Raw genomic sequence first — 56,502 nt, forward strand, 5'->3', positions numbered from 1 at the left:
GTATGGCCCCGCGCTGACGGCAACCTCCGCTGTCGTCCCGGCCTTGAGCCGGGACCCATACTCCGCGGCGTCTGTGAGAAGCACTCTGGCAGACGCCGCTCCCTAACCAATGAAGCCGGTGGCTATGGATCCCGGCGTTCGCCGGGATGACGGTGAGGAAAGAGCGCGCCATGTCCCAACCGCTGCTGATTGAGCACGACAACGGCGTCGACCGGGTGACGCTCAATCGTCCGGAGAGCCTGAACGCGCTCGACCCGGCGCTGATCGACGCGCTCAATACCTACTTCGAAAGCCTGCAGCGCAACCGCACGACACGCGTCGTCGTGCTCAAGGGCGCCGGCAAGAATTTCTGCGCCGGCCTCGATCTCAAGGCCGCGATGCAGCGCCGCGGCGGAGTCAACGAGCCACCTGGTGTGACCGAATCCCTGGACTCGCAGCGGCGCATCGCCGACATCGTGATGCTGATGCGGCGCTGCCCGCAGCCGATCATAGCGCTGGTGCAGGGCGCGGCCGCCGGCGGCGGCTTCGCACTGGCGCTTGCCGCCGACATCCGCATTGCCACGCGCTCCGCGCGGATGAACTGCGCCTTCATCAAGCTCGGCCTCGGCGGCTGCGACATCGGCACCAGCTACTTTTTGCCGCGCCTGGTCGGCGTCTCCGTCGCCTCCGAGCTGATCCTCACCGGACGCTTCATCGGCGCCGAACGCGCGCTGATGGTCGGGCTGGTGTCGGAGATCGTCGAAGAGGATCAGCTCGATGATGCCGCCGCGCCGATCATCGACGCGATGATGACGGCCTCCCCGGTCGGTCTTCGCTTGTCGAAGGAATGCCTCAACATGAGCGTCGATGCCTCATCGATCGAGGCCGTCATAGCGATGGAAGATCGCAACCAGGTGCTGTGCAGCCGCTCGGAAGATTTCAAGGAAGGCATTGAAGCCTTCCTCCAGAAGCGCAAGCCGGTCTATACCAACCGCTAGATATCAAGATCCGCAAAGGACGATATTTCGGGAGACGCAAAATGGAAGGGACGGCAGCGAAGGTGTTGGAGAAGCCGGCATTCCGCAAGGTCAACTGGCTGGCGCGCGACATCGATGTCGACAAGCGCGCGGATGGCGTGATCGTCATCAAGTCGCGGATTCCGCTGCAGGCCTATGAGCCGCATCTCGCCGCGCCGCTCGCCCGCTGGGCCAAGGAGGCGCCGACGCGGACCTGGCTCGCGCAGCGCACCGGCCCCGAGCGCCAATGGCGCAAGTTGTCCTATGCGGATGCCAAGCGCACCGTCGACGGGCTGACGCAAGGCCTGCTCAATCTGAAGCTCGACGGCCGTCCGGTCGCGATCCTCTCCGGCAATTCCATCGAGCATGCGCTGATGACGTTCGCCGCGATGCAGGCCCGCTCCCCGGCGGCGCCGGTGTCGCCGGCCTATTCGCTGATGAGCCACGATCATCTCAAGCTGAAATATCTCTTCGGCCTCGTGAAGCCCGGCGTCGTGATGGTGCAGGACGGCCCGACCTTCGAGAAGGCGCTGAAGGCGCTCGATCTCGACGGCGTCACCGTGGTTCATGTCGCGCGTCCCTGCGAGAGCATTCCGAGCGTCAGCTTCGCCGATCTTGCTGCGACGCCCGCGACCCACGACGTTGATGCCTCCATCGCGCAGATCACGCCCGACACCGTCGGCAAGCTGTTGTTCACCTCCGGCTCCACCGGCATGCCCAAGGCGGTCATCAACACCCAGCGGATGATGTGCGCCAATGCGGCGATGATGATGCAGACGCGGCCGCGTGCGCCGGATGCGCCGATCTCCACGGTCCTGGACTGGATGCCGTGGAATCACACGATGGGCGGCAACGCGGCGTTCAATCCGCTGCTGATCGATGGCGGCACGCTGTATATCGACGACGGCCGCCCGATGCCCGGAATGTTCGAGGAGAGCCTCCGCAATTTGCGCGAGGTGTCGCCGACCTACTACGCCAACGTTCCCGCGGGCTACGCCGCGCTGGCCGCGGCGATGGAGAAGGACGATGCGCTGTGCCGCTCCTTCTTCAAGGATCTCGGCATCATGGCCTATGGCGGCGCGCGGCTGCCGGACGATCTGTATGAGCGCATGCAGGCGCTGGCGGTGAAGACCACCGGCGAGCGCATCGTGTTCTACACCGGCTGGGGCTCGACCGAGACCGCGCCGACCTCGACCGGCACCTACTGGAACACCGAGCGCGTCGGCCTGATCGGCCTGCCATTCCCTGGCGTCGAGCTAAAGATGGTGCCGACCGGCGACAAATACGAGCTGCGCCTGCGCGGCATCAACGTCATGCCCGGCTATTTCGGCCAGCCCGAGCTGACGGCAAAGGCGTTCGATGACGAAGGCTTCTATTGCATCGGCGACGCCGGCGTGTTCGTCGATCCCAATGATCCCGCGCAGGGCATCATTTTCGCCGGCCGCGTGGTCGAGGACTTCAAGCTGACCACCGGCACTTTCGTCCATGTGGGCTCGCTGCGCACCGATGCGATCGCGGCCGCGACGCCGGCGATCCATGATGCGCTGGTGGCGGGGCAGGACCGCGACTACATCGGCCTGCTGGCCTGGCCGAACCTGCATGCCTGCCGCCAACTGGTCGGCAATCCCCAAGCGACGTTCGAGGACGTGGTGAAGCATCCGGCGGTCATCGACTGCGTCCGCCGCGGCCTCCAGGCGCACAACAAGGACTGCGAAGGCGCCAGCAGCCGGCGCATCGGCCGCGTCATGCTGATGGCCGAGCCGCCGTCGATCGACGGCCATGAGCTGACCGACAAGGGCTACATCAACCAGCGCGCCGGCCTCGAGCGCCGCGCCGCTTTGGTTGAGCGGCTCTATGCCGCGACGCCCGACAGCGACGTGATCGTGCTGTGATGCGACCCGTCTCTTTCCACTCGTCATTCCGGGATGCGTGCGAAGCACGCAGGCCCGGAATCCATAACCCCGATCGGGCGTATGGATTCCGGGCTCGCGCTCCGCGCGCCCCGGATTGACGGCAAGCTTTAGATCCGACTTCCAAGGCGAGTGACATCCATGAACTTCGATTTCTCCGACGATCAGAAACAGCTGCGGGACCAGGCGCGGAAATTCCTCGCCGAGAAGTGCCCGCCGAAGGCCGTGCGCGTCGTGCTCGACGGCAAGGAGGCCTATGACCGCGCGCTGTGGAAGGGCTTTGCCGAGATGGGCTTTCTCGGCGTCGCCATTCCCGAGGAATATGGCGGGGCGGGCGCCGGCCACCTTGAACTCTGCGTGATCGCAGAAGAAGTCGGCCGCGCGCTCGCGCCGGTGCCGTTCTCCTCGACCGTCTATCTCGCGGCGGAAGCGCTGATGCTCGCCGGCAGCGATGCGCAGAAGCAGGCCTGGCTGCCGAAGATCGCGAGCGGCGAGACGATCGGCACGCTCGCTTTGTTCGAGGGCACGGGCAATCCGTCGCCGAAGGCGATCAAGCTCGCAGCCGCCAATGGCGTGCTCAACGGCACCAAGAAGCCGGTCGCCGACGGCGCGATCGCCGATCTCATCATCGTCGCCGCGCGCACCGCCTCGACCGGCCGCGATAGCGACATCTCGCTGTTCCTGGTCGATGCGAAGTCCGGCGGCGTCGAGGCGAAGGCACTGACCAATCTCGATCCGACCCGCGGCCAGGCCGAGCTCACCTTCACGAATTGCAAGGCCGAGCCGCTCGGCGCGGCCGGCGAGGGCTGGAGCATCATCAGCCAGGTGCTCGACCGCGCGGCGGTGCTGACGGCGTTCGAGCAGGTCGGCGGCTCCGATCGCGCGCTGGAGATGGGCCGCGACTACGCGCTCGACCGCATCGCCTTCGGCCGGCCGATCGGGTCGTTCCAGGCGGTCAAGCACATGCTCGCCGACATGTACGTCTCGGCGACGCTCGCGCGCTCCAACGCCTATTACGGCGCCTGGGCGCTGTCGACCAACGCGCCGGAACTGCCGGAGGCCGCGGCCTCGGCGCGCATCAGCGCGACGCAGGCCTATCAGCACTGCGGCAAGAACAACATTCAGGTTCATGGCGGCATGGGCTTCACCTGGGAGTTCGACTGCCACATGTACTACCGCCGGGCCAACGCGCTCGCGCTCGGCCTCGGCAGCCTGTCCTATTGGGAAGACCAGCTGATCGACCGCATGCGCAAGCGCAACGCGGCGTGAGCCAAGCTTGAATGTGCCGTCGTCATTGCGAGGAGCCCACCGGGTCTCGCCTCCGGCGAGCCCGATGGCAGGCTCCGGCGACGAAGCAATCCAGAATCTTCGTTTGGCACTGGATTGCTTCGCTTCGCTCGCAATGACGATGTGGAAATTGACGGGTCAATTGCTACAACAGCAGGGTTTAGACCATGAACTTCGATGACACCCCGCAAGAGGCCGCGTTTCGCAGCCAGGCGCGTGCCTGGATCGCCGCGAACGCGCCCAAGCAATACGAGGACGAACTGCGCGCGTCCTCGCTCGGACGCACCGCGCTGAAGAACGCCAACATTCTCGAGGTCGCAAAAGCCTGGCAGAAGAAGAAGGCCGATGCCGGCTGGGCCTGCCTGCACTGGCCGAAGGAGTATGGCGGCCGCGGCGCCTCGCCGATCGAGCGCGTGATCTGGCAGCAGGAGGAGGGGCCGTTCGGCAAGCTCTCCGCGATGTTCATCATCGGCCACGGCATGTGCGGCCCGACCGTGATGGCCTACGCCTCCGAGGAGCATAAGCGGCAGTATCTGCCGCCGCTCGCATCCGGCGAGAAGGTCTGGTGCCAGCTGTTCTCCGAGCCGGCGGGCGGCTCCGACGTCGCCGGCCTGCGCACCCGCGCCGAGAAGCGCGGCGACGACTGGGTGATCAACGGCCAGAAGATCTGGACCTCGGGCGCGCATTACTCCGACTACGGCATCCTGCTGACGCGCACCGATCCGACCGTGCCGAAGCACAAGGGCCTCACCATGTTCTTCCTGGACATGAAGAGCCCCGGCGTCGAGGTCCGCCCGATCAAGCAGGCCAGCGGCCACTCGGATTTCAACGAGGTCTATTTCACCGATGTCGTGATTCCGGATTCGCAGCGGCTCGGTGCCGTCAATGACGGCTGGAACGTCGCGCTCACCACCCTGATGAACGAGCGTATGTCGATCGGCGCCGGTGTTGCCACCGGCTTCCCCGAGCTGTTCGACTTCTGCTCCAACATCATGCTCGACGATCGCCCCGCGATCGAGGACCGCAACGTGCGCTCGAAGCTGGCGAACTGGGCGGTGAAGGCGAGCGGGCTGAAATACACCAGCATGCGCGCGATCTCGGCGCTGTCGAAAGGCGAGCGTCCGGGGCCGGAGAACTCGATCGGCAAGCTGGTCGCGGGCTCGATGGTGCAGGACGTGGCGTCCTACGCGCTCGATCTGCAGGGGGCCGCCGGCGTGCTCAGCGGTCCCGAGGCTGACGTCGCCGGCAAATTCCAGGCGATGCTGCTGCGCGCGCCCGGCACCCGCGTCGAAGGCGGCACCGACGAGATCATGCGCAACATCATCGCCGAGCGCGTGCTCGGCCTGCCCGGCGACATCCGGGTCGACAAGGACCTGCCGTTCAACCAGGTCCCGACCAAGGGGCGGGCGTAGACCCTCATCCTGAGGAGCTGCGCAGCAGCGTCTCGAAGGATGAGGCCGACATCACGGGCCTCATGGTTCGAGACGGCGCCAAGGGGCGCCTCCTCACCATGAGGAGAGATATTCAACGAAGTCGTATGGCGGGTTAGCGCAGCGTAACCCGCCGATGGCTTCATCGATGTCAATCAAGCGGCGGGCTACGCCTTCGGCTAACCCGCCCTACGCATATCAAGTGAGGGTCAGGGCATGAACTTCGACGACACCCCGCAGGAAGCCGCCTTTCGCGAGACCGCGCGCGCCTGGGTCGCGGCCAATGCGCCGAAGGAGCTGGAGGAAGAGCTTGCGAGCTCCTCGCTCGGGCGCATCCGGCTGAAGCACGCCGACATCGTCGAGGTGGGCAAGGCCTGGCAGAAGAAGAAGTCCGACGCCGGCTGGGCCTGTCTGCACTGGCCGATGGACTATGGCGGCCGCGGCGCGACGCCGATCGAGCGCGTGATCTGGCAGCAGGAGGAGGGCGTCTACGGCAAGCTGACGCAGCCGTTCCAGATCGGCGAAGGCATGTGCGGCCCGACCGTGATGGCCTATGGCAGCGAGGCGCATAAGCGCCGCTATCTGCCGAAGCTGGCCTCGGGCGAGGAGATCTGGTGCCAGCTGTTCTCCGAGCCCGCCGGCGGCTCCGACGTCGCGGGACTGCGCACCCGCGCCGAGAAGCGCGGCGACGATTGGGTGATCAACGGCCAGAAGATCTGGACGTCCGGCGCGCACTACTCGGATTACGGCCTGCTGATCACGCGCACCGATCCCAACGTGCCGAAGCACAAGGGGCTCACGATGTTCTTCCTGGACATGAAGAGCCCCGGCGTCGAGGTCCGTCCGATCAAGCAGGCCAACGGCATGCAGGAGTTCAACGAAGTCTATTTCACCGACGTGATGATTCCGGACTCCCAGCGGCTCGGCGCGGTCGGCGACGGCTGGAACGTGTCGCTGACGACCTTGATGAACGAGCGCATGTCGATCGGCGCGCGGCTCGCGACCGGCTTCCCCGAGATGTTCGAGTTCTGCTCCAATCTGATGACCGACAACGGTCTCGCCATCGACGATCGCGCGACGCGCTCCAAGCTGGCGTCATGGGCTGTGAAGGCAAGCGGCTTGAAGTACACCAGTTACCGCGCGATCTCGGCGTTGTCCAAGGGCGATCGGCCCGGCCCGGAGAATTCGATCGGCAAGCTGGTCGCCGGCGTGATGCTGCAGGACATCGCGAGCTACGCGATGGACCTCGAAGGCGCGGCTGGCGTGCTCACCGGCGCGGACGAGGCGGAGACGCAGGGTCAGTTCCAGCAGATGCTGCTGACTGCGCCGTCGATGCGCATCGCCGGCGGCACCGACGAGATCCTGCGCAACATCATCGCCGAACGCGTGCTCGGCCTGCCCGGCGACATCCGGGTCGACAAGGACGTGCCGTTCAACAAGGTCCCGACTAAGGGACGCGGCTAGCCACACATGCCGTCATTCCGGGGCAAGGCCGAGAGGCCTTGAACCCGGAATCCCGAGGTGGGCTTGCCTCTCTTTTTTGCAAGCTCGAGATTCCGGGTTCGGTCGCTTTGCGATCGTCCCGTAATGACGGGGGTGGAAAGCGAGCGCGCGTGCGCTTCAATCGGAATCCAGGAAGGTCATGATGTCAGCAGCAGCGCCGAAGCCGGAGCAAGACGCGATCAACGTCCTCGAAGACCTCATGGCCGCGCGGTTCTCCTGCCGCAGCTTCCGCGCCGATCTCGTGCCGCGCGCGATCATCGAGCGCATCCTGACCGCCGCGCAGAAGACCGCGTCGTGGTGCAACAGCCAGCCGTGGCGGGTGGAGATCACATCGGGCGCGGCGACCGAGGCGTTTCGCAAGGTGATGTACACGGCGGCGTCGAGCGGAAAGCCGGCGTCGGGCGACTTTCCGTTTCCGCGTGAATACAACGGCGTCTATCTGGAGCGGCGGCGCGAGAGCGGCTTCCAGCTGTATAATGCGCTGGGCATCGCCAAGGGCGACAAGGCCGGATATGCCAAGCAGGCGCTGGAGAACTACAATTTGTTCGGCGCGCCGCATGTGGCGATCATCCATAGCGACGAGGCGCTCGGCACGTATGGCGCGATCGATTGCGGCGGCTATGTCACGAGCTTCATGCTGGCGGCGCAGGCGCTCGGCGTGGCCACGGTGCCGCAGGCGGCGCTGGCCTTTCACTCCGACCTGGTGCGCCGGCATTTCGGGCTCGGCGATGATCGCAGGATCGTCTGCGGCATCTCGTTCGGCTATCCCGATCTCGGCCACAAGGCCAACTCCTACCGCACCGGACGGGCGACGGTGGCCGACACCGTCCGTTTTCACGACGACGGCACCTGACCCGAGCGGCCGCGCGACGCAACGGCGATGATGGTCCAAAAGCCGAGTGCGAGTTCCGATTGGCGGGACTCGGCGCTCCGGCCCAGGCGAAGCGGGGCCATCGCACCCCGAAATTGCCTTCTGCGTTTACTTTTTTGACAAGCGACATCGGCGCCACACTGTGCCCGCCCGGGTGTCGTTCGCGTGCGGCGCGCGCGCGACTGTCGACAGGGCGTCCATGCACGCGCCGGCGTTCGCATTCAAAGCTGTCCTGGAATCAAGGCGTTGTCGGAGGATGCCGCGGGCGAAGCGCCACGTCTCCTGCGTGAGACTTGCCGCAGCAGACCTAGTGGTTGCTGCTACTCGGCTTCGGCGCGCATTTTTCCTTGAGCTCATGGGCCTCGAGCAATGATATTGACAAAATCCTCTCTAACATTTTGAGTTGCATCGCCCGAGCATCAACGATGCAGAATTGTAGACGCTCGATGATCTTCTCGATTGAAGGTTCAGTCACGGCTCGAAACCTGAAGTGTCAGCGATGGATTCCATGAACACGCCGTCCAACCTTTACGCGCTCGAGGTGGATGAGGCGACGCTCCTTGGTCACCGCCTCTTGAAGGCATTCCATAAGCTCAGGCTGACGCGGCATCGGGAGCAGCTCATTGCGCTGGCTGAACGGCTGCTGGAAGATGAAGAAAGATATCCGGCAGGGCCCGGCGGTTGACGTCCTCGAGCCCTCGCCAGGTCAATGTCGGCCGCTTCAGACCAATCTGCTTGCATAGCGATTTCCAGGTCGATTCATCACAATCGACCAGGACGGCCATCACCGACATCCCGTCCATCAGGTGAGGCACGCCGAGCGGCTTGGCCTTCCAGCCGCATTTCTCGAAGCGCGGCAGCCACCAGCTTTCCAGCACGATCGAGAACGCCGTCAGCCCGATCGAGATGCCATATTCCATGATGGCGGTGAGCAGCAGCATGTCGATTCGCGGTCCGGCATGTTCGCCGCGCCGCTCCGGGATCACGAAGATCCGCGACAGTTCGTAGACGTCCGGTCGCTGGATCGGGCCGCGCAGATTGAGATAGGGGAAGATGTCGCTCATCAATGTCGGCATCAAGGTCGGCACCGCGCGCATCGCGCCGATCAGCTGGCCATGGTCGATGCAGAACAGGTAGACGGAATCATCGGTGTCGAACTGGTCGATCTCACGGCCGTCGGGACGATCGAGGGCCATCCATTTGCGCTGCTTGACGTAGATCTCGTGACGCAGCCGAAAATACGGATCGAAATATGATTCGTAGAGCGCGCGATTATCTTTTCGAACGACATGAATCTCAGGCATCGAAACCCCCGGTCGTCTGAACAAATATGGGGTCTGCAGATTGCCGATGCGCTTCGATTGATCCAGTGGCAAAAACGCCAGATCAGATGGTGATCTCGCCGTTGACAAGCGCGGTCGCAACCGTCGCCGTCTTGTTCTTCGTCGCGAGCTTGCGCTGCGCCTCTTCGAGATGCCAGCGCACGTTGCGCTCGGACACGCCGAGGATGCGCGCGGTCTCCCATGCGGTCTTGCCCCGCGCCGCCCAGCTCAGCACCTCGGCCTCGATCCGTGACAGCCGCCGGGTCGGGTTGCTCGTGGCGGTGCGCGCCAGCGCGCGCAGCCTGCTGTGGGTGAAGATGCTGATCAGATGCAGCGCGCCGCGCGCGTCTGGCGCCAGGTTCGGATGCTCGCCGGCCACGCTGACGGCGCCGACGGCGTCGTCATAGTGGATGGGCACGCAGAAGCCTTCGTTCAATCGGAAGTCCTTGGCACGCATCATCACCTCATGCGCGCCCGGCTCATCCTGCCGGTCATAGGGGGCTTCCGACCATGCGAATGGATTCAATGTGGAGAGGCAGTGCCGCGGAATTGGATCGCAGCGGTGAAACTGTTCCCGCGCGTACATGTCGAACCATTCACGCGGCCAACCATTCGCCAGCATGGTCTGCTGCAAGGATTGCCCCGGGGCGGGCACGCCGGCCATGATATAGGCGTGAAATCCCAGATCGCCGATCATCTTTTCGAACTGGGAGAGGACGCTCGCGCTGGTCTTCGACGCTTCGATCGCATCGACGTAGTCCAGTGCTCGTCGCCCCCAATACGCGTCCATCACTTGCATGTGAATTTCTCCGCCGGTGGTTCAAGCTAGCCACGGGCAAAAGGCTGTCAACCGCAAATTGGAGCTTTACGTCGATAGTTCGCTGAGCGTGTGTCCGCACACCGGCTGGATACAGGCCTTTGCATGCAAAATGAGTCCGACGCGTAGCTCGACGGCGCTCAGAATCGCGGCGGCCTTTTCTCTGCAAACGATTTCATGCCTTCACTGATCTCGGTCCCGGTGGTGCTGTCCTGATGCCTGCGGCGGGCCGCCGCATCGTCGAGCGCGCCGCGCGCGAATTCGTTAATGGCGCGCTTCATGCCCCGCATTGCCTGTGGCGCGTTGCCGGCCAGGATCGTCGCAAGACGGTCGACCTCCGCATCGAGGCCGTCGGCCGGCACCATGCGCGTGAGATAGCCGATCCGTAGCATCTCGGCGGCGTCGATCTTCTCCGCGGTCAGGAACAGGCGCTTCGCATGGTCGACGCCGAGGCGCGAGACGTAGCGCTTGATGCCGTTCGGATAGTAGTGCAGCCCGAGCCTGGCCGCCGGCATGAACATTTCGCCGCTGTCGACTCCGATCCGGAAATCGCAGGCCAGCGCGAGGTCCGTCGAGCCGCCATAGACGCCGCCATTGATCCGGCAGATCGTCGGCAGGGTCAGGTCCTCGAGCCGGTCGACCACGGCCTCGAAGGCCGGCGTGGAACGCCCGTCGGTGTCGCTGCCGGGCGCCGCGCCGATGGCGCCGAGGTCGAAGCCGGCGCTGAAGGCGCGTCCGGTGCCGGTCAGGACGAGCACCCGCAAGGTCGCATCCGCCTCGATCCGGTCGAACAGATCGAGCAGCGCGCCGAGATCCTCGGGCTGCAGCCGGTTGAGATGGCGGGGACGGTTGAGCCGGATCGTGGCGCGCGGGCCCTCGATCGTCAGGACCGGCGTGCTCGGCGCGTCCTCGATTGGGCTGTTCTGATCACTCATGTCCTGTTCTCCAAGGCGCGGCGCTGGGCTTCGGCATCGATGCTCCGCGCCAGATCGGGATGGCGTGCCATCAGCACGCGAAAATCGACGAGGTCGAGCACCAGCAGCTTCGACAGGTTGGTGGTGCTGATGTTGGCCGAGCGCAGATTGTTCCCAAGCAGCGCCATCTCGCCGAAGAACGCGCCCTCGCCGAGCCTGACCTTCTTGCCGGGAAGATCGACCTCGACCTCGCCCGCCGCGATGAAATACATGCAGTCGCCCGGCTCGCCCTTGCGGATCACGGTCGCGCGGGGCGGCAGGTCGATGGTGCGCAGCATCTGGGTGACGTCGGCGATGGTGGAAGGGCCGAGGCTGGCGAAGAACGGCACGCGGCTGACCAATTCCCAGGTCTTCAAGAAATTGTCGCGCCGGGTCTCGGCGGCAAAGCTGGTCGCCAGGATACCGGTCCAGAGCCCGAACACGCCGAGGCCCGAGATCATCACCATCGCGGCCACCGTCCGCCCCAACGGGGTGATCGGCACCACGTCGCCATAGCCGGTCGTGGTGAGCGTGACGACGGCCCACCACATCGCCGAGGGGATGGTGCCGAAGGTGGCCGGCTGCACGTCATGTTCGAGCGTGTATTCCGCGACCGAGCCGAGAAACAGCACCAGCAGGAACAGCACCAGCACCGACAGCAGGGGGCGGGCCTCCACCACCATCACCCGGCGGAGCCGGCGCAGGCCGGGCACGCCCGGGATCACCTTCAGCGCCCAGGCGAACGCCAGCAGCCATGCGGTACGCGGCTCGACCCCTGCGGCCAAGGCGATCGGAACGGCGGTCGCGGAGGCTGCGTCCACCAGGCCGCGACCCGAGGTGAGGTAGGCGGTCGCCTGGTGCATCCGAACGGCCGCCTGAACCCGGATCCCCCATTCGGCGACGAAGAAGGCAAGGCATCCGCATAACAGGGCGTAAATCCAGCCGTGCGCGGCCGCATAGGCCGCGTCCAATGTCAGCAGGACCATCGCAGCGTTGCCGAGCAGCATGACTGCATAGGCCACTCCGGTCATGTCGCGCCTGGCCGTTGCCGCCACGAACGCCGCCAGGGCAGGAGGTAACGGCGATTTGGCCATCGGATGGAGATGCCTGCGGCTGAGGAGGGATTGGGAAGGTGGCGCCGGCAAAGTGCCCCGACCGGGGAACCTGCGTCAACGATGCCGGGAGGGTGATTGCAGGGCTTTTGTCGGGCGGCTCGGCCGCCTGGCGGCGCGCGGGAATTTTGCGGGCGCGACTCAAATACCGGTTCAATCGTCGTCCGTTCGCCGTATATCAGAGACCGGCGCGCACACGCCAAATTGGGCAAGACGCGGCCGGCGAGCGTCCGTCCGCCTCGAGCAGCAAGAGTCTGGTTGATCCCAATGGATACGTCTCACCTGGTCGAACATGCAGGCGCCGCCGGCAGCCTCTTCGCATCGATCTTCGTGGTCGCCACGCTGTCGATGCGGACGATGATTCCGCTGCGCGTCTTCGCGATTCTCACCAACATCGTCCTGATCGCGACCGCCATCCCGATGCACAATTATCCCGTCCTGATCCTGCACGGCGTGCTGCTGCCGCTCAACAGCTACCGGCTGCACCAGATGCTGCAGCTCGTCCGCGACGTGAAGCAGTCGGTCAACAGCGACCTCTCCATGGAATGGCTGAAACCGTTCATGACGGAGCGCAAATGCGGCCCGGGCGAAGTCCTGTTCTACAAGGACGAGAAGGCCGACAGCATGTACTACATCGTCAGCGGCCGCTTCCGCCTGGTGGAGTCGGGCATTGAGCTTCCGGTCGGGGCCATCGTCGGCGAGTTCGGCATGATCTCGCCGTCCAATACGCGCACGCAGACGCTGGAATGCGTCGAGGGCGGGCTGATCCTGTCGGTGTCCTACGACCAGGTCGAGCAGCTCTACGTGCAGAACCCTGCCTTCGCCTTCTACTTCCTGCGCCTGGCCAGCGCGCGGCTGTTCCAGAACATCGAGACGCTCGAACGCCGGCTGGCGCAGCAGACCGCCGCGCAGGCGCCGGTGGCCAAGTCGGCGTGATCCGAGGGAGTTCGAGGCACCGTGGAGAGCGTCCGGTCTTCGCTGCGATACCTGTTCGCCGACTTCATCGGCGAGCACGACGGCGAGCCGCCCTTTCTGCCGGAGGGGCTGCCGGACGCGGCTGCTGAGGCGGTGAGCGAGGGCATCCACCTGCTGATGGAGTATCAGGGGGGAGCCTACGCGCAGCTCTATGTCGACCGCATCAAGCGTTTCGTACGCCGATCGAACCTCGATCCCGCCATTCTGCGCGAGATCGCCCAGCTGCTCGCCGCGCGGATGGCCTATGAGGACCCGATCCGGATCGCGCAGCTCAGGTTGATGAGCCTCAGCAGCGGGCGCAGGCCCGGCGGCCGCGAGACCGACGATGTCAGGCGGTTTCGGCTCGACGAGCTGCTAGGCGCATTGCCGCAGTCGATCGCCGAATCGATGCTGACGGGCTTCGAGCAGGTGGGCTGGCTCGGCCGGCGCCGGGTCAAGGTGCGCTTTTCCGTCCGGTCGCGGCTCGCGGTGCGCCGCCTCAAGATGATCGCCGGGCTGCGGCGCTGGCGGCTGCAGTCGGTGCGCTATGCCGAGGAGCGCGCCTGGGCCGAGCGCTGGCTGCACATGATCGCGCGGGCGCTAGACAAGCAGCCCGCAGCGGCGCCGGCCGTGATCGCGACGGCAACCATGATCCAGGGGCAGGGCGACGGCTACCGGCAGGGTCTCGCCGATTGGCACGCCATCATCGACGGTCTCGCCAAGCCCACCTTCGACGGCGTGCTGCCGATTCCGGATCTCGCCGCGGCGATTGCGGAGGCCCGTGCAGTCGCGCTGGCCGAGCCCGGACATGGCGCGCTGAAGCGGACGATCGCCCAGATCCGGGCGCGGGCCCTGGCGGTTCCGAGCACCAGCGCTGCGGAATGACGCCGCTGCCGGATCAGGTGCCCCGGCTCATGCCCGGGCGGGGTAACCTTATTGTTGGCGGAGACGTACCGAGGGGTAGCGGAGTGCGATCCGAGGTTCCCTTTCGCGTGCAATTCGCCACCAGAGATGTCATAAGCGTCGCATACGCGTCGAATTGGCCGGGTATTCTCATCAGATTGCGCTGAACGCCTCCAGTTCTCGGTGCGTCCAAGGGTTAGTCGTAGCGAGAGCGTCAGCTTTGTCTTTTCCCTCTTTGTCGTCGCAGATCCCGGTTGCTGCGCTGGTCGGCTGGATGCTGCTGCTCACCTTCAAGCACATCATCGGCGACTTCGTGCTGCAGAATGCCTGGATGGCCTATGGCAAGGACCAGCGGAAAGGCTGGGCGCTGCCGCTTCTGGTGCACTGCCTCATCCATCTCGCCGTCGCCATGGTGCTGATCCTGATCGTCGCGCCGAAATTCTGGTTCGTGGCCGTGATCGACTTCGCCGTCCACATCACCATCGATCGCATCAAGGGCATCTGTTCGTCGCGCTTCGGCATCACCCTCGAGCATCCCTGGTTCTGGACGCTGATCGGCGTCGATCAGGCGCTGCATCATCTCACGGGATTTGGCCTGTCGATCTTCATGGCCGCCAACGGGTGAGCTTGCGGTGGCGCAGCACCTGCGCCGCTCCTGTCAAGCTGAGGAACAGGCGATCGTTCGGTTTGGTTAACCGGACGTTAGCGATTCGCGCGGCATGTTCACCCTCATGGGAATCAAGACCGTGCTGCCTAGCCGTGACGCGTTCGACACCGACTCCTGCCCTGTGGGTGAGGACCTGCTCGGCGAGCTCTATCGCGCCGATGCCAACGGGCTGCCCGCCCTCGTGGACAGCGTCTCCGCCGACGTCCGCGCCATGCTGGCGCTGTTCTGCTACAGGCGCACGCATCTGCACGGGCTGGCGATCACGATCGCTTCGACCTGCACCGAGAAAGATCTGTCGCAGTTTGGCGGCCGGGTCGGATCGGCGCTCTACGCGCAATCGCGAGGTGCCCGGGGTGGCGCTGCGGTCGCCGCGTCAAGCCGCAAGCCGATATCGCTGTCCACGAAGCCGCTGTCGGTGATGAAGCCGTTCGAGGACGATCTCGACGACGAGCTCGATCCGGCCACGGCCTGAGACGCCCTCAATCTCTTCAGACCAGCGGTGCGAGTCCGAACTTGCGCCGCGCCATCGTGCATTCGTCGTCGCCCGGCATGCAGATGCGGCACACCTCGGGGCGGATCGCATAGATCCGGCAGGCGACGGATCGCGCGATCTCGCCGTCCAGCGCGCAGCAACGGTCGCCCTCACAGCGCATCCCCGATAGCCGATCGTTGACCAGTTCGGCCGGGATCAGGTCGAGCGCGTCGTCCTCCTCGATCGTGAAGCGCGGCCAGTTCGACGAATAGGCGCAGCAGGCGCCGCAGCTTTGACAGGGGCCGGGGTCGACATCATCAGACATCCTTGGGAACCTCCCACACCAGACTGCGCCGCCATTTCGCGCGCAGCGCCTCGCGCCGCTCGGGATATTTGTCGTCGAGATAGTCCGCCTCGACCACGCGGTCGGTGCGGAAGCTGCGGAAGTCGCGGCGCAGCTCGCACCAGGCGGCCAGAATCCGCACCGCGTCGTGATAGCCGATCGCGATCGGCCAGATCACGCGCTCGCTGTCGCGGCCCTGCTCGTCGCGATAGCGCAGTTTGATCTTGCGGCCCTCGTGAATCTGCGAGCGCGTGCGCGACATGTCGATGCGGTCGGGCTCGCGGGTCCAGGGCCGTGGCGCGCGGCTGGCCGGCTCCAGAACGAAGGGTCTCAAGCGTTCCGGCACGGTGTCGGCGATCTTGGCCATCAGATCCTCCGCCGCGCGGGCGAGCACCGGATCGGCATTCGCGGCCACCCATTGCGCGCCGAGCACGGCGGCCTCGATCTCATCCGGCGTCAGCATCAGCGGCGGAAGATCGAAACCCTTCTCCAGGATGTAGCCCATGCCGGCCTCGCCGCGGATCGGCACGCGCTGGCCGATCAAGGTGGCGATGTCGCGATAGATCGTGCGTTTCGACGTCTCCAGCTCGGCCGCGATCGCATCCGCGGTCAGCGGACGGCGCGTGCGTCTCAGCACCTGAATGATCTGGAACAGCCGGTCGGCGCGTCTCATGGTGTGTCCCCGCGGAAGCGATCACCCCGCCGCTGCTGACACGATGCTGGCAGCAGCCCGTCCTTATACCGGGCCAACAACAGGATTGAAGGGGTGATGTCGATGATGATGTTTTATGGCCTTGGCCTTGCGACCACGCTACTGCCGCTGCTGACACCATGGTGGCAGCAGCATGTGCGTAGCGTCCGCCGACTGCTCAGGAAGTCGGGAGTGCTGTCATGATCACGCTGTTCGGTTTGGGCGCGGGCTTCGGCCTGCCGGAAATCAGCCCCTTCGTCACCAAGACGGAGGTGCAGCTGAAGATGGCGGGTCTCGCCTATCGGAAACAACGGGCGATGCCGCCGGCGTCGCCCAAGGGGCAGTTGCCCTTCGTCGACGATGGCGGCGAGCTGATCGCGGACTCCACCTTCATCCGCGCCCATATCGAGCGCAAATACGGCTTCGACTTCGATCACGGTCTCGATGTGCGCGCGCGGGCGCAGGCCTGGGCGTTCGAGCGCATGATCGAGCATCATTTGTATTTCGCGCTCGTCGGCGCGCGCTGGGTCGATCCGGTCAACTTCGCCAAGGGACCGGCGCATTTCTTCGACGGCGTCCCGGCGGAGAAGCGCGAGAAGCTGCGCGAGGACGCGCAGTTCCGCGTCGCCGAGAACTATTTGATCTCCGGCCTCGGCCGCCACGCGCCCGACGAGGACATCGACCTCGCCGCGCGCTCGCTGCGTGCATTGTCGGTGCAGCTCGGCAACCGGCCCTATTTGATGGGCGACCGTCCCTGCGGCACCGACGCGACGGCCTTCGCCGTTATCGCCGGCATCCTCACGCCGTTCTTCGAGTCCGAGCTGCGCCGGCGGACGGAAGGCTTCGATAATCTCGTCGCCTATGCGGAGCGTATGATGACGACGTATTTCCCGGAGTTCGAGTGGGGCACGGCTGCCGAGGCAGCGTGAGGACTCGTGCCACCGCCACCGTCGTTCCGGGGCAAGGCCGCGGGCCTTGAACCCGGAACCTCGAGATTGGCTTGCGTCCTTTGCTAACAACCACGGGATTCCGGGTTCGATCGCCAGCGCGCGCTGCGCGCTGACGAGCGCCTCGGAATGGCGGCCAAGACGCTAAACCCGACGGGTGCTAGCCCTCGCCCTTCAACCGCGCCACCTCGGCCTCCAACTCCGCGATCCTCGCATCGCGCACCGCCAGCGCGTCCGCGACGTCGGCCGCGTCGAACTTCTGCGGGATGTGCTGCGGGCAGTTGGTGTCCCAGGCCTCGATCGTGAACAGGATCACCTGTTCCGGCCGCGCCTTGTAGCCCCTCGGCATCAGCGACGCCGTCAGCGCGGCATCATCCTCGACCACCCGCGCCGTGCCCCAGATCTTCACCCGGCGCCGATGCGCGTAGTCCATCACGAAGATATAGGCGCGCGGGTTCTCCGACAGGTTGCCCTGGGTGATGTACTGCTTATTGCCGCTGAAGTCGGCGAATGCCAGCGTCCGGCTGTCGAGCACCTTGAGGAAGCCCTTCGGCCCTCCGCGATGCTGGATGTAGGGCTGGCCATCGGCCGAGGCGGTGGCGAGATAGAAGCTCGTCGCCTCCGCGAGACGGCCGGCGAGGTCGGCGTCGACCTCGTGGCGAAAGCCGCGGGTCGCTTCGACATGGGCATAGCTGTCGCGCGAACCCTTGCGCGCCTGGATCGCCTTGGCCGCCGGGGAGAACATGACGTCGCCGGGCGGGCGGAGAGTTGTCTGGGTCATCGTGATGACTCCTTGTCGTTGCGGCAGTGCCTGCCGCCATGCCGACAATATGCTCCCGATCCCCTCCGGAAATAATCGGGCGCCTTGACACTGGATCATTGCAGATGCTGCAATGATGCCATGGACCGCATCGACGCCATGCAGGCCTTCGTGACGGTGGCCGATCTGAACGGCTTTGCGCTGGCGGCGCGGCGCATGAAGCTGTCACCGTCGGCGGTGACACGCCTGATCGCCGCGCTCGAAGAGCATCTCGGGGTGCGGCTGCTGCAGCGCACGACCCGCTCGGTGACACTGACCGACGCCGGTCGGCGCTATCTCGAACGGACCAGGCGCATCCTGGCCGATCTCGAGGAGGCGGAGCTTGCCGCGGAGAGCGAGCGCCTGCAGCCGGTGGGGCGGCTCATCGTGTCCGCCCCGGTGGGGTTTGGCCGCCTGCATGTCGGGCCTGTCGTCTCGGCCTATCTCAGCCGCTATCCCGACGTATCGGCCGAGCTGCGCCTGGAGGATCGGCAGGTCAATCTGGTCGAGGACGGCATCGATTGCGCCGTGCGCATCGGTCATCTCGGCGATTCCTCGCTGGTCGCCCGCCAGGTCGGCAGCATGCGGCGGATCGTCGTCGGCGCGCCCGGCTATTTCAAAGCCCACGGCGAGCCGCGCGCGCCGGATGCGCTCGTCAAGCACCAGGCCATCCAGTTCGGCCATGCCGGCGATTGGCGGTTCGTGAGGGATGGCGAGGAGCTGCGCATCACGCTCAGCCCGCGGCTGATCACCAACAATGCCGACGCCGCCATCCAATATGCCGAGGCTGGTGGCGGCGTGACGCGCGTGCTGGCCTATCAGGCCGCCGAGGGGCTGCGCACCGGCCGTCTCAAGCGGGTGCTGGCAAAATACGAGCCGCCGCCGCTGCCGATCCACATCGTGTTTCCGAGCTCCCGGTTGCTCTCGGCCAAGGTCCGCGCGTTCATCGATTTGGTGACGGAGACCTGCAACTGGCGCTTCGGCTGATGCTTACGACGCCGCCACACCCCGTCATTCCGGGGCAAGGCCGAAGGCCTTGAACCCGGAATCTCGAGCTTGTCTTGCGCCGCTGTTCATCATCTCGAGATTCCGGGTTCAATCGACAACGCGCTGATGCGCGTTGTCGATTGCCCCGGAATGACGGGGGAGGCGACCGGACCGACGGGGCACAGCCGGTCTAGCCCGGTCACTCCTTCTTCGGCACCACCCGAAACGTCGCGTTCGCCCGCGCGATGACGGCGTCGTCGGCGAGAACCAGGCTCTGCACGAAGCACAGCGTCCGGCCACTCTTGATGACCTCGCTCTCGACGCTCAGCCACTGCCCGATCCCGGCGCTGCCGATATAGTCGACCGACAGGTTGATCGTGACCAGCGACAGCTCCCAGCCCAGCGCCTGGGCGCAGCTGTAGCCCATCGCATTGTCGGCGAGCGAGGCGATCAGCCCGCCATGGATCAGCCCGCGCGAATTGGTGTGCGGCGTGGCGAGCCGCAGGCCGAGGATGACGGCCTTGTCGGTTTTCTTCGCGTACAGCGGCTCCCAGGGATCGGTGAACGGGCTCTTGCGGAAATGCGGCTCGAAGCCGGCGGGGATGCTGCTCATGCGCGTCTCCATCGTTGCGGGCGATGTTCGCAGTCAACGACGTCCGCCCGGATTTTGCACCGCCTACAAAGTTTCAAACGGTTTTTGCGTGGACGTTTGAAACGGTCCGCGCGGATGCCGGGAGGGATGGTGCACGATGTCGCAGGGGGCGCTTCAGGCTCGCGGCAATTTCGCGGTGTGCCGATGCCGCCGTGCAATTTCGGGTGCATTGGAGATGCTTAACGTGTTAATGAATCGGCCACACGCCTGCAACTTTCGTCCGTCAGACTTGCGCTGGCTGGCGCGATAGGGTCCGCTCCGTGCGTGCAGCGGCGGCGGATCGCCGTCACGCTTGCAATGATGGTTATATGCTATAACAATGAAGCAAAGGGCCCTCGAAGGCCCATCGATGGAGGAGAACATCCCGATGAGGAAGACGCTTCTGGCGTTGGCGCTGGCTGCCGGTGTGACCACCCCCGCGCTCGCGCAGGACAAGACGTTCGATCTGAAGATTTCGCACTGGGTCCCGGCGAGCCATCCGCTGCAGAAGGCGCTGGAGGATTGGGCCGCGTCGGTCGAGAAGGCCTCCGGCGGCACCATCAAGGGCAAGGTGTTCCCGGCGCAGCAGCTCGGCAAGGCGTTCGACCATTACGACATGGCGCGCGACGGCATCGCCGACGTCACCTACGTCAATCCCGGCTATCAGCCCGGCCGTTTCCCGATCATCGGCGCCGGCGAGCTGCCGTTCCTGGTCTCCGACGCCAAGGGTGGCTCGGAAGGTCTCGACGCGTGGTATCGCAAATATGCCGAGAAGGAGATGAAGGACGTCAAGTACTGCCTTGCCTTCGTCCATACGCCCTCGGCCTTCCACACCCGCACCAAGAAGGTCGTCGTGCCCGAGGACGTCAAGGGCATGAAGATCCGTCCGGCGGATGCGACCATCGCGAATTTCGTGACCCTGCTTGGCGGCACCAATGTGCAGTCGTCGGCGCCTGAAGTGCGCGACATCATCGAGCGCGGCGTTGCCGACGGCGTCACCTTCCCGGCCGGATCGCTGGTGCTGTTCGGCGTCGACAAGGTCACCAAGTATCACATGGACGCGCCGTTCTACGTGACGACCTTCGTGTTCGTCATGAACAAGGACAAGTACAACCAGATGTCGGCGGCGCAGAAGAAGGCGATCGACGACAACTGCAACACCGAGACCGCCGGCAAGGTCGGCGAGCCCTGGGGCAAGTTCGAGGACGCCGGCGTCGACAAGATCAAGGCGCAGGCCGATCAGGAGGTCTACAAGCTGACCCCGGAGCAGACCGCCGCCTGGAAGAAGGCGTCCGAGCCGCTCTTCAAGACCTGGGCCGACGGCGTCAAGAAGACCGGCGTCGACGCCGACGCCGCCATGACCGAGCTGAAGGCCTCGCTCGCCAAGTACAACGCCCTGGCGCAGTAGCGTCTTCTGAGACCAGAGCTATCGCCGCAGCGACAGTGCGCTCCCTCTCCCCGTTCTTCACGGGGAGAGGGCTGGGGTGAGGGGCAGCCACACGCACCGACCGTGCGGAGAGCCCCCTCACCCCAACCCTCTCCCCGCCTTAGCGAAGCTTTGCTTCGCCCTGGCGGGGCGAGGGAGCGCACCACCTGCTGCGCACGAGCTCGCTTCAAGCTCTTCGCGACTCAAGCCAACATTTGTGACACGGACACGCCATGCAGCGCGCCTTCATGGATCGGATCATCGACGGGATCGAGTGGATCGCCGCGTTCTTCGTCGGCATCGTCGCGCTCGACATCTTCCTGTCGGTGCTGTTGCGCAACACGCTGAACTACGCGATCCCGGATTCGTTCGACATCGGCCGCATGCTGCTCGGCATCCTGATCTTCTGGGGCATCGCTGCGACATCGTATCGCGGCACCCACATCACGGTCGATCTGATCTGGGGCAATGTCGGCCCGCGCTACCAGCGCTGGATCGACATCTTCGCGACCCTCGTCCTGCTGTTCGTCGTCACGGTGCAGACCTGGACCCTGTTCGACAAGGTGCGCGGCACCTATGAGGACAACGTCCTCACCTTCGACCTGCACATGCCGACCTGGCCGTTCTTCGCCATCGCCTGGATCGGCGACGTCTCGGCGGTGCTGCTGATCGCCATCCGGACCTATCGCCTGATCTTCCATCCCGAGGAGATTCATGACCCTCACGTCAAGCCCACGGAGTAGTGCCGCATGAGCACGGATGCGGTCGCCGTCATCGGCTTCGTTGCCCTGTTCGCCCTGATGCTCCTGCGCGTGCCCGTCGGCATGGCGATGGGCCTCGTCGGCGTCTCCGGCTTCGCTTATCTCGTCAACGGCACGGCGGCGCTGAAGCTGGTCGGCCAGACCTCGATGCGCACGGTCACGGACTACACGTTCGGCGTGATTCCGATGTTCCTCTTGATGGGAACGTTCGTCTCCAACTCCGGCATGAGCAAGGAGTTGTTCCGCGCCGCCAACGGCTTCGTCGGCCATCTGCGCGGCGGCCTGGGCATCGCCACGGTCGCCGCCTGCGGCGGCTTCGCCGCGATCTGCGGCTCCTCGGTCGCGACCGCCGCGACCTTCTCGGCCGTGGCCTATCCCGAAATGCGCCGCTTCGGCTACCCGCAGTCCTTTGCCACCGGCGTCATCGCCGCCGGCGGCACCTTGGGCGCGATGCTGCCGCCGTCGACCGTGCTCGCGGTCTACGGCATCATCACCGAGCAGGACATCGGCAAGCTGTTCATCGCCGGCATCATCCCGGGCCTGCTGGCCATGACCATGTACATGATCACTATCACGGTGATCGGAAAGGTCAGGCCGGACTTCCTGCCCAAGGGCGAGGCGCCGCCTGGCGCGAGCGCATCGCCGGGCTGAAGGGCATCTGGGCGCCGGTGCTGCTGTTCCTGTTCGTGATCGGCGGCCTCTACGGCCTGCCGTTTCTGCCGCGTTTCACGCCGACGGAAGCCGGCGGCGTCGGCGCCACCGGCGCGTTCCTGATCGGCGTGTTCACCGGCCGGCTCGACAAGGAGAAGATCCTGGCCTCGCTGCTGCAGGCGACGCGCACCGCAGCCGCCGTGTTCACCGTGCTGATCGGCGCGCTGATCTTCGGCTACTTCCTCACGGTGACGCAGACGCCGCAGAAGGTGACGGAATTCCTCACCGGCCTCGGCCTCGGCCCGTACGGCGTGCTGGCGCTGATCATGGTGATGTATCTCGTGCTCGGCTGCCTGATGGACGCCATGGCGATGATCATCCTGACAGTGCCGATCATCTTCCCGGTGATCTCGCATCTCGGCTTCGATCCGATCTGGTTCGGCGTCATCATCGTGATGACCGTCGAGCTCGGCCTGATCCATCCGCCGGTCGGCATGAACGTCTTCGTGATCAAATCGGTGGTGAAGGACGTGTCATTCTCGACGATCTTCAAGGGCGTGCTGCCCTTCGTCGCCACCGATCTGATCCGCCTGGTGATCCTGATCGCCTTCCCGCTGCTCGCCACCTGGCTGCCGCAACAGATGATGAACCGATGACCACGCCCGTTCTCGACACCCGCTACGTCTTCACCCTCACGGTCATGATCGGCGCCGTCACGTCAGCCGGCGAGACCGGCATCGGCGTGCGCCGGATCATCCCGATCCATGGCGGCGAGGTGAAGGGGCCGGGCCTCAACGGCGAGGGCGTCAGCGGCAGGATCTGCAATTTCGGCGCCGACTTCCAGGTCATCCGTCCGAACGAGCTGATCGACCTCGAAGCCAAATACGGCTTCGAGACCGACGACGGTGCCACCATCTATGTCGAGAACCGCGGCATCCGCTTCGGGCCGGTCGACCTCTTGCAGAAGCTCAAGCGCGGCGAGCCTGTCGACCCCAAGCTGATCTACTTCCGCACCCACCCGCGCTTCGAGACCGGCCACGAGAAATATCGCTGGCTGATGGAGCACGTCTTCGTCGGCTCCGCGGCGAGGCATGCGGATCGCGTGATCATCGACGTGCACGTGGTGCTGTAGGCCGCGCGGCCTACCGCGCACTCCGTCATTGCGAGCGGAGCGAAGCAATCCAGGGCGTCGTATGCGGCCCCGGATTGCTTCGTCGCTGCGCTCCTCGCAATGACGCTGAGGCGCGAACTGTCGCTCCAGCCGCCGCTCTAGTCTGGGCAAGAGAGACCTGCGACTAATCCTCGTCGTCCCAGCCCACCGTCCGGCCATAGCCGCCGTGGTCGCAGGGGCGGTAGCGGTGGGCTGGCACGTAGCTGTAACGCTCGTAACCATAGCCGTCATAGGCCGCGTCGCGGTAGTGGGAGCGGTAGACCGGCGCATGCTCATACGCCTGCGCTTCCGACGCCGCCGCCAGCGCGCCGCCGATGAGAGCGCCGGCCACCAGGCCGCCGAACAGCGCCGCGTTGCGGCCGTCATGCGCCTGGGCCGGTGCGGCGCCGGCGAGCAAAGTGGCGGTCACGGCGAGCGCGGCGACGCCGCCAGCGAGAGATGTCTTCAGCGAAACCATGGTCCCCTCCATTGGGAAGTGTGGTGACGATGGCGTTTCTACAGCGCGCGCTTTGAAGCCACCCTGAATGCGACGTTGTCGGCCGTTCAGTTTCGGAGCCAGCCGCAGAGCACTGGCATGGAGCCGGCACATCGCCTCGACGGTGCATCGGATCATTCGACGCTCCGGCTGGGCGCGAGTAACCTGTTAGACGAGCCAGATCGTCGACCCATCCCACGGGTCATTCCGGGGCGGGCCGCGAAGCGGCACGAGCCCGGAATCCATACTCCCGATGGTGGTTATGGATTCCGGGCTCGCCCTGCGGGCGCCCCGGAATGTCGAGAGGAGATATCTCGCGACTGTCCAATCCGACCGATGGCTTTGCTCTTATTCTGTAACATAAAAGTATCTTGCGGTTTATCGGAAACCATGCTTATCTCCCCTCATCCCGTCCCAAGCCGAGGGGCGTTGCGCGCGATCGTCACGACACGCGGGGCGGGGAGCGGTGGCCGCGATCGTGCCGCAGCGTGGGCGAATGCCCGCGCGGACGAACGGCGTGACGCGGGCGTGAAGTCGCAGCGTGCTGGCACCCCGATGCTGGTGTCCCGCGCAATGCGTAAGCATTGTCGCGAATGGTGGCCAACAAGCCCGGCGCACCAAGCAGACTGCGTATAAGCGCGAAAACCATCGCGCAGGGAAGGCCGGGCGTTCTCCGGCTGCACCTGTGGTACCTGCCGCCTGCATTTTTTCAGCAGGCGGGCCGCAGGCGTCAGTCGGCGCCTGGCCTTCCCTGCGCCCTCTGCACCAGAGGGTGAACGAGATCAGCAAACCCCGGGCGCGAATTCGCCGCGGGAATGCCGCATCATGTCATTTGCCTTTGCGCTGATGCGTCTTACGATGCCGCCCGCAAGCCTCATGTAGTTCATGCGAGGCACCGTCCATTTTGCATTGCACAACACGATCCCGGCGACCGCTTATTGACTCCTGCCGAGATCGTTATAAAACATAACTATTCTGAACAGGACACAATCAAGCGATGGGAAACGCCGACACGACGCCGACAGGCGATCCGTCTCTGCTGCAGATCGAACAGCAGGGCGCCGTCCTGACGATCGGGCTCAACCGTCCGGCCAAGCGCAATGCGCTCAATGACGGCATCATCCTCGCGATCGGCGAGTGCTTCGCCAGCCTGCCCGACGACATCCGCTGCGTCGTGATCCACGGCCTCGGCGACAATTTCTCCTCCGGCCTCGATCTCTCCGAGCTGCGCGAGCGCGACGCCACCGAAGGCCTGGTGCATTCGCAGATGTGGCACCGCGTATTCGACCGCATCCAATATTGCCGCGTGCCGGTCATCGCCGCGCTGAAGGGCGCGGTGATCGGCGGCGGCCTCGAGCTCGCCTGCGCCGCGCATATCCGCGTCGCCGAACCCTCGGCCTATTTCGCGCTGCCCGAGGGCCAGCGCGGCATCTTCGTCGGCGGTGGCGGCTCGGTGCGGCTGCCGCGCCTGATCGGCGTTGCCCGCATGATGGACATGATGCTGACCGGCCGCGTCTATTCGGCGACCGAAGGCTCGTCCTACGGCTTCGCGCAATATCTGGTCGAGGCCGGAGCCGCCATGACCAAGGCGCTGGAGCTCGCCGCGAAGATCGCCAACAACGCGCCGCTGACCAATTTCGCCGTGCTGCAGGCGCTGCCGATGATCGCGGAAGCCAATCCGCAGACCGGCCTGCTGATGGAATCGCTGATGGCCACCGTCGCGCAGAGCGACAAGGAGGCCAAGGGCCGCATCCGCGCCTTCCTCGATCACAAGACAGCCAAAGTGAAGCCGACGTGACATGACCGCGCAAACAACAAAAATCACACAGGGAGGAACGGACAACACGGCGCGGAGCGCCAGTGTTCATCCGTTGCGCGCCATCTCGTTCAATGATCCCGTCGTCGACGTCGAGCGCCGCGACGACGGCACCATCTACCTCCGGCCGACCCAGCCGCTGGGCGATTTCCCGCAGCGGATCACCGACCGACTGCATCATTTCGCCAAGACGACGCCCGAGCGCGTGTTCATGGCCGAGCGCGTCGGCCCCGAGGGTTGGCGCGAGCTGAGCTACGGCACCTTGTTGGCCGCGAGCCGGCACATCGCTTCCGGCCTGCTGGCCCGCGGCCTGTCGCCCGACCGTCCGGTGATGATCCTCTCCGGCAATTCGATCGACCATGCGCTCATCGCGTTCGGCTCGCTCTATTCAGGTGTGCCGTTCTGCCCGGTCTCCCCGGCCTATTCGCTGGTGTCGCGCGACTACGGCAAGCTCGCCTACCTGATGAAGCTGCTGACGCCCGGCCTCGTGTTCGTCGACGACGCCGATAAGTTCGCCGATGCGCTGATCGCCAACGTGCCCGAGGGCACCGAGATCGTAGCGTCGTTCGGCTCGGTGCCAGGCCGCAAGATCACGATGCTGTCCGAACTGATCGCCTCGCCGCTGTTTGCCGGCCTCGATGCCATCCATGACAAGATCGGCCCGGACACGATCGCGAAATTCCTGCTGACCTCGGGCTCGACCGGCAATCCCAAGGCCGTCATCAACACCCAGCGCATGATCTGCGCCAACCAGGTGATGATCCGCGAGACGCTCGCCTTCCTGAAGGACGAGCCGCCTGTGATCGTCGACTGGCTGCCGTGGAATCACACGTTTGGCGGCAATCACAATATCGGGCTCACGCTGTTCAACGGCGGCTCGATGTATCTCGACCAGGGCAAGCCGGTGCCCGGCGGCATCGAGGAGACCGTGCGGAACCTGCGCGAGATCTCGCCGACGGTGTATTTCAACGTCCCCAAGGGCTACGAGTCGCTGCTGCCGTATTTCCGCGAGGACCCCGGTCTGCGGAAGACGTTCTTCCGCCGCCTGCATGCGATGTTCTTCTCCGGCGCCGCGCTGGCGCCGCATGTCTGGAACGAGCTCGACGAGCTCTCGGTGTCGGAGACGGGATATCGTGTGCCGATGCTCACCGGCCTCGGCTCGACCGAGACCGCGCCGTTCTTCATGTCGGTCAATCCGCGCACCAGCCGCTCCGGCCACGTGGGTCTGCCGGTGCCGGGCAACGAGGCCAAGCTCGTGCCGAACAACGGCAAGATGGAAGTGCGCGCCAAGGGCCCGAACGTCACGCCGGGCTACTGGCGCCTGCCTGAAGTCTCGGCCGCGGCCTTCGACTCCGAAGGCTACTACCAGATGGGCGACGCGCTGAAGCCCGCCGATCCCAACGACTTCAACGCCGGCTTCGATTTCGATGGCCGCGTCGCCGAGGACTTCAAGCTCGCCTCGGGCACGTGGGTCTCGGTCGGGCCCCTGCGGGCGCGCTTTGTGGCTGCCTGCGCACCGCTGGCGCGTGACGTCATCATCGCCGGCATCAACCGCGACGAGATCGCGGCCATCGTCGTGCTCGACCTCGACGGTTGCCGCCTGATCAACGCGACCCTGCCGTTCGACGATCTCGCCGAAACCGCGTCGGATCCGCTGATCGTCGCCGCCTTCCGCGAGCGCTTTGCCAAGTTTCTGAAGACGGCGACCGGCTCCTCGACGCGGATCACGCGCGCGGTGCTGCTTGGCGTGCCCTTGTCGATCGACAAGGGCGAGGTCACCGACAAGGGCTCGATCAATCAGCGCGCCGTGCTGGAGAACCGCAAGGACCTGATCGAACGCATCTACGCGTCGACACCGGACGACGACATCATCGTCGCCGGCTGATCAACGAAATAAGGGAGAGACGACATGTTGTTGAAGGATCAGGCCGCCATCGTCACCGGCGGCGCCTCGGGCCTCGGCGCCGCCACCGCCCGCAAGCTCGCCTCGCAGGGCGCCAAGGTCGCCGTGTTCGATCTCAACGCCAAGCTGGCGGAAGAGGTCGCCGCCGAGATCAAGGGCGTGCCGGTGATCTGCGACGTCTCCGACGCCGCCGGCGCGGAAGCCGCCGTGGCCAAGGCGGTCGAGGCGCTCGGCCAGCAGCCGCGCGTGCTGGTGAACTGCGCCGGCATCGGCGTCGCCAAGCGCGTCGTCGGCCGCGACGGCCCGATGGCGCTGTCGGATTTCGAGAAGGTCATCAAGGTCAACCTGATCGGCTCGTTCAACATGCTCCGCCTCGTCACCAACGGCATGACCAAGCTGGAGCCGCAGGCGACCGGCGAGCGCGGCGTCGTCATCAACACGGCGTCGGTCGCGGCCTATGACGGCCAGATCGGCCAATCGGCCTATTCAGCGTCGAAGGGCGGCATCGTCGGCATGACCCTGCCGATCGCGCGCGAGCTAGCGCAGTTCGGCATCCGCGTGCTGACCATCGCGCCGGGCCTGTTCCTGACTCCGTTGCTGGCCAACCTGCCGCAGGAAGCCCAGGACTCGCTCGCCGCCGCGATTCCGTTCCCGCGCCGCCTCGGCGCCGCGGACGAGTTCGCCGCGCTGGCGCTGCACATGGTCGAGAACGCCTACCTCAACGGCGAAGTCGTCCGCCTCGACGGCTCGCTGCGCATGGCGCCGAAGTAGGTGCCGCGAGCGGGCGTTCATTTGGTTGTCATTCCGGGACGACGCGCCAGCGTCGGGCCCGGAATCCATTTGGCGTCTGGCGCAGCCGAGACATGGATTCCGGGCTCGCGCTTCGCGCGCCCCGGAATGACAACGGAGAGATCCGTAGGGTGGGCAAAGCGAAGCCTGCCCACCGCTCAGGAAAACGGTGAAGCGTAGTTGGATTGATGGACACCACTGTTTGCCACGAGCTCGCTCTCAACCTCTCCCCGCGCGCGGGGAGAGGTCGGATTGCATCGCCAGATGCAATCCGGGTGAGGGGGGCTTTCCGCGAGGTCGGTGCGCGCGGCTGCCCCTCACCCCGACCCTCTCCCCGTGAAGGACGGGGAGAGGGAGCGCACCGGCTTCGTGGCTGATAGCGAGGTTACCAATAAATGTTCGTCAACCGCCGCGACGTGCAGATCCAGTGGGGCGACTGCGATCCCGCCAATATCGTCTACTATCCGCGCTACTTCGCGATGTTCGACGATGCCACCTCGGTGATGTTCGAGGCGGCCGGGTTCTCCAAGCAGGACATCGTCCGCCGCTACGGCCTGGTCGGCATTCCCATGGTCGACACCCGCGCGAAATTCTACATCCCCTCGACCTATGGCGACTGGATCACGATCGAGAGCCGGGTCGAGAGCATCAAGCGCTCGTCCTTCGACGTCACCCACAAGGTGTTCAAGGGCGAGGCGCTGGCGATCGAGGGATTCGAGACGCGGGTGCTGGTCGGGCGCGATCCGGCGGACCCGGATAAGTTGAAATCGGCGCCGTTCCCGGAAGAGATGCGAGCCAAATTCCTCGGCGAATGAGCTGCGGCAATGGGTGCGACATGCGGCCGTCTTAAGGATGTTCAGCTGTCGTGCTTTGGTCGGATGGTGAGAAGTGATCTTCTCGTGTTCAATGCTATGATCACGTTTGGACACCTATCGGCCGGCCAACTGGAAGACGTCCCGGAACAGGGGCGGGACTGCAAACAGGATCGGCGGATCACGAGCTGAACCGAAAAGATTGAGGGAGGAATTGATGAGGAAGGCCTATCTGGCGGCGGCTGGCGTCATTGCGATGCTGGTGTCGGCTCCGGCGCTGGCGCAGACCAGCGAGATCACCATCGGCATCACCACGACCACGACGGGCCCGGGCGCAGCGCTCGGCATTCCCGAGCGCAATGCGCTGGAATTCGTGCCGAAGGAGATCGGCGGCGTGCCGCTGAAGGTGATCGTGCTCGATGACGGCGGCGATCCGACCACGGCGACCACCAATGCTCGCCGCTTCGTGACCGAATCCAAGGCCGACATCATCATGGGCTCGGCGCTGACGCCGCCGACCATCGCGGTGTCCAACGTCGCCAACGAGGCCGGCATCCCGCATTTCGGCCTGGCGCCGTTCCCGGTCACGCCGGAGCGTACCAAATGGTCGGTGGTGATGCCGCAGCCGGTGCCGATCATGGGCAAGGTGCTCTACGAGCACATGAAGGCTCATAACGTGAAGACCGTCGGCTATATCGGCTATTCCGACTCCTACGGCGATCTCTGGTTCAACGATCTGAAGAACCAGGGCGTGCCGATGGGCGTCACCATCGTCGACGAGGAGCGCTTCGCGCGTCCCGACACGTCGGTGACGGGCCAGGTGCTGAAGCTGGTTGCCGCCAACCCGGACGCGATCCTGGTCGGTGCCTCCGGCACCGCGGCGGCGCTGCCGCAGACCGAGCTGCGTGAGCGCGGCTACACCGGCCTGATCTACCAGACCCACGGCGCGGCGAGCATGGACTTCATCCGCATCGCCGGCAAGGCGGCGGAAGGCGTGATCATGGCCTCGGGCCCGGTGATGTCACCGGAGACGCAGGACGACAGCGCGCTGACCAAGAAGCCCGGCCTCGAACTGAACAAGGCCTATGAGGCCAAGTACGGCCCGAACAGCCGCAGCCAGTTCGCCGGCCACTCCTTCGACGCGTTCGAGATCCTCAAGCGCGTCATCCCGGTGGCGCTGAAAACCGCCAAGCCCGGCACGCCGGAGTTCCGCGAGGCGATCCGCCAGGCGCTGCTCAGCGAGAAGGATCTCGCCGCCTCGCAGGGCGTCTACAACTTCACCGAAAAGGACCGCTCGGGCCTCGACGACCGCGCCCGCATCATCCTGACCGTGAAGGACGGCAAATACGTCCCGGCGAAGTGAGCTGTACGGACCATCGCTTCAATCAGGAAAGGCCGGCTCGTTGAGCCGGCCTTTCGGCTATTTGCACGGCAATCTTTGTCGTTTTCCGAGAGGCCCGCAATGATCTTCGCCCCCACCGGCGCCACCAGGCTCCACATCATCATCGGCGATCCCATCGCGCAGGTGCGCGCGCCCGCGGGGGTCAGCGAAGCCTTCGCGGATCGCGAGAGTGACGCGATCCTGGTGGCGGTCCAGGTCGCGCCAGCCGATCTCGCGGATTTCCTGGCGACGATGACGCGGGTGAAAAATCTCGACGGCATCGTCGCCACCATCCCGCACAAATTCGCCTGCTATCGCGCCTGTGCCACGGCCACCGAACGCGCGCATTTCATCGGCGCCGTGAACCTGATGCGGCGTGGTCCTGGCGGCCGTTGGCACGGCGACATGGTCGACGGTCTCGGCTTCGTCGGCGCGGCGAAGGCGGCAGGCTTCGATCCCGCCGGCGTTCGCGCCTTGCAGGTCGGGGCAGGCGGCGCCGGCTCGGCGATTGCACTGGCCCTGATCGATGCCGGCGTGCGCGAACTCGCCATTCACGACAGCGATGCAGGCCGCCGCGACGCGCTGATCGCCCGTCTTAATGAACGCGGCAAAGGCCGCGCGATCGTCGGCAGCACCGACGCCAGCGGGTTCGACATGGTCGTGAACGCGACGCCGGCGGGCATGCAGCCCGACGATCCCCTGCCGGTCGACATGGCGACCGTCAGTCCTTCAGCCTATTGCGGCTGTGTCATCACCAAGCCCGAGGTATCGCCCTTCATCGCCGCCGCCCGCGCGCGGGGTTGCCTGACGGCGACCGGCACCGACATGTACCGGGCGCTGGAGCATGTGATGGTCGACTTCCTCCTGTCGAAGGAGGCGCCATCCTGAGACAGCGCCATCCCATTTTCAGGTTCGGCTCAGCGCGCGGCGGTCTCGGCAAAGCCGAGATAGCTCGCCGCGACGCGCTGATCGGTCGCGATGTCGCTCGCCTTGCCGTTGAGCACGAACTCGCCGAGCTCCATGACATAGGCCCGGTCGGCGACCTTGAGCGCAGCCTTGGCGTTCTGCTCGACCAGCAGCACCGAAACGCCTTCCTCGCGCAGCTTGGCGACAATCTCGAAGATGCCGGCGACGATGATCGGCGCCAGCCCGAGGCTCGGCTCGTCCAGCATCAGCATCTTCGGCGAGCCCATCAGCGCGCGGCCCATCGCCAGCATCTGCTGCTCGCCGCCCGAGAGCGTGCCGGCGAGCTGCTTGCGCCGCTCCTTCAGCTTCGGGAACAGCGTGTAGACGTGCTCGAAGCCGCGCGCCGCGTGCGCCTTCGACATTCTGAAGGCGCCGAGCTGCAGATTGTCCTCGACATTCATGGTCGCAAACAGCTCGCGATGCTCCGGCACCAAACAGAGGCCGCGGGCGACGCGGTCCTCGATCTCGTAGCGCGCCAGGTCCTCGCCCAGGAAGGAGACGCGGCCCTTGAGCGGAAACACGCCCATGATGGCGCTGAGCAAGGTGGTCTTGCCGGCGCCGTTGGCGCCGATGATGGTGACGATCTCGTTCTCGGCCACGGTGAGCGAGACGGAGCGGACCGCTTCGACCTTGCCGTAGGAGACGTGGGCGTCGGTGACTTCCAGCAGGGTGCTCATGCGGCGGCTCCGAGATACGCCTTGATCACCTCGGGATTGGTCTTGATCGCGGCTGGTGTGCCCTCGGCGATCTTGGTGCCGAAATCGAGCACCACGATGCGGTCGGCGAGATCCATGACGAAGCCCATGTCGTGCTCGACCAGCAGCACCGACATGCCGCCGGCCCTGAGTTCGCGCAGCAGCGCGCCGAGGCGCTGCTTCTCCATGTGGCGCAGGCCGGCCGCGGGCTCGTCGAGCAGCAGCAGCATCGGATCGACGCACAGCGCGCGGGCGATCTCGACGATGCGCTGCTGGCCCAGGGACAGAGAGCCGGCGAGCTGGTGCATCTGGTCGCCGAGCCCGACGCGCTCGATCTGGCGCGCGGCTTCCGCCAGCAGCTTGGCCTCGTCGGCGCGGTCGAGCCGGAACATGCTGGACAGCGCGCCGGAATGGCCGCGCAGATGCGCGCCGATCGCGACGTTCTCCAGCACGGTCATGTCGGGCACCAGCTTGACGTGCTGGAAGGTGCGGGAAATGCCGAGCTTGACCACGTCCTGCGGCGGCGCGTTGCCGACGGCCTTGCCAAGCACCGAGATGTTGCCGGAGGTCGGCGGCAGCACGCCGGTGATCAGGTTGAAGGTCGTGCTCTTGCCGGCGCCGTTGGGACCGATCAGCGCGACGATCTCGCGGGCCTGGACGTCGAACGAGACGTTGTTGACCGCGACCACGCCGCCGAACTGCTTGCGCGCATTGTCGACCTGCAGCAGCACGTTCGGCGCCGAGGAGGAGCGCACGCGCGCGGGCAGCTCAATCGAGGTGTCCGGCTTCTTCGCGACGGGCTTGAACGGCAGCCGCGCGGTCAGCCACGGCCACAATCCGGTCGGCGCGAGCTGGAGGAGGGTGACGAGGAGGATGCCGAACACGATGGTCTCGAGCTGGCCCTCACCATGCAGCAGCAGCGGGAGATAGCTTTGCAGCACTTCCTTCAGCACCACGACGATCGCAGCACCGAGCACGCCGCCCCAGACGTAGCCGGCGCCGCCGACGACCGCGACGAACAGATATTCGATGCCGGCCTGGGCCCCGAACGGCGTCGGGTTCACCGCGCGGGTGAAGTGCGCGTAGAGCCAGCCGGACAGGCCGGCGAGCACGGCCGCGTAGATGAACACCAGCAGCTTGGCGCGCGGCGAATACACGCCGAACGCTTCGGCCGCGATGTGGCCGCGGCGCAGCGCGCGAATGGCGCGGCCGGTGCGGGAGTCCAGCAGGTTCATCGTCAGCAGCGCGGAGATCAGCACAGCGGCCCAGATCGCGTAGTAGATCGTGCCGGGATCGAGCATCCTGAGGCTGCCGATCGACAGCGGCGGGATGCCGGAGATGCCGTCGTTGCGGCCGAGGAACGCCAGCTTGCTGAAGAGATAGTAAAGGCCGAGGCCCCAGGCCAGCGTGCCGAGCGGCAGGTAGTGTCCGGACAGCCTGACGGTGACGAGGCCGAGCAGCACGGCGGCGAGGCCGGAGACCAGCAGCGACAGCGGCAGGGTCAGCCAGGGCGAGACGCCATATTGCGCCGACAGCACCGCCGTGGTGTAGGCGCCGAAGCCGACGAAGGCGGCCTGGCCGAACGAGGTGAGGCCGCCGACGCCAGTCAAAAGCACCAGGCCCATCGCGACCAGCGCGGACAGGCCGATATTGTCGAGCAGCACGATCCAGAATGGCGGCACGCCCGGAATGAACGGGATCGCCGCGACGAGGACGGCAAAGACGATGAGAGGCCAACGCTCGCGCACGGCTCAATCCTTCTCTTCTTCGACCGCGGGCGCGGCGAGCGAACGCAGCAGCAGGACCGGGATCAGCAGCGTGAAGACGATCACTTCCTTGAAGTTCGAGGCGTAGAACGAGGAGAACGCCTCGACGATGCCGACGACGAGGGCAGCAACGGCGGTCAGCGGATAGCTGATCAGGCCGCCGATGATCGCGGCGATGAAGCCCTTCAGGCCGATCAGGAAGCCGGTGTCGTAATAGAGCGTGGTGATCGGCACGATCAGGATGCCGGAGAGCGCGCCGATGGTGGACGCCAGCAGGAAGGCGATCTGGCCGGACAGCGTCGTGCGGATGCCGACCAGGCGGGCGCCCAGACGGTTGACGGCGGTGGCGCGCAGCGCCTTGCCGTACAAGGTCAGGCCGAAGAACAGCCAGAGCCCGATGATGAAAGCGATGGTGATGCCGTAGACTGCCATGCCCTGGCCGGTGAAGCGCAGCGAGCCGAGCGTTGCGGTGGCGTTGAGCAGTGTCGGGCCGCGCTGGCCCTCGGCGCCGAAGAACAGCAGGCCGAGGCCTTGCAGCGCAAGATGCACGCCGACGGAGGCGATCAGCAGCACCAGCACCGAGGTGTGAGCCAGCGGCTGGAACACGATGCGATACAGCGACAGGCCGATGCTGGCGACGATCAGCAGCGACAGCACCAGGCTGACGCCGGCCGGCATGCGCTGGTCCGCGGCCCACATGCTGGCGAGCAGCACGACGACGGGGAACGCAACGTGAAGGGCAGCGGCGCGCGCGATCTTCGGCAGATGCAGCGTCTTGCGCATCGCATAGAGGTCGAAGGCAAAGGCAACGAGGCCGATCACCACTGCGAGCTTCGCTGTACCCGGCATGCGGCCGGCGGCGAGCGAGGCGTAGGTGAGCGCGCCGTAAGTGACGAATTCGCCCTGGGGGATGAGGATGACGCGCGTGACGGCGAATACCAGCACCAGCGCCAGCCCAAGCAGGGCGTAGATCGCGCCGTTGGTAATGCCGTCCTGCAACAGGAACAGCAAGATCGTTGTGTTCAAGACAGGACGCTCCCCCTCTGTGGTGACCGCACGCCGTGGGGTGCCTTGCGCCCGCGGCTGGTCGGAGCAGTTGAATGGCTGCCCGTGTTTGATATAGTGGATAACAATTATCGATTATAATCTCAAGGCCGCTGTTCCGGCTGCGGCATTCGAGACCAGGGATGGAAGCGAAGATGAATTTGGCGGATCGCCATGTCCGATAGCGCCAGGCCCGTCAGCAAGCGGGACAGCCGCAAGGAAGCTGCCGTAGCCGTCGAGGAGACGCAAGCGGTCCAGCTCGGCGAGCTCTCCGATCTGCTCGGCTATGTGCTGAAACGGGCGCAGTTGAAGGTGTTCGAGGACTTCCTTCGCTGCGTTGCACCCTTGCAGCTGACGCCGGCGCAGTTCTCGGTACTGCTGCTGCTCGACGCCAATCCCGGCCGCAACCAGACCGAGATCGCCAATACGCTGGGCATCCTCCGGCCCAATTTCGTGTCCCTGCTGGACAGCCTGGAAAGCCGCGAGCTCTGTACCCGCGTCCGCTCGGCCAATGACCGGCGTTCGCATATCCTGCTGCTGACAGAGAAGGGCAAGGGCGTGCTCGCCCGCGCCAAGAAGCTGGTGGTCTCGAAGCACGAGGCGCGGCTCAACGAGCTGCTCGGCCCCCATGGGCGCGAGACGCTGCTGGCGATGCTGACCAAGATCGCGGAGGAGTTCTGAGGCGCCGTGCGCTCAGTCGACCAGGATCACTCTGACGTCGTTGACATTGGTCAGCGTCGGCCCGGTCTGCAGCAGCCCGCCGGTCGCGGCGAAGAACGCGGTGGCGTCGTTGTTGGCGAGATAGGCCTGAGGATCGAGATTTTGGCTTCGCATGGCCGCGATCACCTCGGCATCGACCAGCGCGCCCGCCGGATCGGATGCGCTGCCGCCGCCGCCATCGGCGCCATCGGTGTCGCCGGCCAGCGCCGCGACGCCGTCCATGTTCTGCAGCAGGTCGGCGAGCGCGAGCGCATATTCCTGGTTCGGACCGCCGCGGCCCTGGCCGCGCACGGTCACCGTGAGCTCGCCGCCGGAGATGATCGCCATGCGGCGGCCGAGTGCGCGGGCCTCGCGCGCCAGCTTGGCGTGATCGGCGGCCACCTCGCGGGCCTCGCCCTCGAGATCGGCGCCGAGGTCGAGCACGTCGTAGCCGGCTGCCTTGACGGCCGCGACGGCAGCCTCGAGCGAGCTCGCGGGCCGGGCGATCAGCTCGAACGAGGCGCGGGCGAAGGCGGGATCACCGGGCTTGCAGCTCTCATTGGCGGCATCCTCGAGCGCCCGGGCAATCGCCGGGTCGACCTCGAGCTTGTATTTCGCGACGATCGCGCGGGCGTCCGCCAGCGTGGTCGGATCCGGCACGGTCGGGCCGGAGGCAATGGCCGAGGGATCGTCATGCGGCACGTCGGAGATCGCGAGCGTCACGATCTCGGCCTTCTGCCCGGCGCGGGCCAGCCGTCCGCCCTTGATGCGCGACAGATGCTTGCGGACGATGTTCATCTCGCCGATCGGCGCGCCCGAGCGCAGCAGCGCCCGGGTCAGCTGCTGCTTCTGCGCGAAGCTGACGCCGTGGACAGGGGCGACCCAGTTGGCGGAGCCGCCGCCGGAGATCAGCACCAGCATCAGGTCGTCGGCTTCGGCCGTCGCGGCCAGCTGCAGCGTGTCATCCGCGGCCTTCAGCCCGGCCTCGTCCGGCATCGGGTGGCCGGCTTCGATCACCTTGATCCGGCGCGTCGGCACGCCGTGGCCATGGCGGGTGGTTGCAATGCCCACGAGCTTCACGGGATCGAATCCGAGCGTGTCGAGATAGTGCCGCTCGGCGGCGACAGCCATGGCCGCTGCGCCCTTGCCGGCGGCGAGGCAGATGATGCGACCCTTGGGCGCCGCCGGGAGGAAGCCCGGCAGCACGACGTCGGGATGCGCCGCGGCGACCGCGGCGTCGAAGATCGCGCGCAACAGCGGACGGCGGCTGGTCATGCGGTGCCGCCCGCGGATGCGCGATCGCCTACTTCAGCTCGCCGCTCATGACCTCGCCGAACAGCTGCCAGCGCTCGCCCTTGAACTGCATCAGCTGCAGCTGCTCGATCGGCTGGAAATCGTCGGGGCCGGTGGTCAGCGTGACGCCGGGCAGCAGCCCGCCTTGCGCAAACTGCTTCAGGCTTGCCGCCTGCTTCATGACATTCGCGCGAGTCAGTTCGTCGCCGCATCGCTTCAGCACCTCGACCATCGTGGTGGCGATGTTGTAGCCGGTCAGCGCCGACGAATCCACGGGGTTGATTTCCGGCAGATATTTGGCGAGCAGCTCGCGGAACGCGCCGAGGCCGGGGTCATTGGCCCACTGCGGATCGGAGGCATCCTTGGCGTAGGCGGCCGAGATCACGCCCTGCGAGTTCTCGACGCCGGCCGGCCGCATCACGGCGGCGGTCGAGGCACTGACGTTCGAGATGATGGTGACCGGCTTCCAGCTCATCTCGCCGAGCTTCTTGATCGCCTGAGCGCCCGACTTCGGCGTGGTGAACAGCACGACGACGTCCGGATTGGCCGACTTCATCTTGACGATGTGGGACTCCACCGTCGGCTCGGCGATTTCGTAGCTCTCCTCCAGCACCACGCGTGAGGCATCGCCGAGGCCGTCCTTGAGGCCCTTCAGATAGTCCTTGCCCATGTCGTCGTTCTGGTAGAGCACGGCGATCTTGCCGGTCGGCTGTTGCGCGTTGAGATACTTGCCGTAGATCCGCGCTTCCGACTGGTAGCTTGGCAGCCAGCCCATCGTCCACGGATTGGTCTTGGGCTCGTTCCACTTGGTCGCGCCGGTGGCCACGAACAGCTGCGGCACCTTCTTGGCATTCATGTATTTCTGGATCGCGGTGTTGGGCGCGGTGCCGAGCACGCCGAACAGGAACAGCACCTCGTCGCTCTCGATCAGCTTGCGCGCCTGCTCCACCGTCTTGGGCGGCGAATAGGCGTCGTCATACGAGATGAAGTTGATCTTGCGGCCGTTGATGCCGCCCTCGTCATTGACCTTCTTGAACACCGCCGACATCGCCTTGCCGACCGAGCCGTAGGCCGAGGCGGGACCACTATAGGGAACGATGTTGCCGATCTTGATCTCGGTGTCGCTGGCGCCGGTGTCGTATTTCTTGTCGGCGTAAGCGCTGCCGGCGGCGGCGCCGACGAGGGCGAGGCCGAGCAGGCCTGAGACGGTACGGCGGGTGAGGGCAGTGGTCACGTGGGGACTCCTTCGCGGCCTTGGAGCTTGGCCTTGTTGTTGGATCCGCCCGCAGCGCGGGCGACTCGTTTCACTCCGAAGCCGTCCCCATAGCCCAGCCGCGCGCGCGGCGTAACCGCTGCCGACGCATGACCGCCGCTCGTCCAACTCCTAGCTTAAGAAAGGCTTGGCAAAGATTGTTCAGATGAAGAAATGCCTCCTGCGGCGCGACGCCGCAGAAGGCATCATCGTTGCCGCCAGCGATCAGCCGCCGACGTCGGCCGAGATCACGTCGCCGAACAGCTCCCACTTCTCGCCCTTGAAGCGCATGAGCTGCAGCTGGCTCACCGGCGCGAAGTCCGTCGCCGACGTGTTGATCGAAATGCCCGGCAACAGCATCTCGCTCCGGAAGTTGCGCAGGGAGGCCGCCTGCTTCATCACGTTGGCGCGGGTCAGATCGTCACCGCACTGCTTCAGCACCTGCACCAGCGTCTGCGCCACGGCGTAGCCGACGACGGTGCCGCCGTCGAGCTTGTCGCCTTCCGGGAACTCCTTGGCCATGAAGTCGAGGAACTGCTTCATGCCGGCGTCGTCCTTCCATTGCGGATCGGAAACGTCCTTCAGGTAGGCGGCCGAGATGATGTCCTGCGAATTCTCGAAGCCCGCGGGCTTCAGCACGCTGCCGACCGAAGCCGACACGTTGTTGAGGAGATGCAGCGTCTTCCAATCGATTTCCTTGATCTTCTTGATCGCCTGCGCCGCGAATTTGGGCGTGGTGATGTTCATGAAGACGTCGGCGCCGGTGGTCTTGAGCTTCACGATGTGGCTGTCGATCGAGGGCTCGGCCGTTTCGTAGCTCTCCTCCATCACGATCATCGAGGCGGCCTTGGCGCCCAGCCCGTCCTTCAGCCCCTTCAGGTAGTCCTTGCCATAATCGTCATTCTGATACAGCACCGCGATCTTGGCGTCCGGCTTTTCCTTCAGCAGGTATTTGGCGTAGATGCGTGACTCGCTTTGGTAGTTCGGCTGCCAGCCCATGGTCCACGGGAAGTTGGACGGATCGTTCCACTTGGTGGCGCCGGTCGCGACGAACAGCTGCGGGACCTTCTTCGAGTTCATGTATTTCTGAATGGCGGTGTTCGGCGGCGTGCCCAGCGAATTGAAGATGAACAGCACCTCGTCGCTCTCGACCAGCTTGCGGGCCTGCTCCACGGTCTTCGGCGGCGAATAGGCGTCGTCATAGGAGATGAAGTTGATCTTGCGGCCATTGATGCCGCCCTCGGCGTTGATCTTCTTGAAGTAGGCCGCTTCCGTCTTGCCGATGATGCCGTAGGCCGAGGCCGGCCCGCTATAGGGCATGATGTTGCCGATCTTGATCTCGGTGTCCGAAGCGCCGGTGTCGTATTTCTTATCGGCGGCGGATGCGGTGGTGGAGGCGAAGGCGATGGCGGCGACTGAGGCGAGGGCTGCTCTGCGCGTGATCATCATTGTGCGTATCTCCCGTGTTGGTTCTCGATGACGTGTCGCGGCTTCCTTGCTGGAAGCTCTTGTTGACACGGGAACTATAGCAGAGCTGATGCGGCCACGCTGCGACATCACGGCACGGGCCGTGTTTTCGCGGCCGTTTTGGATGTGCAGTTGCGAGAGAGCGCAATCTCGGCGGGTGAGTGCTTTGCGAGAACAGCCTGAGATCAGTCGGGCGGTGTCGCTTCACCGCCGGTCGAACGGACGCTTCGGGCATGAAAAAGCCCTCCGTGCAGTGAGCACGGAGGGCCAGTGGAGATCGGCACCGCTCGTTGGCGGCGATGCGCGATGACTCGACTTTTAGCTACTCGACGGCGCCGCTGATAGCCTCGCCGAACAGCTCCCACTTCTCGCCCTTGAACCGCATCATCTGCAGTTGCTCGATCGGGGCGAAGTCGGTGGCCGAGGTGTTGATCTTGACGCCCGGAAGCAGCGTGTCCGGTGCAAAATCCTTCAGGCTCGCGGCCTGCTTCATCACGTTGGCGCGGGTGAGGTCGTCGCCGCACATCTGCAGCACCTTCACCAGCGTCTGCGCGGCGCCGTAGCCGTACACGGTCGAGCTGTCGAGCTTGTTGGCGTCGGGCGCGTACTGCGCGAGGAAGTCGAAGAACTTCTTCATGCCGGGATCATTGTCCCACTGCGCGTCAGCTGCATCCTTGGCGTAGGCGGCGGAGAGAATCCCTTGCGAGTTCTCGAAGCCGGCCGGCTTGATGACGCTGCCGACGGAGGCCGAGACGTTGACGACCAGATGCGTCGGATGCCAGTCGATCTCGGCGAGCTTCTTGATCGCCTGCGCCGCGAATTTCGGCGTGGTGACGCTGAAGAAGGTGTCGGCGCCGGAGGCCTTCAGCTTGACGATATGTCCGTCGATCGATGGCTCGGAAGTCTCGTAGCTCTCCTCCATCACGACCATCGAGGCGGCCTTGTCGCCGAGGCCGTCCTTGAGGCCTTTCAGGTAGTCCTTGCCGAAATCATCGTTCTGGAACAGCACGCCGATCTTGGCGCCCGGCTTCTCCTTCAGCAGGTACTTCGCATAGATGCGGCCCTCGCTCTGGTAGCTCGGCTGCCAGCCCATGGTCCACGGAAAGTTCTTCGGGTCGTTCCACTTGGTGGCGCCGGTGGCGATGAACAGCTGCGGAATCTTCTTGCCGTTGAGATATTTCTGGATCGCCGAGTTCGACGGCGTGCCGAGCGGATTGAAGACGAACAGCACCTCGTCGCTCTCGACCAGCTTGCGCACCTGCTCGACGGCTTTCGGCGGCGAGTAGGCGTCGTCATAGGTGACGAAGTTGATCTTGCGGCCGTTGATGCCGCCCTCGGCGTTGATCTTCTTGAAATACGCCTCCTCGGTCTTGCCGATCACGCCGTAGGCGGACGCGGGACCGCTATAGGGCATGATGTTGCCGATCTTGATCTCGGTGTCGGACGCGCCAGTGTCGTATTTCTTCTGGGCGAAGGCTGCGCTCGAGGTGAGGGCGACGACCGCCGTCGCGAGGGCGGCTAGCCGGAGTTGTTGAGCGACCTGCAAGAATTCCTCCTTAGTTTTTTCTGAGTTTGCCGAGCAGCTGCTGGGCCACCATCGCCACCTGCCGCGAGCCGTGCGGCACGAGGAAGATGACGAGGAACAGCAGTACGCCGAACACCGCGCCGGACAGGCCCTTGGAAATGCCTTCGGCGACGTTGGGAACGAAGATGATGAAGGCCGCGCCGACGAACGAGCCGGGCAGCCAGCCGACGCCACCGACGACCATGCCGAGGAACAGCGAGATCGCGAGCACGATCGTATAGCTGTCCGGCGCGACGAACTGCACCGCGATCGCGCCCAATCCGCCGGCGACGCCGGTGATTCCCGCGCTGACGCCGAACGCCAGCGTCTTGTAGGTTGCGACGTCGATGCCCATGGCGGAGGCGGCGATCTCGTTGTCGCGGATCGCCATGAACGCCCGGCCCGAGCGCGAGCGCAGCAGGTTCACCGAGAACACGTAGATCGCGATCGTGATCGCCAGGGTGAAGTAGTACAGCCACATGTCCTGGGACATCGGCAGGCCGAACGGCGCGTCGGGCTTGGTGACGACCAGACCCTGCACGCCGCCGGTCCAGTGCTCGAAGAAGCCGAGCTTGAGGATCTGCGGCATGGCGGTGGCGAGCGCAAAGGTGGCGAGCGCCAGATAGACGCCCGACAGCCGCAGCGCCGGCTGGCCGAACAGGAAGCCGAAGCCGAAGCAGATGACGCCGGCGATCGGCAGGGTCAGCGCGTAGTTGACGTTGTACTGCTCCATCAGGATCGCCGATGTATAGGCGCCGACGGCGTAGAACGCGCTCTGCCCGAGCGAGAACTGTCCGGAGCCGCCGGTCAGGATGTTCAGTGCCAGCACGGCGAGGCCATAGATCAGGAGCATCGTCATCTGGAAGATGATGAAGTTCTTGACGAACAGCGGCACGATCAGAAGCAGCAGCACGACAACGAAGGTGGTGCCGGAGCTCAGGGTCATGGCCCGCTTCGGAACGGCCTCGACCGCGGGCGTCTGGGATGCGATTTCCTCGACTGCGCTCATGATCAGACTCGCTTCACGATGTTGCGGCCGAACAGGCCGGCGGGTTTGATGACCAGGACGGAGATGATCAGGGCCAGCGCGATCGGCAGCTTCATCTCATTGCCCACGTGCGGGATGTAGGTGCCGGCGAGATTCTCGAAGATGCCGACCAGGAAGCCGCCGAGCACCGCGCCGAACGGGCTGGTGAGACCGCCGAGCACGGCCGCGGCGAAGCCATAGATCAGCACGCCGCCCATCATGTTGGGCTCGAGGAACACCACAGGTGCGATCAGCATGCCGGCGATCGAGCCGATCGCCGCCGCCATGCCCCAGCCCAGTGCGATCATCCAGGACGTGTTGATGCCGACCAGCCGTGCCGACTCGGGCAGCGCCGCCGCAGCCCGCATCGCGAGGCCGACGCGGGTGTACTGGAAGAAGAAGTACAGCCCGACCAGCAGCAACAGGGTAATGCCGATCATGCCGGCCTGGTGGGTCGAGATGAGCTGGCTGCCCAGGAACGGCGAGGAGCCGAACGGGGTCGGATACTGCTTGATCGTGAAGTCCCAGATCAGTCCGGCACAGGAGTTGATGATCGAGAACAGCGCGATGAACCCGGCGACTTGCGTCAGGATCGGCGCCTTGGTCAGCGGCTTGAACAGCACGCGCTCGATAGCGATGCCGCCGGCGAACGAGAACGCCAGCGTGACCACGAAGGCCGCCCAATACGGCAGGCCCCATTGCATCAGCTGCCAGGAGATGAAGGTCGAGAACATCGCCATCTCGCCTTGCGCGAAGTTGAGATGGTCGATGGCCTGGTAGATCATCACGACGGCGAGCGCCATGCAGGCGTAGATCGCGCCCGTCGCGATGCCGGCCAGGACCTGGTTGGTGAAGAGTTCCATTGTCCCGCCTCCGTTAGTAGCCCAGATAGGATTTGCGGACGTTCTCGTCGTTCGCGATGTCCTTGGCGACACCCGACATGACGATACGGCCGGTCTCGATCACATAGGCCTGGTCGGCGAGCTCCAGCGCGAGCTGCGCGTTCTGCTCGACGACGAGGATCGAGACCTTTTCCTCGCGATTGATCTTGCCGAGAATGCCGAAGAGATCGCGGACCACCAGCGGCGCAAGGCCGAATGACGGCTCGTCGAGGAGCATCAGCCGGGGGCGCAGCATCAGGGCGCGGGCGACCGCGAGCATCTGCTGCTCGCCGCCCGAGAGGGTGCCGGCCTGCTGGGTGTGACGCTCCTTGAGCTTCGGAAAGTAGGAGTACATCCGCTCGATGTCGGCAACGATGCCCGCCTTGTCGCTGCGGGTGATGGCGCCGAGTTGCAGATTTTCCTCCACCGTCATGTTGGTGAAGGTGCCGCGGCCCTGCGGCACATGCGCGATGCCGAAGCGGACGATGCTCTCGGTCGATTTGTTGTTGAGCGGCTTGCCCTCGAACTCGATCGCGCCGGTCGAGCGCACCATGTTGCAGATCGCGCGCAAGGTCGTGGTCTTGCCGGCACCGTTGGCGCCGAGCAGGGTCGTCAGCGAGCCCTCGTTGAGCGAGAAGGAGAGGCCGTGCAGGGCCTGGACCTGGCCGTAATAGGCGCGCAGGTCCTTGACGTTGAGAAGCGCCGTCATTGATCCTTGCTCCCGAGATAGGCCTTGATGACGTCGGGATCGGCCTGCACCTGGGCCGGCGTGCCCTCGGCGAGCTTGCGGCCGAAATTCAGCGCCACGACGTGGTCGGCGATCGACATCACCAGACCCATGTGATGCTCGACCAGCAGTACGGTGATGTGACGATCGTCGCGGATGCGGCGGATCAGGTCGCCGAGCACATAGACTTCCTCGTGGTTGAGGCCGCCCGCAGGCTCGTCGAGCAGCAGGATCTTCGGATCGGCGGCGAGCGCGCGCGCCAGCTCGACGCGCTTCTGCGTGCCGAACGGCAGGCCGGACACGGTCTTGTGCGCGACCTCCTCGAGATTGAGATAAGCGAGGATCTCGTGAACCTTGGTGTTCATGGATTTCTCGCTGCGCCGGATCCACGCGAGCCGCAGCGAGTCCGAGATGATGTCGCTCGACGTCCGGGCATGGGTGCCGACGCGGACATTGTCGAGCACCGAGAGGTTCGGGAACAGCGCGACGTTCTGGAACGTGCGGCCGATGCCGATCTCGGCGATGCGATGTGGCGGCCGCGTCAGGATGCTGCGGCCTTCCATCAGGATGTCGCCGGCGCTCGGCTGGTACAGGCGGCTGAGGCAGTTGAACAGCGTCGTCTTGCCGGCGCCGTTCGGGCCGATGAGGCCGAGGATCTGGCCCTTCTGCATGTTGAACGACACGCCGTTCAGCGCGACGATGCCGCCGAACACGACGCTGACGTCGCGAACCGCGAGCAGCGGATCGTTCGTGGGGGCGAGCTGTGCCTGCGTCATCTCGTCTCGCCCCTCCCGAAATCGTTCAGATTGGGGCGCGGCGCCAGCCGACCGCGATGATGCAGGCTATCTGATACCCTCGGCAACACGGGCAACTTTTCCTCCTGGCTTCGGCTTTTTATTGAGGTCTTTGTGAGACGATTGGCTCGTCTGATTATTAGTCTGATTAGTTTGCGGCGCGAGTCCGCCAAGCGCCGCTTCGATTTTTCTTACCATCGCCACGAGGCGAGGTCCAATGTCGGTGAGCAGACGCTCTTCCGTGAAGCGGAATGCAGGCGCGCCGCAATTGATCGCGTAGGGACCCGTTCCATCATTGAGCCTCAGCGCCGCGGCGACGGCGTGGACATCGTCCTGCCACTCGCCGGCCGAGATCGCGAAGCCGTGCTTGGCGACAGTCTCGCCGGCGCGTTCGATGCCGTCGCGGATCTTCGGCCAGCGGTTGCCATAATGCTCGCGCATCTCGCGCATGAGCGCGGCGCGCTCCTCTTCGGGGAGCGCCCAGAGATAGGCACGGCCCATCGCCGTGGTGGCGATCGGAATGCGTGAGCCGACGTCGAGCTCGACATTCACGACGCCATGCCGGCTCTGGCCGATATAGATCATGCTCAGGCGGTCGCGGCCGCCGATCGCCACCGCGCCGCCGGTCTCGCGCATCAATTGTTCGCGAAACGGCTCGGAGAGTTGGCGCACGCCGAGGTTGGCGAGCGCGGCATAGCCGAGCAGCAGCGCCGACGGCGCCAGCTGATACTTCTCGAAACGGGGAACCGGGGTGAGATAGCCGAGCTTGGTGAGCGTATAGGTCAGGCGCGACACCGTTGCCTTGGGCAGATTGGTGCGTGCGGCGATCTCCTGGTTGCCCAGCAGGCCGTCGTTCGGCCGGAAGGCGCGCAGCACTTCCAGGCCGCGCGACAGCGCAACGACGAAGTTGCGATCGGTCGCAGCTTTCTTCCCTGGGCGTTTCATGTCATCGGCTGTTGATTGATGAGCCTCGTTGACAACGCTCGTGCTTCAAAATAACCCTGCGTGTCAAGATGTGGAATTACGTTTCGCACTGCGGAATTGAGGTTCGGCAGCGGGTAGACGCAAGCAAGGCTGATACTCTGCGCAAATGAAGGTCCAACAATTGGCCGGTGCGTTAACCGGCCGCAAAGAAACGACATCCCAAGGAGCCTAGCGTGAGCGAAGTGGCAAAGCTTGATCGCCAAGACATCATCGGCATCGTCACCATCGACAGTCCGCCGGTCAATGCGCTGAGTGCCGCAGTTCGTGGCGGTATCCTCGACAACGTCAAGGCGGCGATCGACGATCCCACGATCAAGGCCATCGTCCTCACCTGTGGCGGCCGCACCTTCATCGCGGGCGCCGATATCACCGAATTCGGCAAGCCGCCGAAGCCGCCGGCGCTCAACGACGTGCTCAGCACGATCGAGAACAGCCCGAAGCCGGTGATCGCCGCGATTCACGGCACCGCGCTCGGCGGTGGCCTCGAAGTGGCGCTGGCCTGTCATTATCGTGTCGCCACCAAGGAGGCGAAGCTCGGTCTGCCCGAGGTGAAGCTCGGACTGCTGCCGGGTGCGGGCGGCACGCAGCGCCTGCCGCGTGCGGTCGGTCCGGAGCTCGCGGTCAAGATGATCGTCGGCGGCGATCCGATCAGCGCGGCCGAGGCGCACAAGAATGGCCTGATCGAGGAGATCGTCGAGGGGCCGGCGTCGGGCGGCGTCGAGTTCGCGCGCAAGGTGGTGGCGGAGAACCGTCCGTTGCGCAAGCTGCGCGATGACGACTCCAAGATTGCGGCCGCGAAGGCCGATCGTTCGATCTTCACCAATGCGGTGGCTGCGATCACCAAGAAGTCGCGCGGACTTGAAGCTCCGTTCGCAGCCGCCGACGCGGTCGGCTACGCGATCGACCTTCCTTTTGATGAAGGTCTGAAGCGCGAGCGCGAGGGCTTCCTCAAGCTCGTCGCCAGCGACCAGTCGAAGGCGCAGCGCTATGCGTTCTTCGCCGAGCGCGAGGCCGCCAAGATCGCGGGCGTGCCCGAGGGCACCAAGGGTCGCAAGGTCGAGCGCGTTGCCATCATCGGCGCCGGCACCATGGGCGGCGGCATCGCGATGTCGTTCGCCAATGCCGGTATTCCCGTCACCCTGATCGAGACTGCCGAGGAGCAGCTCAAGCGCGGCATGGGCATCATGCAGAAGAACTGGGAGGCGACCGCCGCGCGCGGCGGCATCCCGGCGGATGCACCGGCCAAGCGCATGGCGCTGATCGACGGCAAGGTCGGCCTGGAGAACGTCAAGGACGCCGACCTCGTCATCGAGGCGGTGTTCGAGACCATGGCGGTGAAGAAGGAAGTGTTCGGCAAGCTCGATCAATACGCCAAGCCCGGCGCGGTGCTGGCCTCCAACACCTCCTATCTGAACATCGACGCCATTGCCGCCGAGACCAGCCGGCCGCAGGACGTGCTCGGCATGCACTTCTTCTCGCCGGCCAACGTCATGAAGCTGTGCGAGATCGTGCGCGCCGACAAGACCGCGCCGGACGCGCTCGTCACGGCGGTGTCGATCGCGCGCAAGATCGCCAAGGTGCCGGCCGTGGTCGGCGTCTGCGACGGCTTCGTCGGCAACCGCATGCTGGCCCAGCGCGGCAAGCAGGCCGAGAAGCTGCTGTTCGAGGGCGCGCTGCCGCAGCAGGTCGACGCCGTCGTCACCAAGTTCGGCATGCCGATGGGCCCGTTCGCGATGGGCGACCTCGCCGGCCTCGACATCGGCTGGCGCTCGCGCAAGGACCGCGGCATCAAGAGCGAGATCGCGGATGCGCTGTGCGAAGCCGGCCGCTTCGGCCAGAAGACCGGCAAGGGCTACTACAAATACGAGGCCGGCTCGCGCGCGCCGCTGCCGGATCCGGATGTCGAGAAGCTGATCGACGAGACGCTCGCAAAGCTCGGCCTCAAGCGCCGCACGGTGAGCGACGAGGAGATTCTCGAGCGCATGATGTATCCGATGATCAACGAGGGCGCGAAGATCCTCGCCGAAGGCATCGCGGCGCGTCCGTCGGATATCGATGTCGTCTGGCTGTACGGCTATGGCTGGCCGATCTATCGCGGCGGCCCGATGTACTGGGCCGACAGCGTCGGCCTGAAGCACATCGCCGAGCGGCTGGCGTTCTACGCGAAGGAGACGAATGATCCGTCGCTGGAGCCGGCGCCGCTGCTGAAGAAGCTCGCGGACGAGGGCAAGACCTTCGCCTCGCTCGCGCAGGGGAAGGCCGCTTGAGAAAGCCCGACTGCCGCTCCGCGCGACAGTCTACTCCCCTCCCCCTTGCGCGGAGGGGTCGGGGGTGGGGGGCCACAACGGCAGTCTCGCCCGGGGCCACCCCCCTCCCTGCCCCTCCCCCACAAGGGGGGAGGGAACGGAAAGAGTGGGGCCGCCTTACGCCAACGGAAGTCGAGCTTGCATGACCCATCCCGGCGAACAGTTCTATCCCGAAGGCGTCCGCTGGGACGCGCCGATCGCGCGCGGCACCTTGCCGGATCTGCTGGCGAAGTCCGTCGCGGACTTCGGCGATCGCCATGCGCTGGAATTCCGCGATCGTCCGATCAGCTTCAACCAGCTCGCCGGCCACGTCGATCAGGCGGCCGCGGCGTTTCTCCGCGCCGGCTTCGGCAAGGGAGCCTCGATCGCGCTGTTCCTCAGCAACACGCCGGACCATCCGATCAATTTCTTCGGCGCGCTGAAAGCCGGCGCCCGGGTCGTGCATCTGTCGCCGCTCGACGGTGAGATCGCGCTGTCGCACAAGCTCAGCGACTCCGGCGCGCGCATCCTGGTGACGTCGAACCTGTCGGCGCTGCTGCCGATGGCGCTGAAGTTCCTGGCGAAGGGCCTTCTCGACCATTTGATCGTCTGCGAGGATGATGATTGGGGCAAGGTCGGCACGCCGCAGACGCCGCTGCCCGACAACCCCGCGATCACGACGCATCGTGCCTTCGTCGACGGCGCGGTGGCGCCCGCCGCCTGGCCTGACATCTCGCCCGACGACATCGCGTTGCTGCAATATACCGGCGGCACCACCGGCCTGCCCAAGGGCGCGATGCTGACGCATGGCAACCTTACCTCCGCGGTCTCGATCATCGAGATCTGGAGCCGCGCCACCCGGCCGCACCACGATGGCGCCGATCGCGTCATCTGCGTGCTGCCGCTGTTCCACATCTATGCGCTGAGCGTGGTGTTATTGACCGCGCTGCGCATCGGCACCCTGGTCTCGCTGCATCAGCGTTTCGACGTCGAGGCTGTCATGCGCGACATCGAGGTGAAGCGCGCGACCTATTTCCCGGGCGTGCCGACGATGTGGATCGCGATCGCCAACCTGCCGGATCTCGACAAGCGCGATCTGTCGTCGCTGACCAGCGTCGGCTCCGGCGGCGCGCCGTTGCCGGTCGAGGTCGCGCGCATCCTGGAGCGGCGCGTCGGCATGAAGCTGAAGAGCGGCTGGGGCATGACCGAGACCTGCTCGCCCGGCACCAGCCACCCGAAGGAGGGGCCGGACAAGCCCGGCTCGATCGGCATCGCGCTGCCCGGCATCGAGATGGACGTCGTGTCGCTGGAAGATCCCGCGAAGGTGCTCGGGATCAACGAGGTCGGCGAGATCCGCGTCAAGGGGCCGAACGTCACCAAGGGTTATTGGAACCGGCCGGAGGAATCGGCGCAGTCCTTCGTCGGCGACCATTTCCTGACCGGCGACATCGGCTATGTCGACGCCGACGGCTTCTATTTCCTGGTCGATCGCAAGAAGGACATGATCATCTCCGGCGGCTTCAACGTCTATCCGCAGATGATCGAGCAGGCGATCTACACGCATCCGGCGGTGCAGGAGGTGATCGTGATCGGCATTCCCGATGCCTATCGCGGCGAAGCCGCGAAAGCCTTCATCAAGCTGCGCGACGGCTTCGCGCCGTTCCCGGTCGAGGAGCTCCGCGCCTTCCTGACCGGCAAGCTCGGCAAGCACGAGCTGCCGGCGGCGGTCGAGTTCGTCGACGAGCTGCCGCGCACGCCGGTCGGAAAATTGTCGCGTCACGAATTGCGCCAGCAGCAATCATCAACATCTCACAGCAAACAATCGTAACAACAACAGGAGGTCGCCCATGACCGATGCCGTCATCGTTTCCACCGCCCGCACGCCGATCGGCAAGGCCTATCGCGGCGCGCTCAACGCCACCGGCGGCGCCACCTTGCTTGGTCACGCCATCGGCGAGGCCGTCAAGCGCGCCAAGATCGATCCGGCCGAGGTCGAGGACGTCGTGATGGGCGCGGCCCTGCAGCAGGGCTCGACCGGCGGCAACATCGCGCGCAAGGCGCTGCTCCGCGCCGGCCTGCCGGTGTCGGTCGGCGGCACCACCATCGACCGCCAATGCGCCTCCGGCCTGCAGGCCATCGCGCTCGCGGCGCGCTCGGTGATCTTCGACGGCGTCGAGATCGCGGTCGGCGGCGGCGGCGAGTCGATCTCGCTGGTCCAGAACGACAAGATGAATGCCTTCCAGGCCACCGACCCGGCGCTGCTCGAGATCAAGGGCGACGTCTACATGCCGATGATCGACACCGCCGAGGTCGTCGCCAAGCGCTACGGCATCTCGCGCGAGCGCCAGGACGAATACGCGCTGGAGAGCCAGCGCCGCACCGCCGCCGCGCAGCAGGGCGGCAAGTTCAGCGAGGAGCTGGCGCCGATCTCGACCAAGATGGCGGTGACCGACAAGGCCACCGGCAACATCTCGTTCAAGGACATCACCCTGTCGCAGGACGAGGGCCCGCGTCCTGAGACGACCGCCGAAGGTCTCGCCGGCCTCAAGGCCGTGCGCGGCGACGGCTTCACCATCACCGCCGGCAATGCCAGCCAGCTCTCGGACGGCGCCTCGGCCTCGGTGATCATGAGCGACAAGGAGGCCGCCAAGCGCGGCCTGCAGCCGCTCGGCATCTTCCGCGGCTTCGTTGCCCATGGTTGCGAGCCCGACGAGATGGGCATCGGCCCGGTGTTCGCGGTGCCGCGCCTGCTGAAGCGCCATGGGCTCACGGTCGATGACATCGGCCTGTGGGAGCTGAACGAGGCGTTCGCGGTGCAGGTGCTGTACTGCCGCGACAAGCTCGGCATCGACCCCGACAAGATCAACGTCAATGGCGGTGCCATCTCGGTCGGCCATCCCTACGGCATGTCGGGCGCGCGCCTGACTGGCCACGCGCTGATCGAAGGCCGTCGCCGCAAGGCCAAATACGCCGTCGTCACCATGTGCGTCGGCGGCGGCATGGGCGCCGCCGGCCTGTTCGAGGTGCTGCAGTAATTCTTCGTCATTCCGGGGCGCGCGGAGCGCGAGCCCGGAATCCATGCTCACCATCGTGGTTATGGATTCCGGGTTCGCCTCTTCGAGGCGCCCCGGAATGACAGCTCGATTTGTCGATGGATAAACTAGACACGGGAGGATCCAATGGATCTTGCATTTACCAAGGAAGAGCAGGCGTTCCGCGAGGAAGTGCGGCAGTTCTTCAGGGACAACGTGCCCGCGGAGACGCGCCGCAAGATGGTCGAGGGCCGGCATCTGTCGAAGGACGAGATGGTGACCTGGTGGCGCATCCTCAACAAGAAGGGCTGGGGCGTCTCGCACTGGCCGGAGGAATATGGCGGCACCGGCTGGACCTCTGTGCAGCACTACATCTTCAATGAGGAGCTGCAGGCCTATCCGGCGCCGCAGCCGCTCGCCTTCGGCGTCAGCATGGTCGGCCCGGTCATCTACACCTTCGGCAATGAGGAGCAGAAGAAGAAGTACCTGCCGCGCATCGCCAATGTCGACGACTGGTGGTGCCAGGGCTTCTCCGAGCCGGGCTCGGGCTCCGACCTCGCCTCGCTCAAGACCAAGGCCGAGCGCCGCGGCGACAAGTGGATCATCAACGGCCAGAAGACCTGGACGACGCTTGCCCAGCACGCCGACATGATCTTCTGCCTGTGCCGCACCGATCCCTCCGCCAAGAAGCAGATGGGCATCTCCTTCATCGTCTTCAGCATGAAGTCGAAGGGCGTCACGGTGCGTCCGATCCAGACCATCGACGGCGGCCGGGAGGTCAACGAGGTGTTCTTCGACGACGTCGAGGTGCCCATCGAGAACCTGATCGGCGAGGAGAACAAGGGCTGGGACTACGCCAAGTTCCTGCTCGGCAATGAGCGCACGGGGATTGCCCGCGTCGGCGTCTCCAAGGAGCGTATCCGCCGCATCAAGGAGCTCGCCGCCAAGGTCGAAGCCGGCGGCCGTCCCGTTCTGGAAGATCCGTCGTTCCGCGAGAAGCTGACGGCCTGTGAGGTCGAGCTGAAGGCGCTGGAGCTGACCCAGCTGCGCGTCGTCGCCGACGAGGGCAAGCACGGCAAGGGCAAGCCCAACCCGGCGTCCTCGGTGCTGAAGATCAAGGGCTCCGAGATCCAGCAGACCACCACCGAGCTGTTGATGGAGGTGATCGGCCCGTTCGCCGCGCCCTACGACGTCCATGGCGACGACGACAGCAACGAGACCATGGACTGGACCGCCCAGATCGCGCCGAGCTACTTCAACAACCGCAAGGTCTCGATCTACGGCGGCTCCAACGAGATCCAGCGCAACATCATCGCCAAGGCGGTGCTGGGGCTCTGACGCTCTTCTCCCTCTCCCCGCGTGCGGGGAGAGGGTCGGGGTGAGGGGGGCTCTCCAGGCACCGTGCTCGTGGAGAGTCCCCCTCACCCGGATTGCATCTGGCGATGCAATCCGACCTCTCCCCGCATGCGGGGAGAGGTGACGAGCGGAGCTCCTGGCAACAGGTCATTTCAAGGAAACTCACATGGATTTTGATCTCACCGAGGAGCAGCGCCTCCTCAAGGACAGCATCGACGGCCTGCTGGCGGATGCCTACGATTTCGACAAGCGCAAGCTGTACATGAAGGAGAAGGGTGGCTGGAGCCAGGCGATCTGGTCCAAGCTCGCCGAGCAGGGCCTGCTCGGCCTGCCGTTCTCGGAGGAAGACGGCGGCTTCGGCGCCGGCGGCGTCGAGACCATGATCGTGATGGAAGCGATGGGCCGCGCGCTGGTGCTCGAGCCGTATCTCGCGACCGTGGTGCTGTCGGGCGGCTTCCTCCGCCACGCCGGCTCGGCCGCGCAGAAGGCGGCGCACCTGCCGGGCATCATCGACGGCAGCAAGACCTTCGCCTTTGCCCAGCTCGAGAAGCAGTCGCGCTATGATCTGTTCGACGTCGCGACGTCGGCCAAGAAGAAGGGCGACGGCTATGTCATCGACGGCGAGAAGTTCGTCGTGCTCAACGGCGAGAATGCCGACACCCTGATCGTCACCGCGCGCACCTCCGGTGGCCAGCGCGACAAGTCCGGCATCGGCGTGTTCATCGTCCCCGCCGACGCGAAGGGCGTCACCCGCAAGGGCTATCCGACCCAGGACGGCCTGTACGCCGCGGACATCACCTTCACCGGTGTCGAGGTCGGTGCTGACGCGGCCATCGGCGATCCCGCCAATGCCCTGCCGCTGATCGAGCGCGTCGTCGACGAGGCCCGCATCGCGCTGTGCGCGGAGGCGGTCGGCCTGATGGACGAGTCGCTCAAGACCACGGTCGAGTACATCAAGACGCGCAAGCAGTTCGGCGTCGCGATCGGATCGTTCCAGTCGTTGCAGCACCGCGCCTCCGACATGTTCGTCGCGCTGGAGCAGGCCCGCTCGATGTCGATGTTCGCCACCATGGCCGCCGACTTCGACGACGCCAAGGAGCGCGCCACCTCGATCGCCGCGGCCAAGGTGCAGATCGGCAAGTCCGGCAAGTTCGTCGGCCAGCAGTCGATCCAGCTGCACGGCGGCATCGGCATGACGATGGAGGCCAAGATCGGCCACTACTTCAAGCGCCTGTCGATGATCGAGCTGACCTTCGGCGACACCGACTACCACATGCGCCGCGTCAGCGAGGCCGGTGGGCTGATCTAACAGGATGCGTCGTTGCCGGGCTTGACCCGGCAACCCATCGCCTTCGAATGATGGATGCGCGGGTCAAGCCCGCGTATGACGATCTGAGGCTCTTCGGTGCCTACGCTGGCTTGGCTCCGATGCGGTTTGATTTTTGAGCCGTCATTGCGAGCGAAGCGAAGCAATCCAGGGCGTCATGCGTTGCCCTGGATTGCTTCGTCGCTTCGCTCCTCGCAATGACGCGGAGGAACGAGCCATGACCCCCAATCCCTTCAACCTTGCCGGCCAGGTCGCCGTGATCACCGGCTCGAGCCGCGGCATCGGCCGTGCCTCGGCTGAATTGCTCGCGCAACTCGGCGCCAAGGTCGTGATCTCCAGCCGCAAGGCCGACGCCTGCGAGGAGGTCGCGGCCGGCATCCGCGCCAATGGCGGCGATGCGCATGTGATTCCCTGCAACATCTCGCGCAGGCCTGAGGTCGACGCGCTGATCGATGGCGCCGTGAAGCATTACGGCCAGGTCGACATCCTCGTCTGCAACGCCGCGGTGAACCCGTATTACGGACCGCTGCTCGACATCACCGACGAGGCCTTCGACAAGATCATGGGCTCGAACGTCAAGAGCAACCTGTGGCTCTGCGCCAAGGCGATCCCGCCGATGGCCGCGCGCGGGAAAGGCTCGGTCGTGATCGTCTCCTCGATCGGCGGCCTGCGCGGCTCGACCGTGATCGGCGCCTACGGCATCTCCAAGGCCGCCGACTTCTCGCTGTGCCGCAGCCTCGCCGGCGAATGGGGCCCGCAGGGCGTGCGCGTCAATTGCGTTGCGCCGGGCCTGGTCAAGACTGATTTCGCCCGCGCGCTGTGGGAGGACGAAGCCCGCCTGAAGCAGCGCTGCGCCACCACGCCGCTGCGCCGCATCGGCGAGCCGCACGAGATCGCCGGCGCGGTTGCCTATCTCGCCTCGGATGCCTCGACCTTCATGACCGGGCAGACCATCGTGGTCGATGGCGGCGTGACGACGGCGGCGGTGTAGCCGCCGCCGCTCGAGCGCTAGCCCTTGACGAACTGCCGGTAGTCCGGCTCGCGGTGGAACCAGAACTCATAGCCGCTCACCGGCTTCTGCATCGCGACGTCGTGGATCGGCTGGTTCAGCGGCACCACCGGCACCTCGCGCATGCACAGCGTGATGAAGGCCTTCACCGTCGCCTCGTACTCCGCGGCGTCTTCGGTGAAGCGCGCCTTGTCGATCAGCGCGTCCATCTCCTTGCTCTGGTAGGACGAGATGTTGAAGATCGAATTGCGGCCGTGGAAATTCCAATAGAAGTAGTATTCGGGATAATCGAGCCAGCCTGAGAAGCGGTTGAGCGCCATCGGCAGCTCCTTCTTGTTCAAGGTCGTCCGCCAGTTTGCGCCCGGGATCTTGTCGATGGCCGCCTTGATGCCGATCTTGGCGAGGTTCTCCTGGATCAGGATCGCCGTGGGCTCGCCGACGGTGGCCGTGCCGGCATCCAGCGACAGCGTCGTCTCGAGTCCTTCCAGACCCGCCTCCTTCATCAGCGCCTTGGCCTTGTCGAGATCGGTGACGTAAGGGAAGGGCTGCGGCCACACCGGCTTGGTCGCCTCAGAAGCGCCGCCATACATCGGCACCGCGCGGCCGAAGAACGCGCTTGCCTGGATCTGCTCATAGGGCATCGCCCAGGCGATCGCCTGGCGTAGCTTGACATTGTCGAACGGCGGCTTCGCCGTATTCAGCGCCACGTACCACAGCGCGTTCGGGATCGGCACGCCCGTGACCTTGACCTTGCCTTCCTTGATGAGCTGATCGAAATCGCGCGGGGCGAAGCCGCTGGAGAGATCGGCATCGCCGCGCTCCAGCATCGCCCGCCGCGTGCCGGCCGAGGGAATGTCGCGCGCAATGATCCGCTTGATCTTCGGCAGCGGTCCGCACTTCCAATTGTCGAACCGGCTGAGAATGGTCTCGGTGCCGGCCTTCCAGCTCTCCACCTTGTAGGCGCCGCCGCCGGCCTCGTTGTTCTTCAGCCAGGCCAGCGCCCATGGGTCTTCGGTCGTCGCGTTCTTCTTCGCGAGCTCCGAATTGATCACGAACGGCACGACCACCGCGACGTTGAACAGCAACATCTTGTCCTTGCGGATGTAGTCGATGCGGAAGGTGTGGTCGTCGACGACGACGAACTGCTCCGGTTTCTCCAGCGAGCCGGCCGACATCTGGAACGTCGGGAAGCCGCCGACCGAGACGGCGCGGTCGAACGACCATTTGACGTCCTTCGCCGTCACCGGCGTGCCGTCGTGAAAGGTGGCGTCCTTGCGCAGCTTGAAGGTGCAGGATAGGCCGTCGGCGGCGACCTCCCAGCTCTCGGCGAGCTCCGGCGCCAAAGTGGCGCGATCGTACGAGGTCGTGCCGTCCGGCAACGTCTTCGCCGCATAGCTCAGCAGCCGGTCGTAGCAGTTCCAGGCGAGCCCATTGACGGTCTGGTTCGAGCCGACGCCCTGCATGTCCAGCGAGTTCGGTCCGAGCTCCTGCACCACCAGCAGCGTCTCGGCGCGGCCTTGCGCTAGCGCAAAGCGCGGGCCGAATGCGCTCAGCC

The 56,502-nt window shown here is 65.4% G+C and carries 51 protein-coding genes and 1 pseudogene (2 of these 52 running past the window's edge); 30 read left to right on the forward strand and 22 right to left on the reverse strand.

From position 1 onward, the window contains the following. The 7 genes from ACQR1Y_RS28560 to ACQR1Y_RS28590 form a co-directional block, all read left to right on the forward strand. On the forward strand, positions 1-17 hold the 3' end of the coding sequence (locus tag ACQR1Y_RS28560) for an SDR family NAD(P)-dependent oxidoreductase (RefSeq protein WP_434859642.1). Its footprint begins 742 nt before the window's first position; the window shows 17 of its 759 coding nt (coding positions 743-759); the start codon falls outside the window, past its left edge; its stop codon occupies positions 15-17. Positions 18-170: 153 nt separating this feature from the next. Beyond that, a complete protein-coding gene (locus ACQR1Y_RS28565) occupies positions 171-977 on the forward strand; it encodes an enoyl-CoA hydratase/isomerase family protein (RefSeq protein WP_434878965.1) in 807 nt (268 codons plus the stop codon). A gap of 41 nt (positions 978-1,018) precedes the next feature. Further along, positions 1,019-2,887, forward strand: coding sequence for an AMP-binding protein (locus tag ACQR1Y_RS28570; RefSeq protein WP_434878964.1), 1,869 nt, complete (start codon positions 1,019-1,021; stop codon positions 2,885-2,887). A 159-nt stretch (positions 2,888-3,046) separates the two neighbouring features. Beyond that, positions 3,047-4,174: an acyl-CoA dehydrogenase family protein gene (locus ACQR1Y_RS28575; RefSeq protein WP_434878963.1), complete on the forward strand. Its 1,128-nt coding sequence runs from the start codon at positions 3,047-3,049 to the stop codon at positions 4,172-4,174. Between the two features lie 185 nt (positions 4,175-4,359). Next, positions 4,360-5,604 (forward strand): acyl-CoA dehydrogenase, encoded by a 1,245-nt coding sequence (locus ACQR1Y_RS28580; protein WP_434878962.1) that lies wholly within the window; start codon positions 4,360-4,362, stop codon positions 5,602-5,604. A 234-nt stretch (positions 5,605-5,838) separates the two neighbouring features. Then, the gene (locus tag ACQR1Y_RS28585; RefSeq protein ID WP_434878961.1) at positions 5,839-7,086 is read left to right on the forward strand and encodes an acyl-CoA dehydrogenase; all 1,248 of its coding nucleotides are present in this window, start codon (positions 5,839-5,841) and stop codon (positions 7,084-7,086) included. A gap of 238 nt (positions 7,087-7,324) precedes the next feature. Next, positions 7,325-7,978, forward strand: a complete 654-nt coding sequence (locus ACQR1Y_RS28590; RefSeq protein WP_434879043.1) for a nitroreductase — start codon at positions 7,325-7,327, stop codon at positions 7,976-7,978. A gap of 638 nt (positions 7,979-8,616) precedes the next feature. Here the strand turns inward: ACQR1Y_RS28590 and ACQR1Y_RS28595 are convergent. From ACQR1Y_RS28595 to ACQR1Y_RS28610, 4 genes are all read right to left on the reverse strand, one after another. After that, complete coding sequence (locus ACQR1Y_RS28595; protein ID WP_434878960.1) at positions 8,617-9,300, reverse strand: acyl-homoserine-lactone synthase; 684 nt, start codon at positions 9,298-9,300, stop codon at positions 8,617-8,619. Between the two features lie 82 nt (positions 9,301-9,382). Further along, positions 9,383-10,117 (reverse strand): helix-turn-helix transcriptional regulator, encoded by a 735-nt coding sequence (locus ACQR1Y_RS28600; RefSeq protein ID WP_434859649.1) that lies wholly within the window; start codon positions 10,115-10,117, stop codon positions 9,383-9,385. Positions 10,118-10,275: 158 nt separating this feature from the next. Continuing rightward, on the reverse strand, positions 10,276-11,070 hold the full coding sequence (locus ACQR1Y_RS28605) for an enoyl-CoA hydratase/isomerase family protein (RefSeq protein ID WP_434859650.1): 795 nt from the start codon (positions 11,068-11,070) through the stop codon (positions 10,276-10,278). After that, positions 11,067-12,182, reverse strand: a complete 1,116-nt coding sequence (locus ACQR1Y_RS28610) for a cyclic nucleotide-gated ion channel (RefSeq protein WP_434878959.1) — start codon at positions 12,180-12,182, stop codon at positions 11,067-11,069. The genes ACQR1Y_RS28605 and ACQR1Y_RS28610 overlap by 4 nt, the downstream gene beginning before the upstream one ends. A 285-nt stretch (positions 12,183-12,467) precedes the next feature. On the opposite strand from ACQR1Y_RS28610, the gene ACQR1Y_RS28615 reads away from it, so the two are divergent. The 4 genes from ACQR1Y_RS28615 (at position 12,468) to ACQR1Y_RS28630 (ending at position 15,196) form a co-directional block, all read left to right on the forward strand. Continuing rightward, on the forward strand, positions 12,468-13,136 hold the full coding sequence (locus tag ACQR1Y_RS28615) for a Crp/Fnr family transcriptional regulator (RefSeq protein WP_434859652.1): 669 nt from the start codon (positions 12,468-12,470) through the stop codon (positions 13,134-13,136). A gap of 21 nt (positions 13,137-13,157) precedes the next feature. Beyond that, positions 13,158-14,039, forward strand: coding sequence for a DUF6537 domain-containing protein (locus ACQR1Y_RS28620; protein ID WP_434859653.1), 882 nt, complete (start codon positions 13,158-13,160; stop codon positions 14,037-14,039). A 292-nt stretch (positions 14,040-14,331) separates the two neighbouring features. Then, positions 14,332-14,682, forward strand: coding sequence for a DUF3307 domain-containing protein (locus ACQR1Y_RS28625; RefSeq protein WP_434859886.1), 351 nt, complete (start codon positions 14,332-14,334; stop codon positions 14,680-14,682). A 121-nt stretch (positions 14,683-14,803) separates the two neighbouring features. Further along, positions 14,804-15,196 carry a hypothetical protein gene (locus ACQR1Y_RS28630; protein ID WP_434879042.1) on the forward strand — a complete coding sequence of 131 codons (393 nt, stop codon included), beginning with the start codon at positions 14,804-14,806 and terminating at the stop codon, positions 15,194-15,196. A gap of 16 nt (positions 15,197-15,212) precedes the next feature. Here the strand turns inward: ACQR1Y_RS28630 and ACQR1Y_RS28635 are convergent, their stop codons facing one another. Further along, positions 15,213-15,521: a YkgJ family cysteine cluster protein gene (locus ACQR1Y_RS28635; protein WP_434878958.1), complete on the reverse strand. Its 309-nt coding sequence runs from the start codon at positions 15,519-15,521 to the stop codon at positions 15,213-15,215. Beyond that, positions 15,514-16,212: a helix-turn-helix transcriptional regulator gene (locus tag ACQR1Y_RS28640; RefSeq protein ID WP_434859655.1), complete on the reverse strand. Its 699-nt coding sequence runs from the start codon at positions 16,210-16,212 to the stop codon at positions 15,514-15,516. Before ACQR1Y_RS28640 ends, ACQR1Y_RS28635 begins: the two co-directional genes overlap by 8 nt. 218 nt (positions 16,213-16,430) lie before the next feature. Between ACQR1Y_RS28640 and ACQR1Y_RS28645 the strand changes: the two genes are divergently transcribed. Beyond that, positions 16,431-17,159, forward strand: a complete 729-nt coding sequence (locus ACQR1Y_RS28645) for a glutathione S-transferase family protein (RefSeq protein WP_434878957.1) — start codon at positions 16,431-16,433, stop codon at positions 17,157-17,159. A gap of 178 nt (positions 17,160-17,337) precedes the next feature. Here the strand turns inward: ACQR1Y_RS28645 and ACQR1Y_RS28650 are convergent, their stop codons facing one another. Beyond that, a complete protein-coding gene (locus tag ACQR1Y_RS28650) occupies positions 17,338-17,958 on the reverse strand; it encodes a pyridoxamine 5'-phosphate oxidase family protein (RefSeq protein ID WP_434878956.1) in 621 nt (206 codons plus the stop codon). A 120-nt stretch (positions 17,959-18,078) separates the two neighbouring features. Between ACQR1Y_RS28650 and ACQR1Y_RS28655 the strand changes: the two genes are divergently transcribed. Beyond that, positions 18,079-18,963 carry a LysR family transcriptional regulator gene (locus ACQR1Y_RS28655; protein WP_434878955.1) on the forward strand — a complete coding sequence of 295 codons (885 nt, stop codon included), beginning with the start codon at positions 18,079-18,081 and terminating at the stop codon, positions 18,961-18,963. Between the two features lie 199 nt (positions 18,964-19,162). Here the strand turns inward: ACQR1Y_RS28655 and ACQR1Y_RS28660 are convergent, their stop codons facing one another. Then, complete coding sequence (locus ACQR1Y_RS28660; RefSeq protein WP_434859659.1) at positions 19,163-19,576, reverse strand: PaaI family thioesterase; 414 nt, start codon at positions 19,574-19,576, stop codon at positions 19,163-19,165. 406 nt (positions 19,577-19,982) lie between these two features. Here ACQR1Y_RS28660 and ACQR1Y_RS28665 point away from each other — a divergent pair, with 406 nt between their 5' ends. The 4 genes and pseudogenes from ACQR1Y_RS28665 to ACQR1Y_RS28680 all read left to right on the forward strand — a co-directional run bounded on the left by ACQR1Y_RS28665 (position 19,983) and on the right by ACQR1Y_RS28680 (position 23,564). Next, positions 19,983-21,002 carry a TRAP transporter substrate-binding protein gene (locus tag ACQR1Y_RS28665; protein ID WP_434878954.1) on the forward strand — a complete coding sequence of 340 codons (1,020 nt, stop codon included), beginning with the start codon at positions 19,983-19,985 and terminating at the stop codon, positions 21,000-21,002. A gap of 251 nt (positions 21,003-21,253) precedes the next feature. Beyond that, positions 21,254-21,763 (forward strand): TRAP transporter small permease, encoded by a 510-nt coding sequence (locus tag ACQR1Y_RS28670; RefSeq protein ID WP_006611344.1) that lies wholly within the window; start codon positions 21,254-21,256, stop codon positions 21,761-21,763. 87 nt (positions 21,764-21,850) lie between these two features. Beyond that, positions 21,851-23,088: pseudogene (locus ACQR1Y_RS28675) on the forward strand (TRAP transporter large permease). Continuing rightward, positions 23,085-23,564 carry a DUF3237 domain-containing protein gene (locus ACQR1Y_RS28680; RefSeq protein WP_434878953.1) on the forward strand — a complete coding sequence of 160 codons (480 nt, stop codon included), beginning with the start codon at positions 23,085-23,087 and terminating at the stop codon, positions 23,562-23,564. The pseudogene ACQR1Y_RS28675 and the gene ACQR1Y_RS28680 overlap by 4 nt, the downstream one beginning before the upstream one ends. A gap of 163 nt (positions 23,565-23,727) precedes the next feature. Here the strand turns inward: ACQR1Y_RS28680 and ACQR1Y_RS28685 are convergent, their stop codons facing one another. Beyond that, positions 23,728-24,060: a hypothetical protein gene (locus ACQR1Y_RS28685; protein ID WP_434878952.1), complete on the reverse strand. Its 333-nt coding sequence runs from the start codon at positions 24,058-24,060 to the stop codon at positions 23,728-23,730. 1,015 nt (positions 24,061-25,075) lie between these two features. Here ACQR1Y_RS28685 and ACQR1Y_RS28690 point away from each other — a divergent pair. From ACQR1Y_RS28690 to ACQR1Y_RS28715, 6 genes are all read left to right on the forward strand, one after another. Then, complete coding sequence (locus ACQR1Y_RS28690; RefSeq protein WP_434878951.1) at positions 25,076-25,876, forward strand: crotonase/enoyl-CoA hydratase family protein; 801 nt, start codon at positions 25,076-25,078, stop codon at positions 25,874-25,876. A gap of 1 nt (position 25,877) precedes the next feature. Next, a complete protein-coding gene (locus ACQR1Y_RS28695) occupies positions 25,878-27,779 on the forward strand; it encodes a feruloyl-CoA synthase (RefSeq protein ID WP_434878950.1) in 1,902 nt (633 codons plus the stop codon). Positions 27,780-27,803: 24 nt separating this feature from the next. Beyond that, a complete protein-coding gene (locus ACQR1Y_RS28700) occupies positions 27,804-28,568 on the forward strand; it encodes an SDR family NAD(P)-dependent oxidoreductase (RefSeq protein ID WP_434878949.1) in 765 nt (254 codons plus the stop codon). A 413-nt stretch (positions 28,569-28,981) separates the two neighbouring features. Then, positions 28,982-29,401, forward strand: coding sequence for an acyl-CoA thioesterase (locus ACQR1Y_RS28705; RefSeq protein ID WP_011924132.1), 420 nt, complete (start codon positions 28,982-28,984; stop codon positions 29,399-29,401). Positions 29,402-29,615: 214 nt separating this feature from the next. Then, on the forward strand, positions 29,616-30,761 hold the full coding sequence (locus ACQR1Y_RS28710; RefSeq protein WP_434878948.1) for an ABC transporter substrate-binding protein: 1,146 nt from the start codon (positions 29,616-29,618) through the stop codon (positions 30,759-30,761). 99 nt (positions 30,762-30,860) lie between these two features. Then, positions 30,861-31,667 (forward strand): shikimate dehydrogenase family protein, encoded by an 807-nt coding sequence (locus ACQR1Y_RS28715; RefSeq protein ID WP_434878947.1) that lies wholly within the window; start codon positions 30,861-30,863, stop codon positions 31,665-31,667. Positions 31,668-31,696: 29 nt separating this feature from the next. Here ACQR1Y_RS28715 and ACQR1Y_RS28720 read toward each other — a convergent pair whose 3' ends face one another. Genes ACQR1Y_RS28720 through ACQR1Y_RS28730 form a run of 3 tightly spaced genes read right to left on the reverse strand, consistent with a single transcriptional unit; the run spans position 31,697 to position 35,232 of the window. Next, complete coding sequence (locus ACQR1Y_RS28720) at positions 31,697-32,422, reverse strand: ABC transporter ATP-binding protein (protein WP_434878946.1); 726 nt, start codon at positions 32,420-32,422, stop codon at positions 31,697-31,699. After that, on the reverse strand, positions 32,419-34,188 hold the full coding sequence (locus ACQR1Y_RS28725) for a branched-chain amino acid ABC transporter ATP-binding protein/permease (protein ID WP_434859670.1): 1,770 nt from the start codon (positions 34,186-34,188) through the stop codon (positions 32,419-32,421). Before ACQR1Y_RS28725 ends, ACQR1Y_RS28720 begins: the two co-directional genes overlap by 4 nt. Positions 34,189-34,191: 3 nt before the next feature. Continuing rightward, positions 34,192-35,232 (reverse strand): branched-chain amino acid ABC transporter permease, encoded by a 1,041-nt coding sequence (locus ACQR1Y_RS28730; protein WP_434878945.1) that lies wholly within the window; start codon positions 35,230-35,232, stop codon positions 34,192-34,194. A gap of 192 nt (positions 35,233-35,424) precedes the next feature. Here ACQR1Y_RS28730 and ACQR1Y_RS28735 point away from each other — a divergent pair, with 192 nt between their 5' ends. Continuing rightward, the gene (locus ACQR1Y_RS28735) at positions 35,425-35,931 is read left to right on the forward strand and encodes a MarR family winged helix-turn-helix transcriptional regulator (RefSeq protein ID WP_434878944.1); all 507 of its coding nucleotides are present in this window, start codon (positions 35,425-35,427) and stop codon (positions 35,929-35,931) included. A 12-nt stretch (positions 35,932-35,943) separates the two neighbouring features. Here ACQR1Y_RS28735 and ACQR1Y_RS28740 read toward each other — a convergent pair whose 3' ends face one another. The 9 genes from ACQR1Y_RS28740 to ACQR1Y_RS28780 all read right to left on the reverse strand — a co-directional run bounded on the left by ACQR1Y_RS28740 (position 35,944) and on the right by ACQR1Y_RS28780 (position 45,899). Next, positions 35,944-37,224 carry a glycerate kinase type-2 family protein gene (locus ACQR1Y_RS28740; protein ID WP_434878943.1) on the reverse strand — a complete coding sequence of 427 codons (1,281 nt, stop codon included), beginning with the start codon at positions 37,222-37,224 and terminating at the stop codon, positions 35,944-35,946. 28 nt (positions 37,225-37,252) lie between these two features. Then, positions 37,253-38,476, reverse strand: a complete 1,224-nt coding sequence (locus ACQR1Y_RS28745) for an ABC transporter substrate-binding protein (RefSeq protein WP_434859674.1) — start codon at positions 38,474-38,476, stop codon at positions 37,253-37,255. Positions 38,477-38,719: 243 nt separating this feature from the next. Then, positions 38,720-39,943, reverse strand: coding sequence for an ABC transporter substrate-binding protein (locus tag ACQR1Y_RS28750; RefSeq protein ID WP_434859675.1), 1,224 nt, complete (start codon positions 39,941-39,943; stop codon positions 38,720-38,722). Positions 39,944-40,283: 340 nt separating this feature from the next. Continuing rightward, a complete protein-coding gene (locus ACQR1Y_RS28755) occupies positions 40,284-41,507 on the reverse strand; it encodes an ABC transporter substrate-binding protein (RefSeq protein ID WP_434878942.1) in 1,224 nt (407 codons plus the stop codon). A 10-nt stretch (positions 41,508-41,517) separates the two neighbouring features. Further along, positions 41,518-42,534 carry a branched-chain amino acid ABC transporter permease gene (locus tag ACQR1Y_RS28760; protein ID WP_434878941.1) on the reverse strand — a complete coding sequence of 339 codons (1,017 nt, stop codon included), beginning with the start codon at positions 42,532-42,534 and terminating at the stop codon, positions 41,518-41,520. Positions 42,535-42,536: 2 nt separating this feature from the next. After that, on the reverse strand, positions 42,537-43,415 hold the full coding sequence (locus ACQR1Y_RS28765) for a branched-chain amino acid ABC transporter permease (RefSeq protein ID WP_434878940.1): 879 nt from the start codon (positions 43,413-43,415) through the stop codon (positions 42,537-42,539). Between the two features lie 13 nt (positions 43,416-43,428). After that, a complete protein-coding gene (locus ACQR1Y_RS28770) occupies positions 43,429-44,142 on the reverse strand; it encodes an ABC transporter ATP-binding protein (RefSeq protein ID WP_434859679.1) in 714 nt (237 codons plus the stop codon). Next, positions 44,139-44,936 carry an ABC transporter ATP-binding protein gene (locus tag ACQR1Y_RS28775; RefSeq protein WP_434859680.1) on the reverse strand — a complete coding sequence of 266 codons (798 nt, stop codon included), beginning with the start codon at positions 44,934-44,936 and terminating at the stop codon, positions 44,139-44,141. Before ACQR1Y_RS28775 ends, ACQR1Y_RS28770 begins: the two co-directional genes overlap by 4 nt. Positions 44,937-45,002: 66 nt before the next feature. Then, a complete protein-coding gene (locus ACQR1Y_RS28780; protein ID WP_434859681.1) occupies positions 45,003-45,899 on the reverse strand; it encodes an IclR family transcriptional regulator in 897 nt (298 codons plus the stop codon). Between the two features lie 212 nt (positions 45,900-46,111). Between ACQR1Y_RS28780 and ACQR1Y_RS28785 the strand changes: the two genes are divergently transcribed. The 6 genes from ACQR1Y_RS28785 (at position 46,112) to ACQR1Y_RS28810 (ending at position 54,929) form a co-directional block, all read left to right on the forward strand. Then, positions 46,112-48,205 (forward strand): 3-hydroxyacyl-CoA dehydrogenase NAD-binding domain-containing protein, encoded by a 2,094-nt coding sequence (locus tag ACQR1Y_RS28785; RefSeq protein WP_434878939.1) that lies wholly within the window; start codon positions 46,112-46,114, stop codon positions 48,203-48,205. A gap of 181 nt (positions 48,206-48,386) precedes the next feature. Then, a complete protein-coding gene (gene pimA / locus ACQR1Y_RS28790) occupies positions 48,387-50,051 on the forward strand; it encodes a dicarboxylate--CoA ligase PimA (protein WP_434878938.1) in 1,665 nt (554 codons plus the stop codon). Positions 50,052-50,070: 19 nt separating this feature from the next. Beyond that, positions 50,071-51,258, forward strand: a complete 1,188-nt coding sequence (locus ACQR1Y_RS28795) for an acetyl-CoA C-acyltransferase (RefSeq protein WP_434878937.1) — start codon at positions 50,071-50,073, stop codon at positions 51,256-51,258. Positions 51,259-51,402: 144 nt separating this feature from the next. Continuing rightward, complete coding sequence (gene pimC, locus ACQR1Y_RS28800; protein ID WP_434878936.1) at positions 51,403-52,593, forward strand: pimeloyl-CoA dehydrogenase large subunit; 1,191 nt, start codon at positions 51,403-51,405, stop codon at positions 52,591-52,593. A gap of 184 nt (positions 52,594-52,777) precedes the next feature. Further along, a complete protein-coding gene (gene pimD / locus ACQR1Y_RS28805) occupies positions 52,778-53,920 on the forward strand; it encodes a pimeloyl-CoA dehydrogenase small subunit (protein ID WP_434878935.1) in 1,143 nt (380 codons plus the stop codon). 235 nt (positions 53,921-54,155) lie between these two features. After that, entirely contained in the window at positions 54,156-54,929 is a 774-nt protein-coding gene (locus tag ACQR1Y_RS28810; protein WP_434878934.1) for an SDR family NAD(P)-dependent oxidoreductase, read from the forward strand. Between the two features lie 17 nt (positions 54,930-54,946). On the opposite strand, the gene ACQR1Y_RS28815 is transcribed toward ACQR1Y_RS28810, so the two are convergent. Next, on the reverse strand, positions 54,947-56,502 hold the 3' portion of the coding sequence (locus ACQR1Y_RS28815) for an ABC transporter substrate-binding protein (protein ID WP_434878933.1). The gene runs 64 nt beyond the window's last position; 1,556 of the gene's 1,620 nt are visible here — the last part of the coding sequence; its start codon lies beyond the right edge, outside the window; it ends in the stop codon at positions 54,947-54,949.

Source organism: Bradyrhizobium sp. HKCCYLRH3099, from assembly GCF_051167855.1.
Classification (GTDB): Bacteria; Pseudomonadota; Alphaproteobacteria; order Rhizobiales; family Xanthobacteraceae; genus Bradyrhizobium.

Excerpts from the sequence above, each read along its gene's own strand:
- pimA (WP_434878938.1), top strand. The coding sequence starts at position 48,387 with ATGACCCATCCCGGCGAACAGTTCTATCCCGAAGGCGTCCGCTGGGAC.
- ACQR1Y_RS28795 (WP_434878937.1), top strand. The coding sequence starts at position 50,071 with ATGACCGATGCCGTCATCGTTTCCACCGCCCGCACGCCGATCGGCAAG.
- ACQR1Y_RS28635 (WP_434878958.1), bottom strand. The coding sequence starts at position 15,521 with ATGTCTGATGATGTCGACCCCGGCCCCTGTCAAAGCTGCGGCGCCTGC.
- ACQR1Y_RS28660 (WP_434859659.1), bottom strand. The coding sequence starts at position 19,576 with ATGAGCAGCATCCCCGCCGGCTTCGAGCCGCATTTCCGCAAGAGCCCG.
- ACQR1Y_RS28610 (WP_434878959.1), bottom strand. The coding sequence starts at position 12,182 with ATGGCCAAATCGCCGTTACCTCCTGCCCTGGCGGCGTTCGTGGCGGCA.
- ACQR1Y_RS28565 (WP_434878965.1), top strand. The coding sequence starts at position 171 with ATGTCCCAACCGCTGCTGATTGAGCACGACAACGGCGTCGACCGGGTG.
- ACQR1Y_RS28760 (WP_434878941.1), bottom strand. The coding sequence starts at position 42,534 with ATGAGCGCAGTCGAGGAAATCGCATCCCAGACGCCCGCGGTCGAGGCC.
- ACQR1Y_RS28625 (WP_434859886.1), top strand. The coding sequence starts at position 14,332 with ATGCTGCTGCTCACCTTCAAGCACATCATCGGCGACTTCGTGCTGCAG.
- ACQR1Y_RS28735 (WP_434878944.1), top strand. The coding sequence starts at position 35,425 with ATGTCCGATAGCGCCAGGCCCGTCAGCAAGCGGGACAGCCGCAAGGAA.
- ACQR1Y_RS28645 (WP_434878957.1), top strand. The coding sequence starts at position 16,431 with ATGATCACGCTGTTCGGTTTGGGCGCGGGCTTCGGCCTGCCGGAAATC.
- ACQR1Y_RS28810 (WP_434878934.1), top strand. The coding sequence starts at position 54,156 with ATGACCCCCAATCCCTTCAACCTTGCCGGCCAGGTCGCCGTGATCACC.
- ACQR1Y_RS28750 (WP_434859675.1), bottom strand. The coding sequence starts at position 39,943 with ATGATGATCACGCGCAGAGCAGCCCTCGCCTCAGTCGCCGCCATCGCC.
- ACQR1Y_RS28605 (WP_434859650.1), bottom strand. The coding sequence starts at position 11,070 with ATGAGTGATCAGAACAGCCCAATCGAGGACGCGCCGAGCACGCCGGTC.
- ACQR1Y_RS28775 (WP_434859680.1), bottom strand. The coding sequence starts at position 44,936 with ATGACGCAGGCACAGCTCGCCCCCACGAACGATCCGCTGCTCGCGGTT.
- ACQR1Y_RS28680 (WP_434878953.1), top strand. The coding sequence starts at position 23,085 with ATGACCACGCCCGTTCTCGACACCCGCTACGTCTTCACCCTCACGGTC.
- ACQR1Y_RS28765 (WP_434878940.1), bottom strand. The coding sequence starts at position 43,415 with ATGGAACTCTTCACCAACCAGGTCCTGGCCGGCATCGCGACGGGCGCG.
- ACQR1Y_RS28580 (WP_434878962.1), top strand. The coding sequence starts at position 4,360 with ATGAACTTCGATGACACCCCGCAAGAGGCCGCGTTTCGCAGCCAGGCG.
- ACQR1Y_RS28590 (WP_434879043.1), top strand. The coding sequence starts at position 7,325 with ATGGCCGCGCGGTTCTCCTGCCGCAGCTTCCGCGCCGATCTCGTGCCG.
- ACQR1Y_RS28640 (WP_434859655.1), bottom strand. The coding sequence starts at position 16,212 with ATGAGACGCGCCGACCGGCTGTTCCAGATCATTCAGGTGCTGAGACGC.
- ACQR1Y_RS28600 (WP_434859649.1), bottom strand. The coding sequence starts at position 10,117 with ATGCAAGTGATGGACGCGTATTGGGGGCGACGAGCACTGGACTACGTC.
- ACQR1Y_RS28575 (WP_434878963.1), top strand. The coding sequence starts at position 3,047 with ATGAACTTCGATTTCTCCGACGATCAGAAACAGCTGCGGGACCAGGCG.
- ACQR1Y_RS28650 (WP_434878956.1), bottom strand. The coding sequence starts at position 17,958 with ATGACCCAGACAACTCTCCGCCCGCCCGGCGACGTCATGTTCTCCCCG.
- ACQR1Y_RS28740 (WP_434878943.1), bottom strand. The coding sequence starts at position 37,224 with ATGACCAGCCGCCGTCCGCTGTTGCGCGCGATCTTCGACGCCGCGGTC.
- ACQR1Y_RS28655 (WP_434878955.1), top strand. The coding sequence starts at position 18,079 with ATGGACCGCATCGACGCCATGCAGGCCTTCGTGACGGTGGCCGATCTG.
- ACQR1Y_RS28715 (WP_434878947.1), top strand. The coding sequence starts at position 30,861 with ATGATCTTCGCCCCCACCGGCGCCACCAGGCTCCACATCATCATCGGC.
- ACQR1Y_RS28705 (WP_011924132.1), top strand. The coding sequence starts at position 28,982 with ATGTTCGTCAACCGCCGCGACGTGCAGATCCAGTGGGGCGACTGCGAT.
- ACQR1Y_RS28690 (WP_434878951.1), top strand. The coding sequence starts at position 25,076 with ATGGGAAACGCCGACACGACGCCGACAGGCGATCCGTCTCTGCTGCAG.
- ACQR1Y_RS28720 (WP_434878946.1), bottom strand. The coding sequence starts at position 32,422 with ATGAGCACCCTGCTGGAAGTCACCGACGCCCACGTCTCCTACGGCAAG.
- ACQR1Y_RS28665 (WP_434878954.1), top strand. The coding sequence starts at position 19,983 with ATGAGGAAGACGCTTCTGGCGTTGGCGCTGGCTGCCGGTGTGACCACC.
- ACQR1Y_RS28770 (WP_434859679.1), bottom strand. The coding sequence starts at position 44,142 with ATGACGGCGCTTCTCAACGTCAAGGACCTGCGCGCCTATTACGGCCAG.
- ACQR1Y_RS28595 (WP_434878960.1), bottom strand. The coding sequence starts at position 9,300 with ATGCCTGAGATTCATGTCGTTCGAAAAGATAATCGCGCGCTCTACGAA.
- pimC (WP_434878936.1), top strand. The coding sequence starts at position 51,403 with ATGGATCTTGCATTTACCAAGGAAGAGCAGGCGTTCCGCGAGGAAGTG.
- ACQR1Y_RS28570 (WP_434878964.1), top strand. The coding sequence starts at position 1,019 with ATGGAAGGGACGGCAGCGAAGGTGTTGGAGAAGCCGGCATTCCGCAAG.
- ACQR1Y_RS28780 (WP_434859681.1), bottom strand. The coding sequence starts at position 45,899 with ATGAAACGCCCAGGGAAGAAAGCTGCGACCGATCGCAACTTCGTCGTT.
- ACQR1Y_RS28685 (WP_434878952.1), bottom strand. The coding sequence starts at position 24,060 with ATGGTTTCGCTGAAGACATCTCTCGCTGGCGGCGTCGCCGCGCTCGCC.
- ACQR1Y_RS28615 (WP_434859652.1), top strand. The coding sequence starts at position 12,468 with ATGGATACGTCTCACCTGGTCGAACATGCAGGCGCCGCCGGCAGCCTC.
- ACQR1Y_RS28585 (WP_434878961.1), top strand. The coding sequence starts at position 5,839 with ATGAACTTCGACGACACCCCGCAGGAAGCCGCCTTTCGCGAGACCGCG.
- pimD (WP_434878935.1), top strand. The coding sequence starts at position 52,778 with ATGGATTTTGATCTCACCGAGGAGCAGCGCCTCCTCAAGGACAGCATC.
- ACQR1Y_RS28695 (WP_434878950.1), top strand. The coding sequence starts at position 25,878 with ATGACCGCGCAAACAACAAAAATCACACAGGGAGGAACGGACAACACG.
- ACQR1Y_RS28700 (WP_434878949.1), top strand. The coding sequence starts at position 27,804 with ATGTTGTTGAAGGATCAGGCCGCCATCGTCACCGGCGGCGCCTCGGGC.
- ACQR1Y_RS28670 (WP_006611344.1), top strand. The coding sequence starts at position 21,254 with ATGCAGCGCGCCTTCATGGATCGGATCATCGACGGGATCGAGTGGATC.
- ACQR1Y_RS28710 (WP_434878948.1), top strand. The coding sequence starts at position 29,616 with ATGAGGAAGGCCTATCTGGCGGCGGCTGGCGTCATTGCGATGCTGGTG.